Raw genomic sequence first — 56,284 nt, 5'->3', positions numbered from 1 at the left:
CGGCGGTCCGGGCGGGGCGGCTGCTGACGGCGGCGGTGCAGGCGGACGCGGCGCTGGGCGCGCTGGACGACGTGGACCCGGCCGATCCGGCGGGGCCGGGGTTCGCGGACCTGGCGGCGGCGCTGGCGCGGGCGGCGCGGGTGTTCGGGCGGGCGGCGGATCCGGATCTGGCGGTGGGGGCGGCCGACCAGGCGGCGCGGATGCTGCTGGCGGCGGGGCGCCAGGATGTGCTGCTGCGCGACAGCCTGCGGCTGGCCGCGGCGCTGCATGCGGCGGCGGGCCGGGGCGGGCATGCGCGAGGGGCGCGGGAGCTGCTGGGCAAGTACTTTCCGGAGGCGGAGCCGCTGTCGGCGCCGTCGCTGGTGACGCTGCGGGGGGCGCTGGAGGCGGCGGCGGGGCGGGGGGCGCTCGGGGACGCGGGCCTGATCGGGCGGTTGTGCCCCGATCCGGCGGGGCGGGGGGCGCCGCCGACGGTGGCGGCCCGCTGCGACCTGGGGCTGGCGGCGGTCGCGCTGCATGCGGCCGAGCCGGCGGTGGACGCGCTCGTGGGCTCCAGTCCGGGGGCGGCGTGGCGGATCGCGACGGAGGTGCACTACCTGCTGTCGGCGGCGGACCGGCACGGCGAGCGGAACCTGCATCTGAACTTCCGCGACCACGGGCCGGTGTGGGTGCGGATGCTCCTGGCCCTGACCGGGGACGGCAAGGGCGGGCCGCTCATGGCCGACCTGGCGGGGGTGCTGGCGGGCCTGTGCGAGCGCCTGCACACCCGCCATGCCGGGCCGGAGCACGAGCCGCTGATGCGGGCGGCGGCGGCGTTCGTCGGCGCGCACCGGGACCGGTAGGGCTCGCCGGGTTCGCGGCCGGGTCAGCGGTCGGGGCCGAACCAGCCGGGGGCGTCGAGGCGGAGGAGTTCGCCCGGGGCGAGGTCGGCGAGGTCGGCTTCGAGGGCGGCGAGGCGGTCGGGGCCGAGGCGGTCGGCCCATTCGCTGCGGACGCGGTCGAAGGCGGCGGCGGAGCGGTCGAGGACGTCGCGGCCGGCGGCGGTGAGGCGGACGGCCTTGCGGCGGGCGTCGGCCGGGTTGGGGGCGCGTTCGACGTAGCCCTGGCGTTCGAGGGCGGCGATGGTCTTGCCGGCGGCCTGCTTGGTGACGCCGAGGCGGGCGCCGAGTTCGACGGCGGTGGTGCCGCGGGTGCCGATGGCCTGGAAGACGAAGCCGTGCATGGGCCGCAGGTGCGGGTGCCCGGCCCGGGCGAGGTCGTCGTGGACGGCGTCGACGGCGGCGCGGAAGGCGGCGAAGAACCGCAGCGGGAGTTCGAATCCGGGCCGCGGCTCACTCATGGCGGGCCCCGCCCGCACCGCCAAGATAGACAACCTGGTTTACTGTATGGGCAACCATGTTGTCGATCTTAGGAGACGTCCCGATGCAGCTCGTCCGCAGTGCCGACACCCGCCGCACCGCCACCCCCGCGGCGGTCATGACCACCCTCGCCTCGCCGACCCTCGGGTCCTCGCCGGTCCCGCTGTGGCGGGTCGAGGCCGCCCCCGGCACGCCCGGGCCCCTGCACCTGATCGACGCCGACCAGGTGTGGACGTTCACCGCCGGCAGCGCCCGCGTCGAGGTCGGCGGCGAGGCCGCGGACCTGGCCGAGGGCGACACGCTCGTCGTCCCCGCCGGCGTCGCGCGCCGCCTCACGCCCGGCGCGGCCGGGTTCACCGCCGTCGTGACCGGCCCGGCCGGCATGCGCGCCTCGATGCCGGACGCACCGCACGAGACGATCGACCTCGCCTGGGCCGCTTAGCGGCCCCGGCGGCGCCGGGCGTAGTCGCGCAGGGCCCGCAGGAAGTCGACGTGGCGGAACCCCGGCCAGTACACGTCGCAGAAGTACAGCTCGGCGCGGGCCGACTGCCACAGCAGGAAGCTGGAGAGGCGCCGCTCCCCGGAGGTGCGGATGATGAGGTCGGCCGCCGGCAGGTCGGGGGTGTAGCGGTGGGCGTCGATGTCGGCGGCGCTGACGCGCGCGGCGAGGTCGGCCAGGGCCGTGCCGCGGGCGGCCTCGTGCTCGAGGAGGGAGCGGACGGCGTCGGCGATCTCGGTCTGGCCGTCGTAGCCGATGGCGACCGTCAGGTGGGCGCCGGTGCGGTCGGCGGTGTCCTCGGCGGCGGCCGTGAGCGCGTGCGCGGTCGAGTCCGGGAGCGCGTCGAGGCGCCCGGCCAGGTGCAGCCGCCAGGGGCTGCCCGGGCGGCGCAGCCGCTCGGCGACGACGGACTCGACCATGGCCATGAGGTGGGCGATCTCGCCGCCGACGCGCTTGGCGAGGTTGTCGGCCGAGGCGACGTAGACGGTGACGTGGTCGATGCCCAGTGCCAGGCACCAGGCGAGGAGGTCCTCGAGGTGCTCGGCGCCGTACCGGTGGCCGACGCCGGGGTCGGCGAAGCCCTGGGCGCGGGCCCAGCGCCGGTTGCCGTCCATGGCCACGGCGACGTGGCGCGGCAGCAGCGCGGGGTCGAGGCGCCGGCGCAGCCGGTCCGCGTAGATCCGGTACAGGCCCTGGGGTGCGCGCATCCGCCAAGCCTAGGGCCTGCCCGGTGGACCCGGCCGGGGTGCCCGGACCCGTTCGCCCCCAACACGGGGCCTGGGGGCACCGGTGCCGTATCCGCGGGCCGAACCGTGCGGCGAGCGGGCCGGATGGCGACCGTTCCGGCCCGCGGGACGGGCCCGACGCGGCCGGTCGCGCCCGCGCCGCCGGTCAGGGTCGCGCGGCGAGCGCGGTGTCGGCGTAGCGGTGCATGGCCTCGCGCAGGTATTCGGCGAAGCCGTCGCCGACCCGGTCGAAGGGCTCGCGGAAGCGCGGGTCGTCGGTGTAGAGCGCGGCGAGCCGCCGGTAGGCCTCGGCTCCCGGTTCGCCGTCCCAGTGGCGGGCGATGAGCCGGTAGTGGCCGGCGAGCACCTCCTGGACGGCCCCGTCGCCGGGGCCGTGCCCGGCCCGGCGGTGGGCCTCGAGCGCGGCGTTGATGCGGCCGGACTCGGCCGGGAGGGCGCGCCGCTGCTCGGGGGTGAGCCGCTGGAGGGCGGCGAAGGCGCGTTCGACGACGGCCTGCCCCCAGCGGCGGCGGGCTTCCTCGCGGTGGCGGTCGCGGTCGTCGAGTCCGCGGAACCAGGTGTCGGGCGCCATGGGCGGGCCTCCGGTCTCGAGTTGTCGGATGGTGGCGTCGACGGTGTCGGCGAGCCGGGCGAGGCGCTCCTGCTCGGCGGCGATGCCCTCGGCGTGGCGGCGCAGGGCCTCGGCGGGGTCGAGGCCGCCCTCGAGGATCCCGGCGATGACGTCGAGTCGCAGGCCGAGGCGTTTGAGCAGGAGGATCTGCTGGAGGCGCAGGAGTTCGGCGCGGCCGTACCGGCGCTGGCCGCCGCGGCCGCCGGCGGCGGGCGGGAGGAGGCCGATGGCGTCGTAGTGGCGCAGGGTGCGCGCGGTGACGCCGGTCAGTTTGACCACGTGGGCGGTCGTCCAGGTGTCCATCGGCGTCCTTTCCGTCGGTGCGGTGTCGACGGTATCGGCTGACGCCGCGTCACCCGCAAGGAAAGAGAGACGCGGGTCACCGTCAAGTGGCGCGACCGGGAGGCGTCCGGCTCGTTGTTTACATGGGGCGGCATTGACCCCCACTCACGTGGGGCGGAATTCCCCCTTGGGGTCTCCCCGCTCACGCGGGGCAGGAGAAAACCGGCCCCCGGCGTGCACACGCCGGGGGCCGGTTCTTGTCCTGGTGGCCGCCGCGGTGCGGTCGGCGGTGTCGGGGCGTCCTGCCGGCGCGGGGAGGCACGGCGAGGGCCCCGGCCGCTGGCCGGGGCCCGTCGTGGTGCTGCGTCAGGCGGCGCGGATGGCGGCCTTGCGGAAGTCCCTGTTCAACTGTCCGATGACGTCGAGGCCGATCTCCTTGGGGCAGGCGGCGGCGCACTCGCCGACGTTGGTGCAGCCGCCGAAGCCGGCGTCGTCGTGGGCGGCGACCATGCCGAGGACGCGGGTGGACCGCTCGGGCTGGCCCTGCGGGACCAGGCCCAGATGCGCCATTTTGGCGGCCATGAACAGCATGCCGGACCCGTTCGGGCAGGCCGCGACGCACGCGCCGCAGCCGATGCACGCGGCCGCGGAGAACGCGGCGTCGGCGTCCTGCTTGGGGATCGGGACGGCGTGCGCGTCGGGGGCGGTCCCGGTCGGCGCGGAGATGTACCCGCCGGCCTGGATGATCCGGTCGAACGCGCTGCGGTCGACGACGAGGTCCTTGATGACCGGGAACGCCCCGGCCCGCCAGGGCTCGACGTCGATCGAGTCGCCGTCCTTGAACTGGCGCATGTGGAGTTGGCAGGTCGTGGTGGCGGCCTGCGGGCCGTGCGGCTGCCCGTCGATGACGAGCGAGCAGGCCCCGCAGATGCCCTCGCGGCAGTCGTGGTCGAACGCGACCGGGTCCTCGCCCTCGGCGATGAGCCGCTCGTTGAGGACGTCGAGCATCTCCAGGAACGAGGCGTCCTCGGAGACGTCGTCGAGTTCGTAGGACACCATGCGGCCCTTGGCGTCGGCGCCGCTCTGGCGCCAGATTCGCAGGCGAAGTTTCACTTGTAGCTCCGTTGGGTGGGCTTGACGTACTCGAACACGAGCGCTTCCTTGTGCAGGACCGGTTCGTCCTCGCCCCACTCCCACGCCGCGACGTAGGAGAAGTGCTCGTCGTCGCGCTTGGCCTCGCCGTCCTCGGTCTGGGACTCGGCGCGGAAGTGGCCGCCGCACGACTCGGTGCGGTGCAGCGCGTCGATGCACATCAGCTCGCCGAGCTCGAAGAAGTCGGCCACCCGGCCGGCCTTCTCGAGCTGCTGGTTGAGCTCGCCGGCGGTGCCGGTGACCTTGACGCGCTTGTAGAACTCGGCCTTGAGGTCGCGGATGAGCCCGATGGCCTTGCGCAGGCCCTCGTCGGTGCGCTCCATGCCGCAGTACTCCCACATGATCTTGCCGAGCTCGCGGTGGAAGGAGTCCACGGTGCGGTCGCCGTCGTTGCCGAGGAAGAACGCGATCCGGTCGTCGACCTCCTTGCGGGCGGCCACGACCGCCTCGTGGTCCTCGTCCAGCGGCGCGAAGGGCCCGTCGGCGAGGTAGTCCGAGATCGTGTTCGGCAGGACGAAGTACCCGTCGGACAGGCCCTGCATGAGCGCCGAGGCGCCCAGGCGGTTGGCGCCGTGGTCGGAGAAGTTCGCCTCACCGGTCACGAACAGGCCCGGGATGTTCGACGACAGGTCGTAGTCGACCCACAGGCCGCCCATCGTGTAGTGCACGGCCGGGTAGATGCGCATCGGCCGCTCGTACGGGTTCTCGCCGGTGATCCGCTCGTACATGTCGAACAGGTTCCCGTACTTGGCCTCCACGGCCGGCTTGCCCAGGCGCTTGATGGCGTCGGCGAAGTCGAGGTAGACGCCCAGGCCGCCCGGGCCCACGCCGCGGCCCTCGTCGCACACGACCTTCGCCGCGCGCGAGGCGATGTCGCGCGGCACCAGGTTCCCGAACGCCGGGTAGCGCCGCTCCAGGTAGTAGTCGCGCTCCGCCTCGGGGATGTCGGCCGGGCTGCGGTCGTCGCCCTTGCGCAACGGCACCCACACGCGGCCGTCGTTGCGCAGCGACTCCGACATGAGCGTCAGCTTCGACTGGTGGTCGCCCGACTGCGGGATGCACGTCGGGTGGATCTGCGTGTAGCACGGGTTCGCGAAGTACGCGCCCTTGCGGTGCGCCCGCCAGGAAGCGGTCACGTTGCAGCCCTTGGCGTTCGTCGACAGGAAGAACACGTTCCCGTACCCGCCGGTGGCCAGCACGACCGCGTCCGCGATCTCGGTCGAGATCGCACCCGTCACCAGGTCGCGCACGACGATGCCGCGGGCCTTCCCGTCGGCGACGATGAGCTCGAGCATCTCGTGGCGGGTGTGCAGGTCGACCGTGCCGGCCGCGACCTGCCGCTGCAGGGCCTGGTACGCCCCCAGCAGCAGCTGCTGCCCGGTCTGGCCCCGCGCGTAGAACGTCCGCGACACCTGCGCCCCGCCGAACGACCGGTTGTCGAGCAGGCCCCCGTACTCGCGGGCGAACGGGACGCCCTGTGCCACGCACTGGTCGATGATCTCGGTCGAGACCTCCGCGAGCCGGTGCACGTTCGACTCGCGGGACCGGAAGTCGCCGCCCTTGACGGTGTCGTAGAACAGCCGGTGGACGCTGTCGCCGTCGTTGCGGTAGTTCTTCGCCGCGTTGATGCCGCCCTGCGCGGCGATCGAGTGCGCCCGCCGCGCCGAGTCCTGGAAGCAGTAGTTCGCCACCCGGTACCCCAGCTCGCCCAGCGTCGCCGCCGCCGAGGCGCCGGCCAGGCCGGTCCCCACCACGATGACGCGCAGCTTGCGCCGGTTGGCCGGGTTGACCAGCCGCCCGGAGAAGCGCCGCTTCTCCCACCGCTGCTCGATCGGACCCGCCGGGGCCTTCGTGTCCGCGACGGGCTCGCCCTCGCGGTAGTAGTCGATGCTCATATCACTCCACCAGTCCGAACGTGACCGACAGGGGCACGATCGCGAACCCCACGACGACGACAAGGGCCACCGCCAGCGCCACCGCCTGGGTGCGCTTGCGCCACTTCGTGTCCGGCCCGGCGATCGTCTGCACCGCCGACCAGACCCCGTGGCGCAGGTGGAACCCGAGGGCCACCAGCGCCAGCAGGTAGAACACCGTCACCGGCCACCGCTCGGGGCTGAACGTGGCGACCACGGCCCCGTACGCGTCCGGGACGTCCTTGACCGGGTTCACCGTCCGGAACGTCAGGTCCAGCAGGTGCCAGGCGAGGAACAGGACCAGGACGGCCGCGCCCCAGCGCATCGTCGCGACCGCGTGCCGCGACTCGCCCTTGGCGGGCTTGCGCGAGTGGTAGCGGACCGGGCGCGCGGCCAGGGACCGGCGGGTGAGGACCACCGCCGACCAGATGTGGACCGCGGCGGCGGCGATCAGGCCGATGCGCAGGACCCACAGGGCCGACTCGTGCGGCAGCAGCGGCTCCCCGAGGGTGCGCAGGCCGTGCGCGTACGCGTTCATCTCCTCGCGGCCCTCGAACACGTGCAGGTTCCCGGCCATGTGCGCGATGATGAACAGGACGAGGAGGACGCCCGAGACCGCCATCGCGATCTTGAGCCCGATGTTCGACCGCCACGGCCCCGTGGGCTTGGGCGCGCGCTTCGCCGAGCGCGCGGCGGTGCGCGATTGCAGATCCGTAGACACGACCGGATGCTAGACGCGACCGGCCTCACCAGTCCAATTCATGGCAGAACCCCGTTCCATGCCGATACGTTATGAACATGCGCCCGCAGCAGCTCCAAGCCTTCCTCACCGTCGCACAAACCAGACATTTCACCCAAGCGGCCGAAGAACTCGGTGTGACACAACCATCATTGAGCAAACAGATCCAAGCCCTCGAAACCGAACTCGGCGCCACCCTCCTCACCCGATCCCGCGGCCGCATCGAACTCACCGACGCCGGCCACACCCTCCTCCCCCACGCCCGCCGCATCACCGCCGCCCACGCCGCCGCCCGCGCCGACATCGACGACGTCCTCGCCGTCCGCGCCGGCCACCTCCGCCTCGGCGCCACCCCCTCCCTCTGCTCCTGGCTCATCGCCCCCCTCCTCACCCGCTACCGCGACCACCACCCCGGCGTCACCGTCACCCTCACCGAAGACGGCTCCGGACCCCTCGCCGAACGCCTCGCCGCCGGCGACCTCGACCTCGCCTTCACCGCCGGCGACACCGGCGACACCGGCCTCACCGTCCAACCCCTCCTCGCCGAAGCCCTCGTCGTCGCCTCCGCCGCCCACCTCCCACCCCTCACCCACCAAGCCCACATCGGCCTCACCCAACTCCGCGAACAACCCTTCGTCCTCCCCGCCCACGGCTACGACCTCCGCGACCTCACCATCACCACCTGCGAAACCGCCGGATTCACCCCCCGCACCGGCGTCGACGGCGGCGCCACCGACGCCGTCGCCTCCCTCGTCGAAGCCGGCCTCGGCATCGCCCTCCTCCCCGCCATGATCGCCGCCGGCCGCCCCGGCCTCCGAGCCACACCACTCGCACCACCCGGCGCCCACCGCACCATCGCGCTGGCCGCCCGCCGCGAGGCGCCGCTGACCAAGGCCGCCGGCGCGTTCGCCGCCTGCCTCGAGGAGCACCTGACGGACCTGCACGCGTGGGGGCGCCTGCCCGAGGGGATGCGCGCGGTCTGAAGAGGAGGCGGGGCTAGGAGGTGAAGGTGTCGCGGTCGAACATGGCCGCGATCTGCCGCGCCGACGGCGTCCCCGCGTCCGGGTCCGCACCGGCCTCCAGGAGCACCGCCACGACCTCGCCCGAGTTCTTGAACACCGCACCCGCCAGCGGCGACTGCTGGCGGTCGTTGCACCGGTCCACATCGGCGCCCGCCTCGATGAGCGCCCGGACCGTGTCCGCGTGCCCGTGGTAGGCCGCCAGCATCAGCAGCGAGTCCCCCGACCCGTTGACCAGGTCCACCGGCAGGCCCGCGGCGACGTACGCGAGGAGCCGCTCGGTCGCCCCGGCCCGCGCCAGGTCGAAGGCCGCCTCGGCGATGATGCGGAAGTCCTCGTCGTCGCTCATGCGCACCAGCTTGGCACACCCGGCCGCCGCCCGGGCCCCGAAACCGGCCCCGCCCTCCGCTGTGGACGCGCACCGCACCCTTTCACCCGCGCAGGTGTCGCCCCGGGTATTGACACGGCAACGCCGGGGTGGGAAAGATTGATGCGGGCCCGCAGGCGACCTCGCTGACACGACACCGCCGCGCCGCCCGTATCGGTGGGGACGAGCACGGTGAGGACTCGGGCATGAACGAGCCGAAAATCCTAGGACAGTTCCAATTGGAACACAGGACCATCCAGGTCAGCGGCGACGACGGCAACGCCGGCACCGTCTGGCTCCAGCGGCTCCACCCCGACCCGCCCATGGCGCTCGGGTGCGTGGTCGAACTCGACTCCCCGACCCCGCGCCTGCGCCTCTACCGCGCCGAATGGCCCGACGACCTGCGCGAACGCGCCAAAGAGCAGACCATCGCGATCTGGAAGTCCCACCGCGCCTTAACCCCAGGCGGCCGGTGACCGCGCGGGCCTTCCCGTCGGCCTCGGCCACTTCGGCGTCCGGGTCCGACCGCCACGTGATGCCCCCGCCCGCCCACAGGTGCGCCCGCGACTCGTCCAGCGCGACCGTGCGGATCGTCACCCCCAGGCGGACCCGCGTCCCCTGGACGAACCCGAACGCGCCCATCGACGGGCCGCGCCCCACCGGCTCCAGGCCCGACACCAGGTCGAGCATCGCCAGCTTCGGCGTCCCCGTGACCGAACCGGGCGGGCACATCGCCCGCAGCAGCGCCGCCAGCCCCGTCCCCGCCGCCAACTCGCACACCACAGTGGACTCCGCCTGCCAGAGGCGGTCCCACCGCGCCAGATCGAACAACCGCTCCACCGCCACCGACCCCGGCACCGCCACCCGCGCCAGATCGTTGCGCTCCAGATCCACCACCATCACATGCTCGGCGCGCTCCTTCACCGACCCCAGCAGCGCCGCCCGGCCCGCCTCGGTCGCCGCCGCAGTGCCCTTGATCGGAAACGCCGCCGCCCGCGACCCCTCCACCGTCACGAACGCCTCCGGCGACCCCGACGCCACCAGCCACCCGTCCCCCGACAGCACCCCGCCCCACGCCGCGCCCTCGATGCCCGCCACCGCCGCCGCGATCCCCGCCGCATCACCCGACCACGGCGCCGACCGGTGCCCCACCACGTTCGCCACGTACACCTGGCCCCGCCCGATCGCCTCCTGCACGGCCACCACCGCCTTCGCGTGGTCCGCACCCGACCACGACGGCCGCCACGGACCCACCGCGAACCCGCCCGGCACCGCACCGGCCCGCCGCGGCCCGTGCGCATACGCCACCAGCACCAGGTCCGGCACCGCCGGCACCGGGCTCGGCGCACCCGTCGCACCGCCGACCATCACCGCCCCGGCCGCCGCCGACACCAGCACCGCCACCCCGCACACCGAACCCTCGACCCCCGAATGGGGACCGCCGAACCGCGCACAGAACGCCTCCGCCAGCGCCGCCGGATCACCGCCCTCACCGACCCGCCACTCCAACCGGTCGACCTCCACCAGACGCTCACGGCACCCCGCATCCAGCCCCGGCGGCGCCGGGCGCACGGCCCCCAAGATCGACATGCGTCCAGTGTCACCCAACCCGAGCCGCACTCCCGAACCGAGTGGGACACCTCACGCCGGGGCGATCGTCCCCAGGATCCCGCCCTCCGACGGCGCCGGCAGGTACTCCCCGCCCGCGGCCGCCGCCAGCATCGCCAGGTTCTCCGCGTTCGCCGACCCGAACCCGACCGTGTACACCGACGCCGCACCCGCCATCGACGACAACGTGTCCGCCGTCTGCTCCACCGTCGGCACACTCTCGGCGTCGTCACCCGAATTCGTCAGCACCACCACCACGTTCACCGCATCCGGCACCAGCTCGTCGTTCAGACTCCCGTACGCGGCCACCAGCGAGTCGTACAACGGCGACCCGCCCTCGTACCGCGCCGTCTCCGACAAGTCGTACAGCGACTGCGTCAACGCCGTCTTGCCCTCCTCGGACATCTCCGCGCCATCGGCCACCGCCCGCCAGTTCACGCCCTCACCGCCGGCGCCCACCCCGTACTCCCACAGACCCGCCCGCCACGCCGGCTCCATCTCCGAGACCATGTCGATCGCCATCCGCACCGCGGCGATCCCCGCCTCCACCGTCTCCCCCTCGTACTCCACCGTCTCCTGCTCCGTCGCCGACGACCAGTCCAGCAGGAACAGCACGTTCAAGTCCTGCGCCCCCGACTGCCACGCCCGCACCGCCGCACCCACCGTCTCCGGCGTCGTCTGCGCCAGCGCCGCCGCCCGATCCTCCACCGGCGCCAGCTCCGCGTCCTCGAACCCTCCCTGCGACACCGCCGACGCCAGGTACTCCCCGAACATCTCCGCGATCCGCGCATCCGAGTCCGACACCCACCCGGCGCCCCCCAGCACCATGTACGACGCCACCGCGCCCACCGACGACCCTTGCGGCGTCACCGGCACCAGCGGATCCACCGCCTCCGACTCCGCGTTGAACTCCTCCACCTGGTAATCCAGCAGCGTCATCACCTGCGCCGGATCCGCCGCCGCCGCATACGCCTCCTGCAGCGCATCCCCGTCCTCGGCCGACGACCCCGCCTCGATCGCCGCCGCATACGCCTCCAGCGCCTCCTGCGAGAACCCGCCCGCACCGTCCGACGACGCGTTCAACAACGCCACCAGGCCCTCGGTCGACGACCGCGGATTCGCCGCCGCCAGACTCACCGTCCCCGCCTGCGCCGCATCCACCACCTCTTGCCACGACGGCGGCTCACCGCCCAGCCACCCCAGCGACGTCGCCGTCGACTCCGCCACCGCCAGCACCGACTCCGCCTCACCCAGCACCATCGGCTCCGACGACACATACCCCGCCGTCGCCTCACCCGAGGTCAACCACGACGCCCACGCCTGCGCATCCGGCGCCCACGCGATCGGACGCTTCCCGTACTTCATCTCATCCCACGCCGCCTGGATCCCCCGCGACGCATCCGCCGACGGCACCTCCTGCACCTCCACCCCGATGCAGTCCCCGTCCAGCTCCGGCTGCTCCCGCTCCCACGCCTGCGCCGCATCCCCCAGCGACCCCGCCACCGCCGGCGCCGCCGCCACCGTCACCCGGTACACGTCCCCCGAGCACCCCGACCGCAGCAACGCCACGAACCCCCACGTCAACCCCGACGCCACCAGCACGCACACCAACGTGACCACGATCCACGGCGCCACCAGCCGCTGCTGACCGGCCTTCTTGCGCCGCCGACCGGTCCGGTGCGACTTCACCTTGTGCTCAATACCGAAAACCATGGCTACACTCCTGGGGGGTCGTCGGCAGCCAGTGTAAAGCCCGCACGCCGAAGGCCCGCCCACAGAGTGAGCGGGCCCCCGACCGGACTACACCCCGGCTACTCCCCGAACGCCTCGATCGGCGGACACGTGCACGCCAGGTTCCGATCCCCCCACGCATTGTCGATCCGACCCACCGGCGGCCAGTACTTCGCCCCGCCCGCACCCGCCGGCCACGCCGCCTCACCCCGCGAATACGCCCGCTCCCACGCCTCCGCAGTCACCACCGCCGCCGTATGCGGCGCCGCCCGCAGCGCCGACGCCTCCACCGCGACCGCACCCGACGCCACCGCGTCGATCTCGCCCCGGATCGCGATCATCGCGTCGACGAACCGGTCGAGCTCGACCAGGTCCTCCGACTCCGTCGGCTCCACCATCAACGTCCCCGCCACCGGAAACGACATCGTCGGCGCATGGAACCCGTAGTCGATGAGCCGCTTCGCCACATCCTCCACCGTCACACCCGACACCCGCGTCAGCTCCCGCAGATCCAGAATGCACTCGTGCGCCACCAGCCCGTGCTCACCGGTGTACAGCACCGGGAAATGCTCCCGCAGCCGCGCCGCCACATAATTCGCCGCCAGCACCGCCGACGCCGTCGCCGCCGTGACACCGGCCGACCCCATCATCCGCAGATACATCCACGGAATCTGCAGAATCCCCGCCGAACCCCACCGCGCCTGCGACACCGGCCCCACCGCCCCGGCAACACCCGACGGATCAGACGGCAGGAACGGCACCAGATGCTCCGCCACCGCCACCGGACCCACACCCGGCCCGCCACCGCCGTGCGGAATGCAGAACGTCTTGTGCAGGTTCAGATGCGACACATCCGCCCCGAACCGACCCGGCTTCGCCCAACCCAGCAGCGCATTCAGGTTCGCACCGTCCACATACACCTGGCCGCCCGCGTCATGGACCCGCGTGCACACCTCCACGATCGACGACTCGAACACCCCGTGCGTCGACGGATACGTCACCATCAACGCCGCCAACCGATCCGCATGCGCCGCGATCTTCGCATCCAGATCCGCGAGGTCCACGTTCCCCGCCTCATCGCACGCGACCACCACCACACGCATGCCCGCCAGCACCGCCGACGCCGCATTCGTCCCATGCGCGCTCGCGGGAATGAGACAGACGTCGCGGCCCGTCTCGCCGCGCGCGTGCTGCCAGGCGCGGATGGCGAGCAGCCCGGCCAGCTCCCCCTGGGAGCCCGCGTTCGGCTGCACGGACACCGCCGCGTACCCGCACACGTCCGCGAGCCAGCCTTCGAGCTGGCCGATCAGCCGCCGCCAGCCCTCGGTCTGGTCATCCGGCGCGAGCGGGTGGACGTCGGCGAACGCGGGCCAGGAGATCGGCTCCATCTCCGCGGCCGCGTTGAGCTTCATCGTGCACGACCCCAGCGGGATCATGCCGCGGTCGAGCCCGTAGTCCATGTCGGCCAAGCGCTTGAGGTACCGCATCATCGCCGTCTCGGAATGGTGCGCGGTGAACACCGGGTGGGTCAGGTACGCGCTCTCGCGCCGCAGCGCCGCGGGAAGCACCGGCTCCACCGCTCCCGCCAGGTCGACGCCGAAAGCCGCGCACACCGCCGCCAGGTCCGCCTCGGTCGTGGTCTCGTCGCACGCGACCGCGACGGTGTCGGCGTCCGTGCGGCGCAGATTCACACCCCGCTCGGCCGCAGCCGCGACCACCGCGTCCGCACCCCCCGGGACGACGGCGGTCACGGTGTCGAAGAACGCGCCGTCGGCGACCGCGACACCCCCTGCCGACAGCGACGCGGCCAGACGCGCGGCCTGCGCGGCGGCGTGCTCGGCGATCGCGCGCAGCCCCTGCGGGCCGTGCCAGACGGCGAACGAGGACGCGATCACCGCCGGCAGGACCTGCGCGGTGCAGATGTTGCTGGTGGCCTTCTCACGGCGGATGTGCTGCTCCCGCGCCTGCAGCGCCAAGCGCAGGGCGGGCTTGCCCCCAGAATCGCGCGAGACCCCCACCAGGCGGCCCGGCAACTGCCGCTGCAACGACTCGCGCACGGCCATGAACCCCGCGTGCGGGCCGCCGAAGCCCATCGGCATCCCGAACCGCTGCGTCGACCCGACCGCGATGTCCGCCCCGAACTCACCCGGCGCGGTCAGCACCGTCAGCGCCAACAGGTCGGCCGCCACGGTGACGAGGGCACCCTGGGCGTGCGCGGCCTCGGCGACCGCACTCCAGTCCCGGACCCCGCCGTCGGCGCCCGGGTACTGCAGCAGGACCCCGAACGCCCCCTCCGGAACCGACACCGACAGGTCGGCCACCACCAGCTCGATCCCCACCGGCTCGGCCCGGGTCCGCAGCACCGCGAGCGTCTGCGGCAACACCTGCGCATCGACGGCGAACACGTCACCGCCGCGCTTGCCCGCACGGCGGGCCAGCAGCATCGCCTCCGCGGCGGCGGTGGCCTCGTCCAGGAGGCTCGCACCCGCCACCGGCAGGCCCGTCAGGTCGGCGACCATCGTCTGGAAGTTCAGCAGCGCCTCGAGCCGGCCCTGGCTGATCTCGGCCTGATACGGCGTGTACGCCGTGTACCAGGACGGGTTCTCCAGGACGTTCCGGCGGATCACCGCCGGCGTGTGCGTCCCGAAATAGCCCAGCCCGATCATCGACCGCATCGGCCGGTTCAGCTCGGCGAAGGCCTTGAGCTCGGTCTGCGCCTCGGTCTCCGAGACCGCCGGCGGCAGCGCCAGACCGTCCCGGGAGCGGATCAGCTCGGGCATGCACGCGTCCATGAGCGCGTCCAGGCTCGGATACCCCACCGCCTTGAGCATGGCGTCCTGATCGGCGGGGCTGGTGCCGATGTGGCGGGCGGCGAAGGAAGAACGGTCGGTCACGGTACCTCCGGTGACATGGGACGACACTGGCATCCCCTCGTCTGTCACCGGCCCGCGGCGGCGCTTGCGAGCCAAGCGCGCACAGTCGGCTTCAGAGCGGCCTAACCCGGGCGGTCCTGGTACCTGAGAGTTTGAAGCGAGGGACTTGCCCCTTCGGTGCCGTGTAGCGCATGAGGCCCACGATCTCTCCCGCCCGGTTTTCCGGCTCTGCCGCCATCGTAGGTCAGGACACCCCGCGCCGGCGAGCGGGCACACCCGCCCTGTGGCGCTCCTCCACCCGCTCCGGCCCGTACAGCTGCGTCGGCGCCTTCACCGGCGCCTCACCCGGCAGCGTCGCCAACCGCCCCATCACCTCGGTCACCGTCGTCCGCACCGCGATCCCGAACACCCCCTGGCCGCCCCGCAGCAGGTCGATCACCTCGCCCGCCGACCGGCACTCGTACACCGTCGAACCGTCCGACATCAGCGTGATCTCCGCCAGGTCCTTCACACCCCGCGACCGCAGCGCCACCACCGCCTTGCGGATGTTCTGCAGCGACACCCCCGCGTCCAGCAGCCGCTTGATCACCTTCAGGACGATGATGTCCCGGAACGAGTACAACCGGTTCGACCCCGAACCCGACGCCCGCCGAATGCTCGGCTCCACCAGGCCCGTCCGCGCCCAGTAATCGAGCTGCCGGTACGTGATCCCCACGACCCGGCACGCCGCCGTCCCGCGCCAACCGCGGATCTGACTGGGAGGGACCGCGGTGCGTCCCGCGGGTTCACTGTGGGCGTCCATCGCGCATCCTCCGAGCACAACCGGTGTTCTCCGAGGGAGAGCGTAACGCGCACCGACCCTCCACCATGGGCGGAACCAGAGAAAACCTCGGCAGGTCGCGGGGGTCAGCGGTTCTCGTCGAAGTCCTCAGGCGTGACCTCTTCGAGGAACTCCCGGAACTTCTCCACTTCGTCCTCCTGCGTATCCGGCAGGACCACCCCGGCCTCGTCCAGCACCGCGTCCGCGCACCAGATCGGCGCCTCCGTCCGCAGCGCCAGCGCGATCGCGTCCGACGAACGCGAGGAGACCCGCGTACGCCCGTCCAGGACCAGCTCGGCGAAGTAGATCGTGTCCCGCAGCTCCGTGATCTCCACGGCCGTCAAGGCGACGTCCAGCGCGTCCAGCACATCCCGCATCAGATCGTGCGTCAGCGGACGCGACAGCTGCACGTCCTGCTGCTGGTAGGCGATCGCCGCGGCCTCCACCGTCCCGATCCAGATCGGCAGGTACCGATTCCCGTCGACCTCTTTGAGGAGCACCACCGGCTGGTTGCTCGGGAGTTCCACCCGGACCCCGACTACGGTCATCATCCGCACCGGTAACGCCTCCAACGGATCGCCGTCTAATGGAAGGACCCGCCAGGGACTGGCCCGGGCGGGTCCTGAGACTCTCAGCCTACTGCGCCGCAGGCGCGCGCGCAGCGCGCCCGCGGACGACTCGGTGCTACGCGGCCGGCTTGGGACCGGAGATGAACACCAGGCGGAACTTGCCGATCTGCACCTCGTCGCCGTTCCCGAGGCCCGCGGTCTCCACGCGCTCGCGGTTGACGTAGGTGCCGTTCAAGCTGCCCACGTCGCGGACGGTGAAGCCCGACGCGTCCCGGTGGAACTCGGCGTGGCGCCGCGACACGGTCACGTCGTCGAGGAAGATGTCCGAATCGGGGTGGCGCCCGGAGGTCGTCACCTCGGTGTTGAGCAGGAAGCGCGCACCGGCGTTCGGCCCGCGGCGGACCACCAGCAACGCGGTGCCCGCCGGCAGGGAGTCCGCCAACCGGGCTGAGTTGAGTTCCGCGTCGACCTCGCCGCCCTCCTGCAAGGCGGACAGGTTCATCGTGGCCGTCACATCCGGCGGAGGGAACTCGTCATTCGAACGCGTCATGGATTGCCACCTTCTACAAGTCTGGACCCTCTGGTCACTCCGTAAGCTTCGCATACGCACCGGCGTCGAGCAAAGCACTGAGCGAGCCGGAATCCTCGACTTCGATGTCGAACATCCAGCCCGCCGCATAGGGGTCGCTGTTCACCAATTCCGGGGATTCCGACAATTCGTCATTGCGTGCAAGAATCCTACCGGTCAACGGAGCGTACACGTCGGAGACGCTCTTGGTCGACTCGACTTCGCCGACCACGTCACCGGCCCGAACCTCGGCGCCCGCCTCCGGAAGTTGGACGTATACGACGTCGCCCAGCGCATTCTGCGCGAACTCGGTGATGCCGATGCGGACGACGTTCCCGTCGCGCCGCTCGACCCACTCGTGCTCAGCGGTGTAGCGCAGTTCTTCCGGAATCACCTGGTGCTCCCCTCTGCGAGCCCCCGCCTTGTGCGGGGTCGGACGCACATGACCGTATCGCCCGGCCGAAGCGGCGCTGCGCCGGGGCGGGGGCCGCGTGATCGACCGCCGCTCGCGGAAGCAGGGATGGGACCGCTTCCCTGCTCAGGCGGGGATCTCGGTGCGGTGGCGCCCGGTCTTGAGGAGGCCGGCGGCCTGGCGCAGGTACACCAGGGCCGCGAGCCAGTACAGGCCCAGGCCCCACCACGCGAGGGCCCAGCCGAGCGGCTTGGCCCAGGCGTCGGCCTCGGGCACGAGCCCGGCGATGACGAGCACCGGGAACGAGCAGAACACCACCGCGGTGGAGGCCTTCCCCAGGAAGTGGACTTGGGGCGGCGCGAAGCCGTGCCAGCGCAGGACGATGACCATCGCGACCATGACGGCCTCGCGGGCGAGGGCGGCGAGCGTGAACAGCCACGGGAGCAGGCCCACGTAGGTGAGGGCCAGGAGCGCGGTGAGGATGTAGAGCCGGTCCACGAACGGGTCGAGGAGCCGGCCGAGTTTCGAGACCTGGTTCAGGTGCCGGGCGAGCTGCCCGTCGACCCAGTCGGTGCCGCTGCCGACGGCGAGGACGACCGCGGCCTGCCAGTAGTACTGCGTCGCCAGGAGGAGGTAGCAGAACAGCGGGATGCCGAGGAGGCGCACGGCGGTCACGAGGTTGGGCCAGGTCCACACCCCCCAGCCGGTGGGCGGCGCTGTTGCTGACTTGCTCAAGGCGTTCCTCTCGGCGGCTCCGTCCGCCTGGCGGCCCGGTGCCCTGGGTCGGTCTCCTCTCGCTCGCCGGCGGACGAGCGGTGTGTGGTCGTTTCGTTTCGCTTCGGTGGGTGTACCGAGATTCTAGCCGGAGGGGCCGACACCCGTATCGGGGAAATTCGAGGGCTCTTTTGTGCTGCTGACGGGCGAAGCCCGGCGATATGGAGAGCTGAGCGTGGTGAGGACCGCTGGGCGGTCGAGGCGGAACGCCTCGGCGTCGATATATCTCTTATGTAAAACGTGATACGAAACAACTCGGGCCGGTCCTGCGGGACCGGCCCGAGTTGTCTTTCGCTCGGTTCGGCGGGGCCTAGGCCTCCGGCGCGCCCGGGATGTACTTCTCCGGCTCCTCCTTGCGGAAGAACGCGTTCGCGGACGGCACGGCCAGCAGGATGATCACCAGCAGCGAGCCGAGCACGCCCAGGACGAGCGCGCCCCAGGAGAGGACGGCGGTCCACGCCGGGTAGGCGCCGGTGACGGCGTCCACGATGGCCTCGACGTCGAGGGCCTCCAGGGTCGGGTCGCCCGAGTTCTCGAACGCGTACGTCAGGAACTGGGTCATGAACAGCGTCGAGGCCAGGCCGGCCAGCGTGCACAGGAGGATGATCGGCTGGACGATCCAGGTGATGATGCGCGCCGGGCGCTTCCCGGCGCCGTTGAAGGCCGCGAGCAGCAGCAGGCCGACCGCGAGCACGACGTTGAAGGCGAGCGCGCCGACGCCCGGCTCGAACGTGGTGCCCTGCGGCAGGTCGGACACGGCCACGCCCTGCGCCTCGAGGGCGTCCTCGGCGGCGGCACCCGCGTCGGCGCCGTACACGAAGCTCACGACGGTCTGGGCGAGGAGGAAGACGGCGAGGAGGATCTGGAGCCACACCGCGAGGCTGACCGATCCGGGTCGGACCTTGCCGGCGGGCTGGGGCGGAGTCTGGGACATGCGTTGCCTCCGTGCGGGTTCACGGGCACCGGCCGGGGCGGCCGGACCACTTGGGGGTGGTTCTCCCCCACGCTAGCAAGCATCGACACCCGTCGCTGGAAGGAACTCCGATCCTTCTCGCGCAGGACGCCGCGCGTCCGCCGATCGCCCGTGAGGACTACTCCCCCGCGTCCTCCCCGGAGCGGTCGAGGCGCCTGCGCCGCACCGCGACCGCCGCGCCCACCAGGCACCCGGCCATCGGGACCGCCAGCACCCACAGGGCCCAGGTCGTCGCCGCGAGCACCGCGACCCCGCCCAGGAGGATCCCGGTGCCGCCGGGATCGGTCCGGGCGGCGTCCACGGCGGAGGCGAACAGGTCGCGCCAGCGCTCCCCTGGGGACCAGTCCGCGGCCGCGCGCAGCAGCACCGTCAGCGCCAGGCCCGCGACGACGAACGTCGCCAGGGCGAACCCGGAGCGGCCGGGCACGCCCTCCTGCGCGAGCACGGCCAGGTTCAGCGCCAGCACGACGCCCGCGCCGACCACGGCCAGGCCGACGCGCCGGCCGCCCCGCCAGGCGGCCCGGAAGTCCGACCAGAACGAGACCCACGACGTCGAGTCCCCTTCGGTGTGGGCCCGCAGGTGCCGGGCCGCGGCCGCCAGCGCGGCCGGGACCGTCACCACCGGGAGGGCCGCCAGGGCGAACCAGACGCCGGTCAGCAGGCATTCGGCGAAGAGCGCGAAGCCCTCGCCGAACGCCTGCCGCCGCTGCGGCCTCGGCGACGCCTGCGAGCCGTAGATGCGTCCGGCCATGGCCGCCGCTATCCCTTGACCCCGGAGGTGGCGATGCCCTGGATGAGGAACCGCTGGAAGACCAGGAAGAACAGCACCACCGGCACGAGGGAGAGCAGGGTCATCGCCATCATGCCGCCCCAGTTCGTGACGCCCTCGGAGTTCGAGTACGCCTGCAGCAGCCGCGGCAGCGGGAACTTCTCCATGTCGTACAGGTAGATCAGCGGGCCCATGAAGTCGTTCCACGACCAGATGAAGGTGAAGATCGACGTGGTCACCACCGCGGGCCGCATGAGCGGCAGCAGGATCGAGAAGAAGATCCGGAAGTGGCCGGCCCCGTCGATCTTCGCGGCCTGGTCGAGTTCGCGCGGGATGCCCCGCAGGAACTGCATGAACAGGAACACGAAGAACGCGTCGAGCGCGAGGAACTTGCCGATCACGAGCGGGATGTAGGAGTCGGTCAGCTCGAGCTCGCTGAAGATCAGGTACTGCGGGATGAGCATGACCTGGCCCGGCAGCAGCAGGGTCGCGATGACGATGCCGAGCATGAGGCCCCGGCCCGGGAACTGGAGCCTGGCGAGGGCGTAGGCGGTGATCGCCGAGGAGGCGACCGTGCCGACGACCGAGAGGGCCGAGATCAGGAACGAGTTCCAGAAGAACCGCCACAGCGGGATCCCCGCGAGTCCGTCGAACGCGTTGCCGAAGTGCTCCCAGGTGACCTGGTCGGGCCAGAGCGCGGTGTCGGTGATGATGTCGACGTTGTCCTTGAGCGAGGCCGTGACGACCCAGAGCAGGGGGTACAGCACCACCGCGAGCACGGCGAGCATGCACGCGTGCCACACGACGGACTTCATCTGGACGGACGCCGGTCTGCGGTTCCCGGCGACCGCGTGTTCGGTCTTGACGGTCATCGGCCGTCCTCCCCCGCGTAGAAGACGAGCCGCCCGGCGGCCCGGAACATGACGATCGTGACGATGCCGACGGCGAGGACCAGGAGCCATGCGTAGGCGGAGGCGTAGCCCATGCGGAAGTCGGTGAAGGCCAGGCTGTAGATACGCACGGTGTAGAAGAGCGTCGACCAGGCCGGGGCGCCGGCGTCGCCGCCGATGATGTAGGCGGGGCCGAAGAGCTGGAACGCGCCGACGGTCTCCATGAGCACGTTGAAGAAGATGACCGGCGAGAGCATCGGCAGCGTGATGTGGACGAACTTGCGCCATTTGCTCGCGCCGTCGACGTCGGCCGCCTCGTAGAGCTCCTGGGGGACCTGCATGAGCCCGGCCAGGAAGATGACCATGGGCGCGCCGAAGCTCCACACCGCCAGCAGCACCAGCATGAGGATCGAGACTTCGGGGTTGCCGAGGAAGCCGCCGCCGTCCCAGCCGAAGGCGCTCATGAACCGGTCCTGGGTGCCGTCGTTGGAGAACAGCGCCTTCCAGATGAGCGCGACGCCGACGCTCATGGCGATGAGCGAGGGCATGTAGAACGCGGCCCGGTAGAAGCCCATGCCGCGGCGCTGCTGCGACAGGAGCATCGCCACCAGCAGGGAGGCGACGAGTTTGATCGGGACGGCGATCACGACGTACAGGAGCGTGACCCTGACGGCGCGGAAGAACATCGGGTCCTCGAAGATCGCCGTGTAGTTGGCCATCCCGACCCAGTCGCCGCCCCGGATGAGGTGGTAGTCGGTGAAGGACAGGTACAGCGACCAGGCCATCGGCCCGATCGTCAGCACCGCGGTGCCGATGAGCCACGGGGTCATGAAGGTGTAGCCGGCGAGTCGCTCACCGCCGCGGACCGCCGAGGAGCGGCGCTTGGCCGCTCCTCGGGTCCCGCGGACCGGTGGCGCTCCGGCATCACCGACCGGGCCGGACTTCGGCTCGGCGGCGGTGGAGGGAGACGCTGACACGGCTTGTGTTTCCTCTGCGGTGGGTCGGTCGGTTTACTGCTCGGCGGCCAGAAGCGTCTCCGCTTCGGTGAAGAACGTGTCGACCGCTTCGGCGGCCGTCAGTTCGCCGTACTGCACCTGCTGGTAGATCTCGCCGAACTTGACCTCGATCGAGCCGGTGGCGGCCGGCGGGGGCGGCGGCGGCGCGGTGAGGTACTGCTCGACGCTGGCCTCGTAGTCGAGGACGGCCTGGGAGACCTCGTCGATCTCGACGTTCTCGCGGCCGACGTTGGTGGCCGGGATGCCGCGGCTGGTGCCGAGGATCGCGATGGCCTCCGGGTCGGTGAGCAGGAAGTCGATGAGCTTGCCCGACTCCTCAGGGTATTCGGTGGTGGCCGAGATGCACAGCTGCATCGACGGCTTGAGGTAGAGGCCGAGGTTCGCCGGGTCCAGGCTCGGCGGCGCGGCCAGGGCGAGGGTGCCGCCGTTCTCGGCGACCGTCGGGGCGTACCAGGCCAGGAAGTTGTCCCAGCCGGGGTCGGCGCCGATGGTGTCGAGGACGAACCCGTTCTCGGGCGCCCACTGCGAGGACACGTCGATCGGCGGGACGGCGCCCTCGGCCTGGAGGTCGGCGTTCAGCGTCCACCATTCGACGAGCTTCGCCTTGTCGAAGTTGAGCGCCTTGCCGTCCTCGGTGTAGAAGCTGCCGCCCTGCTGGCGCAGCCACAGCTCCATGAAGTGGTACTGACCGGCGAAGTCGCCGCCGCCCCACTTGCCTTCGGGGAGGGTACCGGTGACCGTCCGGATGGCGTTCTGGTAGTCGGCCCAGGTGTAGCCGGGCTGCAGGGTCACGCCGGCCGCCTCGTACCAGTCGGAGCGGTAGATCAGGCCGAGCGTGTTGCCGGCGATCGGGACGGCGACCAGCTCGCCGTTGACGTGGCCGGTGTCGAGGAAGCCGTCCAGGAAGTCGGAGGTGTCGACGAGCCCTTCGAGCGGCATGAGGAGCCCGTTGCTGCCGAACTGCAGCAGCCGCGAGTAGTCCATGTTCAGCACGTCCGGCAGGTCCTTGGCGGCCATGCGGGTGGTCATGGAGTCCCAGTAGGTGGGGAAGTCCGCGAAGTTGGTGCGGACCTTGATGCCCTCGTTCTTCTCTTGGAAGAGGTCGACGGCCTGCTGGGTGACTTCGGCGCGGGCCTCGTCTCCCCACCATTCGAAGCTGATCTCGATCGGGTCGTCGGCGGTGCCGGCCGGCCCGTCGTCGCCGCAGGCGGCCGCGGCGGCGAGCGCCGCGGCGCCGGTGGCGCCCGCGAGGAGGGATCGGCGCCGGAGGCGGTAAGGGTGGCTGATCATCGTTGATTGCTCCTTCTTATATGAGGGGTCCCGCCGGGGCGGGCCTTTCGGGATCTATCGGTTCGGCCCCAACAAGCGTTGGGAGGCTTGCGTCCAAGGGGTTTGCGGCCCTTGGGGTTCGTGGCGCCGGGGCTGCGCGGAGGCGCGGGCGGCGGCGCGGCGGGCCTCGGGCCCGGGCTCGATGAGTCCGAGGGCCTGGGCCTGGACGAGGGCGTTGCCGAGGGCGGTGGCCTCGTCGGGTCCGGCGAGGACGGTGCGTCCGGTGGCGTCGGCGGTGAGCTGGCACAGCAGCGTGTTCTTGGAGCCGCCGCCGACGATGTGGACGGTGTCGACCGCCTCGCCGGTGAGGGCCTCGAGCGCTTCGATCGCGCGGCGGTGGGCCAGCGCGAGCGAGTCGAGGATGCACGCGGCGGTCTCGGCGGGGGTGGCGGGGACGGGCTGGCCGGTCTCGGCGCAGTAGGCGCGGATGCGTTCTGGCATGTCGCCGGGGTCGGCGAAGCGGGGGTCGTCGGGGTCGACGACGGAGCGGAGGCGCTCGGCCGCGGCGGCGGCGTCGAGGAGCGCGGGGAGGTCGACGTCGGTGCCTTGGCGGCGCCAGGTGTCGACCGATTCGCTCAGGAGCCACAGGCCGGCGACGTTGCGCAGGAAGCGGACGGTGCCGTCGGCGCCGCGTTCGTTGGTGAAGCCGGCGTCGAGGGCGGCGGGGGTGGCGATGGGGGTGTCGCGTTCGGTGCCGACGAGGGACCAGGTGCCGCAGGAGATGTAGGCGGCGCGGTCGGTCTCGTAGGGGACGGCGGCGACGGCCGCGGCGGTGTCGTGGCTGGCGGTGGCGATGTATTCGGTGGCGGCGCTGAGGCCGGTGGCCTCGGCGATCTCGGGGAGGAGGGGGCCGAGGACGGTGCCGGCGGGGGTGATCGGGCCGAGGACGGACAGGTCGAGGCCGAGGGCGTCGGTGAGGTCCCGGGACCAGTCGCCGGTGGCCTGGTCGATGAGGCCGGTGGTGGAGGCGTTGGTGGCCTCCCAGGCCGCTTCGCCGCTGAGCCAGTAGCCGAGCAGGTCGGGGATGAGCAGCAGCCGGTGGGCGCGGGTGGTCTCGGCGGCGAGCTGGAAGACGGTGTTGAACGGCTGGGGTTGGACGCCGGTGAGCGCGAAGAGGTCTTCGGCGCCGGTGCGGGCGAGGACTTCGGCTCTGGCCTCGGCGCCGCGGGGGTCGCGGTAGCAGCGGGGGTTGGCGAGGAGGTGGCCGTCGGCGTCGAGGAGGCCGTAGTCGACGGCCCAGGAGTCGACGCCGACGGCGGCGGTGTCGTCGCCGGCGCTCGCGGCGACGGCGCGGAGGCCGTCGAGGACGCCGGACCACAGGCCGAGGACGTCCCAGTAGAGCCGGCCGCGCACGGGCACGGCCCGGTTGGGGAACCGGGCGGCCTCGGTGAGGCCGATCCGGTTCCCGGAGACGTGGGCGGCCATGACGCGTCCGGAGGACGCGCCGAGGTCGACCGCGGCGAGCACCGTCATAGGCGCTCACCTCGGGGGGCCGCGGGCGGGGCGGGGGTCATCGCAGGAACCCCTGGGGGTTGCCGGAGTCGACGGGGATGTGGACGCCGGTGGTGAGGCCGAGGTCGGGGCCGACGAGGGCGTAGACGGCGTCGGCGACCGAGGACGGCAGGACTTCGCGCTTGAGGAGGGTGCGCCCGGCGTAGTACTTGCCGAGTTCCTCCTCCTTGACGCCGTAGACGGCGGCGCGTTCGGCGCCCCAGCCGGAGGCGAAGATCCCGGAGCCGCGGACGACGCCGTCGGGGTTGACGCCGTTGACGCGGATGCCGTGCTCGCCGAGTTCGGCGGCGAGGAGGCGCACCTGGTGGGCCTGGTCGGCCTTGGTCGCCGAATACGCGATGTTGTTGGGGCCGGCGAACACCGCGTTCTTGGAGGCGATGTAGACGATGTCGCCGCCCAGGCCCTGGTCGATCATGGCGCGGGCGGTCTCGCGGGAGACGAGGAAGGAGCCCTTGGCCATGACGTCGTGCTGGAGGTCCCAGTCGGCGGCGGTGGTGTCGAGCAGCGGCTTGGACAGGGACAGGCCGGCGTTGTTGACGACGAGATCGACGCCGCCGAAGGCGAGCGCGGCCTCGGCGACCGCGGCGGCGACCGCGGCCTCGTCGGTGACGTCGCAGGCGATGCCGACCGCGACGTCCGCGGTGCCGATCGCGGCGGCCGCGGCGGCGGCCTTCCCGGCGTCGAGGTCGGCGACGACGACGCAGGCGCCTTCGGCGGCGAGGCGTTCGGCGGTGGCCCTGCCGATGCCGCCGGCCGCGCCGGTGACGAGGGCGATGCGCCCGGCGAGCGGTTTGGGCTTGGGGCGGCGCTGGAGCTTGGCCTCCTCAAGGGACCAGTACTCGATGCGGAACTTCTCGGACTCCTCGATCGGCCGGTAGGTCGAGACGGATTCGGCGCCGCGCATGACGTTGACGGCGTTGACGTAGAACTCGCCGGCGACGCGAGCGGTCTGCTTGTCGGGGCCGAAGGAGAACATGCCGACGCCCGGGACGAGGACGATCGCCGGGTCGGCGCCGCGGATCGCGGGGCTGTCGGGTTCGGCGTACCGCTCGTAGTAGGCGCGGTAGTCGTCGCGGTAGGCGGCGTGGCGCTCGCGCAGGTGGGCGATGACGTCGTCGAGGGGGGCGTCGGCGGCGGTCTCGAGGACGAGGGGCCGGACCTTGGTGCGCAGGAAGTGGTCCGGGCAGGAGGTGCCGAGGGCGGCCAGGCGCGGCATCTCGGCGGAGGCGAGGAAGTCGAGGACTTCGGGTGCGTCGGTGAAGTGCCCGACCTGGCGGTGGTCGGTGGAGGCGAGGCCGCGGACGACCGGTGCGAGCGCGGCGGCGCGCTCGCGGCGGGCCTCGGGAGCGAGCGGGGCCCATGCGGCGACGCGGTCGCCGAAGGGGTTCGCCTTGCCGTGCTCGGCGAGGTAGGCCTCGCAGCCGCGGATGATCTCGAGCGAGTTCGCTTCGCACGCTTCGGAGGTGTCGCCCCAGGCGGTGATGCCGTGGCCGCCGAGGATGCAGCCGATGGCCTGCGGGTTGGCGGCCTTGACGGCGGCGATGTCGAGGCCGAGCTGGAAGCCGGGGCGGCGCCACGGGACCCACACGACGCGGTCGCCGAAGCACGCCTTGGTGAGGGCGGGGCCGTCGGCGGCGGTCGCGAAGGCGATGCCGGAGTCGGGGTGGAGGTGGTCGACGTGCGCGGCGTCCACGAGGCCGTGCATGGCGGTGTCGATGGAGGGGGCGGCGCCGCCGCGGCCGTGGAGGCAGTAGTCGAACCGCTCGACCATGGCGTCCTCGTGTTCGGCGCCCGGGTAGGTGCCGGCCATGGCGCGCAGGCGGTCCAGTCGCAGCACCGCGAGGCCGGAGGCGGTGAGGGTGCCGAGGTCGCCGCCGGATCCCTTGACCCACAGCAGTTCGACGTCGGCGCCGGTGACCGGGTCGGCCTCGGTGCCCTTGGCGGAGGTGTTGCCGCCGGCGAAGTTGGTGTTCCGCTTGTCCGCGCCGAGGCGGTTGGAGCGGGTGATGAGGTCGTCGACAGTGCTCATTACGCGCCCCACCCGGCCTGGGAGCCGCCGACGCGGGCGGCCTTGATCTCCTCGGCGTAGCCGCTGGCGGCGTAGGCGGCGAGGGGGTCGGGGTCCAGGCCCTGCTCGGTGCGGACCTCGGCCAGGAGCGGTCGCACGTCGGTGTTGTAGGCGTCCATCAGGACCGCGTTGGCGCCGAGGACGTCGCCGGCGGCCTGGGCGGCGGCGAGCGCGTCGTGGTCGACCAGGAGGGCCTTGGCGGTGGCCTCCTGGACGTTCATGATCGAGCGGATCTGGCCGGGGATCTTCGGCTCGATGTTGTGGCACTGGTCGAGCATGTAGGCGATGCCGGAATCAGGTCCGATGACCTCGCGCAGGGCCAGTTCGTGCATGATGCGGAAGAGCTGGAACGGGTCGGCGGCGCCGACCATGAGGTCGTCGTCGGCGTAGAACCGGGAGTTGAAGTCGAAGCCGCCGAGCCTGCCTTCGCGCAGCAGGAACGCGACGATGAACTCGATGTTGGTGCCGGGGGCGTGGTGGCCGGTGTCGATGACGACCTGGGCCCTGGGGCCCAGCTTGAGGCAGTGCGCGTAGGCGGTGCCCCAGTCGGGGACGTCGGTGGTGTAGAACGACGGCTCGAACAGCTTGTACTCCAGCAGGATCCGCTGGTGGTCGCCGAGGCGCTCGTAGACCTCGGCGAGGACGTCGGCGAGGCGGTCCTGGCGGCCGGCGATGGAGTCCTGGCCGGGGTAGTTGGTGCCGTCGGCGAACCAGAGCTTGAGGTCGGTGGAGCCGGTCGCGTCCATGATGTCGACGCATTCGAGGAGGTGGTCGGTGGCCTTGCGGCGGATCTTCTTGTCGGGGTGGCAGACCGAGCCGAGCATGTAGTCGTCGTCTTGGAACGTGTTCGAGTTGATGGTCCCGATGCGGACGTTCAGGTCGGCGGCGTGGCGGGCGAGGTCGGCGTAGTCCTCGACCCTGTCCCAGGGGATGTGCAGGGCGACCGAGCCGGCGGCGCCGGTGTACTTCTGGACCTGGGCGGCGTCGGCGAGCTTCTCGTACGGGTCGCGCGGGACGCCCTGCTGGGCGAAGACCTTGAAGCGGGTGCCGGAGTTCCCGAACGCCCATGAGGGCATCTCGATGCTCTGGCCCGCCAGCACCTGCTTGGCGTACGGGGTGCGGTCACTCATTTGCCGGCTCCTTCAGCCGCGGCGTCGGCCGCGGCCAGTTGGGTCTCCAGGTTGAACACTTCGGTGAGGACGTGGAACGAGTCGTCGGCGTTGGCGCCGCCGGTGCCTTCGAAGAACGGGGCCATCTCGGCCTGCCAGCGGGCGTTGACCTCGGTGCGGGCCATGGCGTCGCGGGCGGCGTCGAAGTCGGCGGTCTCGAGGTAGCCGACGAGGAGGCCGTCCTCGGACAGGAACAGGGAGTAGTTCGTCCACCCGGTCGCGGCGAGGGCGCGGAGCATGTCGGGCCAGACCGCGGCGTGGCGCTCGCGGTACTCGGCGAGGCGCTCGGGCTTGACGCGGAGGGTGAAGCACACGCGTTGGAGCGACGCTCGCGAGCCGGACGAGGGGTCCGGCAGCGGCGGCCGGCGGTCGGGTGGCGCGGCGGTCACGGGTTCCTCCCTGAAGGGTGCGGGGCGCGGCGTGTGAACGCCGTGTTTTTGAATCGTTTCATGACTGGGTTTCGCTAAACTAGAACGCGAAGTAAGCGCTTGTCAAGGCACGGCCGGGAAGAAATTCGAACACGGTTCGGTATATGCTCCTCACGCTCGCCGTTCGTCGTTGAACCGTTTCAATCCCTTGGAGCTTCGACGAGCGTCGATCCCGTCCCCGGCGGCCCCGGCGGGCGTTTCACCGCCCGTCGGCACCCCTGCCCCCCGATAGACTCGTTGAGGTGACCATGACCACTACCAGTATGAAGGACGTCGCTCGAGCGGCCGGCGTCTCGGTCGGGACGGTCTCCAATGTGCTCAACCGGCCCGAGGCCGTGGCCGAGGAGACCCGGGCGCGGGTGCTGGCCGCGATCGCCGATCTCGGCTACGTGCGCAACGACTCCGCGCGCCAGCTCCGGGCCGGGCGCAGCCGCACGGTGGCCATCGTGGTCCTCGACGTGGCGAACCCGTTCTTCACCGACGTGGTCCGCGGGGCCGAGCCGCTGGTCGAGTCCGCCGGCGGCGTGGTGACGGTGTGCGACTCCGGCGAGGACGTGCGCCGCGAGCGCCGGCACCTGGAGCTCCTCGAGGAGCAGCGCGTGCTGGGGCTGCTGATCACGCCGGTGGACGACTCGTCGGCGTCGTGGATCGAGCGGCTCTCAGGGCACGACATCCCGGTGGTCCTGGTCGACCGCGGCGCGGGCCGGCACCCGCACTGCTCGGTGGCCGTCGACGACGTGCACGGCGGCCGCCTGGCCGCGCAGCACCTGGTCGAGCGCGGGCACCGCAAGATCGCGTTCATCGGCGGGCCCGCATCGATCCCGCAGGTGGCCGACCGCCTCGCCGGGTGCCGGGAGGTCTGCGAGGAGTCCGCCGTGGAGCTGGAGGTCTTCGCGACCCCGGGGCTGAACTTCCAGGCGGGCCGGGAGGCGGTCGAGCAGATGCTCGGGAGCGAGGACCGGCCCACGGCCGTGTTCTGCGCCAACGACCTCGTCGCGCTCGGGGCGCTCCAGGGCCTGACGATGCACGGCGTGAAGGTCCCGCAGGAGTGCGCGATCGTGGGGTACGACGACATCGACTTCGCGGCCGCCGCGGCCGTGCCGCTGTCGTCGGTGCGCCAGCCGCGCGCGCAGCTCGGCCGCACGGCCGCGCAGCTGCTGTTCGACGAGATCGCCGAGGGCCGCGACCACACCCACCGCAACGTGGTGTTCCAGCCCGAACTGGTCGCCCGCGCGTCGACGGCGCTCGAACTCTGAATCGACCCGGTGACGCACCCCGTACTGTACCGGTAAAGCGATCTTTGGTAGCGTCACCGCAACCGGTCCCGCCGCGGACCGGGCTCCCGCTCACCACGCAGTCCAACCGGAGGCGATCATGGCCGACCACCACCGCGCACGCATCGAGTTCGACCCCCGCTTCACCGTCGCCGAAGTCCCCGCACGGCTCTTCGGATCCTTCGTCGAGCACCTGGGCCGGTGCGTCTACACCGGCATCTACGAGCCCGACCACCCCAGCGCCAACGCCGACGGCCTCCGCGAGGACGTCCTCGAGCTCATCCGCGAACTCGGGCCGACCATGATCCGCTACCCCGGCGGGAACTTCGTCTCCGGCTACCGCTGGGAGGACGGCGTCGGCCCCAAGGAGGACCGTCCCCGCCGCCTCGACCTCGCCTGGGGCGTCACCGAGACCAACCAGTTCGGCCTCGGCGAGTTCATGAAGTTCTGCCGCACCGTCGGCGTCGAGCCGAACATGGCCGTCAACCTCGGCACCCGCGGCCTCCAAGAGGCCCTCGACCTGTTCGAGTACGCCAACCACCCCTCCGGCACCTACTGGTCGGACCTGCGCCGCTCCCACGGCGACGAGGAGCCCTACGGCATCAAGCTGTGGTGCCTGGGCAACGAGATGGACGGCCCCTGGCAGATCGGCCAGCGTACCGCCACCGAGTACGGCCGCATCGCCGACCAGACGGCCCGCGCCCTGCGCATGATCGACGGCTCCGGCGACCTCGACCTGGTCGCCTGCGGCTCCTCCTCCCGCGGCATGCCGTTCTTCGGCGCCTGGGAGAACGAGGTTCTCACCCACACCTACGAGTCGGTCGACTACATCTCCGCGCACGCCTACTACCAGCCGCAGGACGGCGACCTCGCCTCCTTCATGGCCTCGGCGCAGGACATGGAGCTGTTCATCGACGGCGTCATCGCCACCGCCGACGCCGTCGGCGCGAAGCTCAAGAGCGACAAGAAAATCAACATCTCCTTCGACGAGTGGAACGTGTGGTACATGCACGCGCCCTCCGGCGAGCGCGACGAGCCCTGGCCGGTCGCCCCGCGCCAGCTCGAGGACGTCTACTCCGCGATGGACGCCGTCGTGTTCGGGTCGCTCCTGATCACGCTGCTGCGCCGCTGCGACCGCGTCACCGCGGCCTGCCTGGCCCAGCTCGTCAACGTGATCGCCCCCATCATGACCGAGCCGGGCGGCCCGGCCTGGCGCCAGACCACGTTCTTCCCGTTCGCCGAGGCGTCCAAGTACGGCCGCGGCACGGTCCTGAACGTCAACGCCGACTCCCCGGTCTTCGAGACGAAGAAGTTCGGCGAGGTCCCGGCGCTCCACTCGGTCGCCGTCGCGAACGAGGACGGCTCGGTCACCGTCTTCGCCGTCAACCGCGACCTCGAGACCCCGATGACCCTCGAGATCGACGCCTCCTCGATCCAGGCCGGCGACGTCACCGTCTCGACCCTCACCGGCGAGCGCGACGCCAAGAACACCCTCGACGACCAGGACCGCGTCGCCCCGGCCGCGAACGGGGACGTCACCGTCAAGGACGGCACCATCACGATCGAGCTGCCCGCGATGAGCTGGAACACCATCCGCATCGCGTAGGTCCGCAGTGTGTTTTGAGGGCCCGGACCGGCACGGTCCGGGCCCTCGTCATGCGGGCAGGACCCCGCGGCCCTCGCGGACCTCGAAGACGAGCTGGGTCTCGGTCTGCCGGACCATCGGATGCACCGTGATGTGCTCCAGGATCAGGTCGCGCAGCGCCTCGGGGCCGGCGACGGCCGCGTGCAGGAGGAAGTCGTCGTCGCCGCCGACGTGGAACACCGTCAGCACCCCCGGCAGGTCCACCAGGCGGCCGTAGAGGTGGTGCACGAACTCGCGGCTGTGGGTGCCCAAGCGCACCTTGATGATCGCGTGCAGCGGACGCCCCAGCGCCTCGGGACTCAGGTGCGCGCGCACGCCGGTGATCACCCCGGACTCGCGCAGCGCCCGCACCCGGTACGCGCAGGTCGACTCCGCCACGCCCGCCCGCGCCGCCAGCGCCGCGTTCGTGGTCCGGCCGTCCGCCACGAGCGCGGCGAGGATCGCCAGGTCGGTGCCGTCCAGGGCCACCGGCGGTTGCGGTTTCTTCGGCTGCTCCCCCGCCATGACGGCTCCTTTCGCGGAAACCGCATCGATACCGGCCGGTGCCGCGGGTTCCTGCGGCAAGTATTGCAGCAGGTTGTGGTTCTGCCTAGAGTCTGGGCATGACATCGCCGTGGCTGCAACCCGACACGATCGCCGTTCACGCCGGCCGCGAGGACCTCGCCGGACTGGGCGTCCACGCCCTGCCGATCGACCTGTCCTCCACCAGCCCCCTGCCGGACATCGAGGCCGGCGGCACCTCGTACGAGGCCATGGCCGCGGGCGGCGCCCCGACGCCCGAAGGCGGCCCGGTGTACGCGCGGCTGTGGAACCCGACCGTCGCGCGGTTCGAATCGGCCCTGGCGGCGCTCGAGAACGCCGACGCCGCGGTGGCGTTCGCCTCGGGCATGGCGGCGATGACCGCCGCGATCCTGGCGGCCACCGCGGGCACGGGGCGGCGGCACGTGCTGGCCGTCCGGCCCCTGTACGGCGGGACGGACCACCTCCTGTCGACGGGCCTGCTCGGGACCGAGACGACGTTCTGCACCGCGGCCGAGGTCGCCGCGGCGGTGCGGCCGGACACGGCGATGGTGGTGCTCGAGACGCCCGCGAACCCGACGCTGGACCTGGTCGACATCCGCGCCGTGGTCGAGGCCGCCCAAGGCGTCCCGGTCCTGGTGGACAACACCTTCGCGACCCCGGTCCTGCAGAACCCGATCGACTTCGGGGCGTCGATGGTGCTGCACAGCGCGACCAAGTACCTCGGCGGCCACGGCGACGTGGTCGCCGGCGTCATCGCCTGCGGCGACGAGACCGCGGCCGCGCTGCGGCGGGTCCGGGCCGTCACCGGCGGCCTGCTCCACCCGCTCGGCGCCTACCTGCTCCACAGGGGACTGACGACGCTGCCGATCCGGGTGCGGGCGCAGCAGGCCGGTGCCGAGCGCATCGCCGCGTGGCTGCGGACCCACCAGGGCGTCGCCCGCGTCCACTACCCCGGCCTCGATGGCGACCCGCAGGGGCTGCTCGGCACGCAGATGCGCGGCGCCGGCGCGATGATCGCCGTCGACCTCCGCGGCGGCTACGAGCAGGCCCGGCACGTGACCTCGGCGGTCGGGCTGTTCACGCACGCGGTGTCGCTGGGCGGCGTGGACTCGCTGATCCAGCACCCGGCCGCGCTGACGCACCGCCCCGTGACCGCCGACGCCCGGCCCGCCGACAGCCTCGTCAGGCTCTCGATCGGCCTCGAGGACCCCAAGGACCTCATCGCGGACCTGGACCGGGCGCTGGCGGCGCGCCGGCCGGTGGCCGTCCCGGCGACAGCGTTGCAGGCGTAGGACCCGCGGCGATCTCGGGCCCTGGTCCGTCGTCCTGGCCGGACGATCCTCACTCGTCTCCGACGCCGGCCGCCCGTGTCGCGGGCGGCAGCCGTCACATGGCCGGGTCGACCCGGTCGAAGGCGGCCGCACTCGGATCCGTGCACGATGCGTGCGGCATTCATGCGGGACCCGTGTCCCGACCGCGAAGACTCGAACGGGACAGATATCGAAGCACGCCCGGAGGAAAGTGAATGCCGATACGAATCGCGAAACGGGCGATCGTCGTCCTCGCGGCTATGACCGCGCTGCTCATCTTCGCCACCGGTCAGGCCCAGGCCGCCAACACCTTCCTGATTCTGAACGACATCGACGGCAACCAGCTCGGCACGATGACCCATATCGACGTCGAGACCGACCAATTCAAGGTCTGCGACACCAACAGCGACGGGGCCTCGGTGACCGGGCGCCTCTACAACAACACCTTCGTGATACTCAAGGTCACCGACGGCGGCGACGCCGGTTGCAACACGGAGACCTTCAACGTCAAGGTTGGAGAGTTTTACACGATGCAACTGTGCTGGAACGGCACCGACTTCCGTCCGCCCTGCAAGAGCGAGGGGTTCATCGAATGAGCGATTGGACGGACACCCTCGGACGGGCCTGCCGCAGGTGGGACGGACTGCATCGGAATACGGCTTCCGTTCAACCGAACCAGGAGGCTGATGATGCAGGAGTCGGGTGAGGTCATGTCTTCATCGTGTCGGTGACGGACGGCGGGCGGCAGCGGGCTTCGCAGAGGCGGTCGCGCGCGAAGCCCGCAGGCGTCCGGCCGTAGCGCTCCGACGTCACAGCGGCAGGCTGTAGCCGAGCTCCTCGGCGGCCACGGACCAGAGGCCGTTCTCGTCCTCCACCGCGACCGGGTCGACGGCGGCGAGGCGTTCGAGGACGTACTCGGTGAAGGCGTCGCCGCGGTCCTCGTCCTCGTCGTCGCCGACGTCTGCTGCGGCAAGGCGTTCGGCCTCGGCGGCGGCGGCCGCGTACATCTTCGAGCAGGCGGTGAACGCGGCGGCGCTCGTGTTCAGCTGTGCGGATTCGCCTTCGGCGGGCAGGAGCCACACGCCGCCGTCGGCGCGGTCGACGCCGATGTCGCTGAGGCCGGGGTCGGAGGCGACGAGCGCGAACACGCGGTCGCCGAGGCGGAGCTCGCGGAAGGGCGGCCGCTGCCATTCGCCGGGGTAGGGGATCTCGGCCCGGTCGGCGAGGTCCCGGGCGATCTGCTCGTCGTTCACTGTGCGCTCGGAGTTCACTGTGCGAACTCCTCGACCAGGTCGTAGAAGGCGGCCGCCGCGGCGCGGTCGCTTTCGACTGGGAGCGCGTCGAGCGGCAGGCGCCGCCACAGCCACAGGAGCACCTCGCCGGGCGTCCCCGAGACCGTCGCGGCGGTGCCCGCGGCGTCGCCGTCGGCGATGTCGATGCCGGCGACGCTGACGATCGCGGTCCACGACCGCGAACCGGCCCGGACCCCGACCTGCAGGCCGTCGTTCTCGGCGATGCTGTCGGCCGCCCAGTCCCGGTACGCCTTCGAACCCCAGGAGAGCATGACCATGAGCATCTCGTCGATGCCGTCGAGCGCGAGCGCCGAGTCGACGGGACCGATGGGGAGTCCGGCGGCGAGCTCGGCGTCGGCGCGGTGGACCACGGTCTCGTGCGCCATGCGGCGGATCCAGAAGCCGGTCGTCTGGTCGGGGCCGTACCAGGTGTACGACAGCGATTCGGGGCCGCGGTCGTCGAATTCGGCGAGCAGGTCGGCGAGCGCGGCGTCGAAGCGGTCCACGGCGCCGCCGGGCCGGCTGATGGCGTCGTCTTCGCGGGGCCGGCGCATCAGGCGCATCGACTGGGTCTTGTGGTCGTACGTTTCAGCCAGGTGGTCGAGCAGGTCGACGGCCGTCCACTCGGGACAGCTCGGGACCTTGGCGTCCGGTGCGGCCGAAATGACGGCGGCCCGGAACCGGGCGGCCTCGTCGATGAGATGGGCTTGGAGGTCGGGGAAATCCATCCGCCGATCGTTGCACGGCCGTATGACAGCCGTCCCCGCGCTACTCCCCCGGTTCGGACAGCTTGTCGAGGAGTTCGCGGGCGTAGGTTTCGGCCCGCTTGCCGCTGACGGTCTCCACTTCGACCTCGGTCTCGCCGCGCTTGACACGGATGCGGGTGGGTCGGATCCGAGCGCCGAGCCAGACCCCGACGGTCGTCGTGGCCGCGCTCAGCACGGCGTCGTTCGTGACGAGCGCGGTGATCGTGTCCGCGACCCCGCCGAGCTGCCCGCTGACCGGCTCCGGGACCACCAGTTCGGGCCGCGCCGCCCGCAGCTCGGCGTCGCGGCGCAGCATCGCGAGGAGTTCACGGACCTCGGCGGGGTCGCCGGAGATGGCGAGCTGATCGGAGTCAGGCATCTTCACGGTCCTTTCCGAAGGGGTTCTTGACGATGGCGAGCTGTCCGATGTTGTTGGTGCCGCGCTGCTGCGGGTCGGAGAACCCCTTGGCGGCGAGGCTCGAGCGCAGGCGCGGATAGAGCTCGGCGACGCGGATGACCTCGGAGCCGTTGTCCAGGCCTTCGGCGAGAATCGTGATCAGCTCGGCGGTGAAGGCGGAGTTGCGGTGCCCTTCGGGGGCATGGGCGAGGCGGGTCGCCGAACTCGCCGTCAGGACATAGGTGCCTTCGACGTCGAGCTGGCCGCCGAGGCCGGTGGGATCGGCGAGCATGTCGATTGCCTGGCCGGAGTAGCAGCAGTCGAGCACGATCAGCTTGTTCGCGGCGGGGCTGTCGATCACCGCGCTGCGGAGCTGGTCGTACGGCATGCCGGTGTGCTTCCACTTGTCGTGGCTCGTCCCCCGCATCCCGAGATAGAACCGGCCGTCGTCGGCGACGAAGCCGTGCCCGGAGTAGTAGACGAGCAAGGTGTCGGCGGTGTCCCGCGCGGCGTCGGCGATCGTGGCGAGCTCGGCGTAGTCGAGCGTGTCGATGGGGATCACGCGGTCGGATGCGAAGGTGCCGTGAGCGGGGTGGGCGAGGCAGGCGTGGAGGTCCTCCAGGTTGTTACCAGCGGCCGGGATGTCCTCGATGAACGGGTCGTGGTAGCGGCCGTTGGCGATCAGCAGCGCGGTCGAGGCGGCCCGGATCGGCAGGCGCGGCTCGGTCGGAGCGGGGCCGTACGCGCCACCGGTCCGGGTCGGCGCCGCAGCCTCGTATTCGAGTTCGTCGGCAGGGATGCCGGTGAGGTCGGCGGTCGCCGCCAGCACCGCTCGGGCGTCGACGACGGCCCGCCCGTGCAGCTCGCCGGTCCGCCACGCGTCGGCGACCGTGACCTGCCGCAGTTCGAGCGTCGTCATCCGCCGTCGCAGGAGCGAAGCCTCCTCGAACTGCTCGGCGGCGACCGCGTCTGCGAGCGCTTGCTGTGCTTGGGCGATCTCGGACTCGAGGTCCGCCAGCTCCTGCGGTTTGCGGGCGAGGTGGAGGGCCACGAGCGCGCACGCGTCGTCGACGAGGTCGAGGGCCTTCGCAGGGAGCGGCCGGTCGGTGAGGTACCGGTCCGCGAGCGCGACGGCGGCGTGCGCGGCCTCGTCGGCGATGGAGACGCCGTGATGGTGTTCGAGTGGTGCGATGGCGGTCCGGGCTGCTTCCACGGATTCGGCGGCGGGTAGCTCCACGACCGTCATGCGGTCGATGCGCTCGATCGCGGGGAAGTCGGCGAGGGTGCGAGCGAGCGCGTCATCGGGGCGGGTGGTCATCACCACCGGCAGGTTCATCCAAGTCATGAACCACAGGAGCAGGTCGACATCGGATTCCCGGCCTCGGACGAAGCCGGACAGCGCCTCGACGCGGTCGATGCAGATGATCGGGATTTCCTGCTCGTCCTGCCAAGAGACGTACTCGTGCCGCATGGCTTTGACGGCGAGGTTCTCCACGTCCAGATCGCCGAACAGCTCATCGAGCAGCGCGATCTTGCCGCCCTCCACCGTCTCCGCCACTCGGCAGAATACGCCCTTGCCGACCTCGGACTCGCCGACGAGGAGCAGTTGCCTGCGGCGCCTCCGGCTCAGGGTCCGCAAGATGCGGTCGAGCTCGGGGTCGCGGCCGACCACGCGCTCCAGTTTGCCCTCGCGAGCGGCCAAGGTCAGGTCGATTACCTGCTCGTCGCTCGACGCGTCCTCGCTCGCCTCGTCACTCATGCCCGCACCACCTTTGTCTCCTGACTTCACGGTATCGGGGGACGGCAAACACGTGGGCGCTCGGCCTTCGGGCTCGTACTGCTGCGCAAGGGATCAGGGAGTGCGGTGGGCGCGCCAACCACCCTTGTGGGTGATGTCCTCACCCGACGGTGCGCTGGCGACGAAGCCCGTGGCCCAGGTGCCGTCGGCGAGTTCGACCTTGCCGAGGGTCATGGGGGCGGGGAGGGCGGCGAGGAAGGCGCCGAGAGCGGCGGGGCTGAGGAGCCAGCGTTCGCCGGGGAGGCTCGCGCCGTCGTCGGCCCTGACGACCAGTGGTTTCGGGGGCCGGGTGTCGAGTTCGTACATGCGGTAGGCGGGGGCGGTGGCGACTTCGCCGGCGAAGCGGGCGCCGAGGTCGGTGAGCTCGTGGTTCAGGGGCATCCCGGTGAGGTGGGCGCCGAAGACGACGAGTTCGGCCGCGGCGGGCGCGAACAGCGGTGCGTCCGCTCCCCCGGCGCGCGCGGCGAGGTCGATCGCGACCTGGTCGCGGAAGGCCGGGACGATGACGCTGACGCCGAAGCCCTTGGTGCCGGCGGCCCCGGCGGGGACGGCGACCGCCGCCATGTCGAGGAGGTTCACGAAGTTGGTGAAGGTGCCCATGGCGGCGTTGACGCCGATCGGGTCGGCTTGGACCTCACTGATGCGGGGGTGCAGGGGCGCGGTCGGGAGCAGGAGCGCGTCGAAGCCGTGCAGGAGCCGGTCGGCGCGCAAGCGTGCCTCGCGGAGGCGCTGCTGGTCGGCCACGAGGTCGGCGGCGCTGAACTTGCCTGCGCCTCTGACGATCTCGGCGACCGTGGGGTCGGCGTCAGCGGGCCAGGCGTCGATGTGGGCGCCGAACGCGGCGTACCGCTCGGCGACGAGCGCGCCTTCGTAGAGCAGCAGGGCGGCGTCCAGGAGCGGCTGGACGTCCACCGGGACGAGTTCGACGCCGGCGGCGGCGAAGCGCGCGATCGCGTCGTTCCACAACGGCCGGAAGTCGGGGTCGAGTCCGGCGAGGTTGGCGTCGATCGGGACGGCGGCGCGCGCGTCGGCGGGGGCGGCGAGGACCGCGTCGGCGGGCCAGGGCCGCGAGGCGGGGTGGTCGTCGCGCGGCCACGGCGCGCCGGGGGCGAGCGGTTCGGTGCGGGCCATGACGCCGATCGCTTCGACGGCGGCGGCGAGGTCGGGCGCGAACACGGTGAGGCAGTCGTAGGAGGGGCAGGCGGGGACGACGCCGTCGACGGGGACGAGGCCGAGGCTGGCCTTGACGCCGACGATGCCGTTGAGGGCGGCCGGGACCCGGCCGGAGCCGGCGGTGTCGGTGCCGAGGGCGAAGTCGGCGACGCCGAGGGCGACCGCGACGGCCGAGCCGGAGGAGGAGCCGCCGGAGATCCGCTCGGGGTCGGCGGCGGCGCGGACGGCGCCGTAGGGGCTGCGGGTGCCGACCAGGCCGGTCGCGAACTGGTCGAGGTTGGTCTTGCCCAGGCAGATCGCCCCGGCCGCGCGCAGGCGCGCGACGGCGGTGGCGTCGCGCGCGGGCTCATACGCGTACGAGGGGCAGCCCGCGGTCGTGGGCAGGCCGGCGACGTCGACGTTGTCCTTGGCCGCGAAGACCTTCCCGGCGAGGGGCAGGTCGGCGCCGGCGTCGAGGCGGTCCTGGATCCGGGCGGCCTCGGCCAGGACGTCGGCTTCGTCGCGCAGACTGACCCAGACCTCGGGCCGGTCGGCTTCGGCGATGCGGGCGTAGGCGGCCGCGACTCGTGCGGTGGTGTTCACTCGGTCCCCTGTCTTGTTGTCCACGTGGCCTATCGGATGACCAGGAGCGGCGCGCCGGGCGCGGCCTGGTCGCCCGGGTTCGCGAGCACGCGCGTCACCTTCCCTGAGACGGCGCACGCCACGGGCATCTCCAGTTTCATCGCCTCCAGGACCACGACGGTGTCGCCGGCGGTCACGGTGTCCCCTTCGGCGACGTTGACGCGCCAGACGCTGGCGGCCATCGGCGCCTCGACGAGGGTCTCGCCGTCGGCGAGGTCGACGGCGGCGCCGCCGGCGGGGGCCGGTTCGGTGTGGTCGCGGTCGAACTCGCCGGCGTCGGCCCAGCGCCGGCGTTCGGCTTCGAACGCGGCCGACTGGCGGGTGCGGAAGGCGTCGATCGACTCGGCGTTGTCGGCGAGGAGGCGCCGGTAGTCGGCGTAGGCGAACGTGCCTTCGCGGATGTCGATCTCGGCGCGGCCGGCGGCGAGGTCGCGGCGGGTCTCGGCGAGTTCTTCTTCGGAGACGCGTTCGAAGACGACGCGGTCGAAGAAGCGCAGGAGCCAGGGCAGGCCGTCCTTGAAGGACGCGAGGTCGCGCAGGCCGGCCCAGATGGGGGCGGTGCGGCCCACGAGCTGGTAGCCGCCCGGGGAGTCCATGCCGTAGATGCACATGTAGGAGCCGCCGATGCCCACGGTGCCTTCGGCGGTCCAGGTGCGGGCCGGGTTGTACTTGGTGGTGACGAGGCGGTGCCGCGGGTCGACGGGGACCGCGGCGGGGGCGCCGAGGTAGACGTCGCCGAGGCCGAGGACGAGCCATTCGGCGGCGGTGGCGATCCGGGCGACGTCCTCGACCGAGTCGAGGCCGTTGATGCGGCGGATGAACTCGATGTTCGAGGGGTTGAACAGGGCGTCGTCGCGGACGTTGGTGGAGTAGCGGGCGATGGCTTCATCGACGACCGAGTCGTTCCAGGAGATCGGCATCCGGACCTCGCGGGAGGGCACGACCATGTCGGCGGTGTCGGGCAGGTGGGCCTCGAGCTCGGTGAGGAGCCCGGTGAGGGTGCGGATCGGGAGGACGTCGGGGTCGACGTGGAGGTGGAGGGAGCGCACCCCCGGGGTGGTGTCGATGAGCCCGGCGGGGTTCGCGGCGGCGAGGGCGTCCATGAGGGCGCCGACGCGCATGCGCAGCGCCAGGTCGAGGTGCATGGGGCCGTATTCGAGGAGGACCGCGTCGTCGCCGGCGCGGCGGTAGGCGACCGCGGGCCGGTCGTCGCCGGCGTCGATCGCGGCGAGCGTGGCCTCGTCGCGGGCGGCGTTCACGAGCGGCACGGGCGCCGCGACGGGCTTGGCGCGCAGGCGGTCCGCTTCCGTTTCGGAGACGGGCAGGAAGCGGACGGTGTCGCCGGGGCGGAGCTGCCCGAGCTTCCACCGGTCCGAAGTGGTCACGGTGAACGGGCAGGCGAAGCCGCCGAGGCTGGGACCGTCGGGGCCCAGCAGCGCGGGCGTGTCGCCGGTGAAGTTGACGGTGCCGACCGAGTACGGGTTGTCGTGCAGGTTGGACGGGTGGAGTCCGGCCTCGCCGCCGTCGGTGCGGGCCCATTGCGGGCGCGGGCCGTCGAGGCGGACGCCGGAGCGTCCGGCGTGGACCTGCACGGACCAGTCGGCCGCGTAGATCCGCTCCATGTCCTCGACAGTGAAGTAGTGCGGGGCCGGCTGCGGGCCGGGGGTGACGGCGAGGGTCCACTCGTGGCCGAACGCGGGCCGGTCCTCGAGCGGGACCGGGGCGGGCACGGCGGCGCCGACCGGTGCGGCCGGGAGGAGGCGGTCGCCGGCGCGGAGCTGGTCGCCGGTGTAGCCGCCGATGCGGCCGGGCGGGAACGTGGAGGCCGAACCGAGGAACGTCGGGACGTCGAGGCCGCCTTGGAAGAGGATGTAGGTGCGGGCGCCGGCGTCGGAGATCGCGCCGACCGCGAGCTCGCCGCCGGCGGGGACCGCGATCGGCGTCCACTGCTCGACCGGTTCGCCGTCCAATGCGACCGGAGCGGGGGCGCCGGTGACGCAGACGGTGACGGGGACGCCGAACCGCAGTGTCGGGCCCGCGATCGTGCACTCGAGGCCGGGCAGGCCCTCGTCGTTGCCGAGGGCCCGGTTGCCGAGCCGGAACGACAGGTCGTCCATCGGCCCCGACGGCGGCACCCCGACCTGCCAGTACCCGATGCGGCCCGGGAAGTCCTGCACGGTGGTGAGGACCCCGGGCGCGACCACGTCGATGCGCGGCGAGGCGTCCTCGATGGTGGCGACGGTGGCGGTGTCGTGCTCGACGGCGAGGACGCGGGCGTCGACGGCCGCGGCGCGGAGCTGGCCGAGGTTGGTGTGGACGCCTTCGATCCTGGTCTCGCCCAACGCGTCGGCGAGGGCGGACCAGGCGTCGGCGCGGGTCGCGCCGGTCGTGATCACCTTGGCGAGCATCGGGTCGTAGGTCGCCGGGACTTCGAGGCCGCGTTCGATCCACGTGTCGACGCGGACGGCCGCACCCGCATCGCCGGGGAAGTCGACGCAGGTGAGGAGCCCGGCACTGGGGAGGTGGCCGCGGGCGGGGTCCTCGGCGTAGACGCGGGCCTCCACGGCCGCGCCGGTGGCGGCGGGGCCGGTGTCGGGGAGGCCGTCGAGGAAGGCGGTGTCGCCTGCGGCGGCGCGGATCATCCACTCCACCAGGTCGATCCCGAGGATCGCCTCGGTGACGGGGTGCTCGACCTGGAGGCGCGTGTTGAACTCCAGGAAGGACGCCTCCTCGCGGTCGGGGTCGTAGATGAACTCGACCGTGCCGGCCGAGCGGTACGCCGCGGTCGCGGCGAGCGCGCGGGCGGCGGCGTGCATCTGCTCGCGCACGGCGTCGGGGAGGCCCGGGGCGGGCGCCTCTTCGATGACCTTCTGGTGGCGGCGCTGGAGGGTGCAGTCGCGGTCGGCGAGGGAGACGACGCGGCCGCCGCCGTCGCCGAAGACCTGGACTTCCACGTGCCGGGCGTGCAATACATAGCGTTCGAGATATACCGAGTCGTCGCCGAAGTTGTCGGCGGCGAGGCGCTTGACGCTCGCGAACACCTCGGCCAGCGCCGCGGCGTCCTCGGCGACGCGCATCCCGATGCCGCCGCCGCCCGCGGAGGCCTTGACGATCACGGGGTAGCCGATCGCCTCGGCGGCCGCGACGGCCTCCTCGGCGGTGTCGAGCGCGGCCGTGCCGGCGGCGAGCGGGACGCCCGCGGCGGTCGCGGCCGCGCGGGCGGTCACCTTGTCGCCGAACTGCTCGAGCTGCTCGGGGGTGGGGCCGATGAAGACGAGCCCGGCCTCGGCGACGCGGCGCGCGAACTCGGCGTTCTCGGCCAGGAACCCGTACCCGGGGTGGACGGCCTGGGCGCCGGTGTCCTTGGCGGCCGAGAGGATCGCGTCGACGTTCAGGTAGGACTCGGCGGGGGCGGCCGGGCCCACGCACACCGCCTCGTCGGCCTCGCGGACGTGCAGTGACGCGGCGTCGGCCTCGGAGTAGACGGCGACCGCGGCGATCCCGAGGCGGTGGGCGGTCCGGGTGATCCGCCGGGAGATCTCCCCGCGGTTGGCGATGAGGATGCGCTCGAACATGGGTCTCGCTCTCAGGGTCGGGGCCGGGTCAGGGGCGGACGGCGTTCGCCAGGTGGGCCCAGGTCAGGGCCGCCTCGGCGCGGCCGACCACGATGGACCGGGACGTCTCGATGTGGCGGGTGAGGATCGCGGTGGCCTCGTCGTAGCGGCCGTCGAGGGCGCCTTCGGCGATCGCGATGTGCTCGGCGATGGTCGACTCCATCCGCTCGGCGGTGAAGTAGTCGAACATGCGAGCGGGCCTGATCTTGTTGTTGACGATCTTCAGGGCCTCGGCGAGCTGCGGGTTGCCCGAGGAGGCGAGAAGCGTCAGGTGGTAGCGCTCGTCGGACTCGACGAACCCGGCGTCGGGCCCGGGCGGGGCGTCGCGGAGGCGGTACCAGCGTTCGAGTTCGGGCCCGAGGAGGTCGGGGTCGTGCGTGACGTCCGCGTCGGCGGCGGCCCGGGCGAGGCCGCGCAGTTCGAGGGTCAGCCGGACCTCGTAGAGGTCGTTGAGCTGGTCGATCCGGGGCCGGTACGGGTAGAGGCCGTCGACCTCGCGGGAGACGAGCCCGTCGGCGGCGAGGCGGCTGAGCGCTTCGCGCACGGGCGTGCGCGAGACTCCGTAGTTCGCGGCCAGGCGCTCCTCGCCGAGCCGTTTGCCCGGCTCGTACCTCCCGGACATGAGGTCGGCGCGCAGCGCGACGTAGACGCGGGCCGCGAGCGGCTCGCCGGTCTCCGGTAGGGAGGAGAAGGAAGTCATGCGTTTACTCCGGTTCGGGGAAGCGAGCGCAGCGAGCGGCGGGCGGGGCGACGGGTGCGGGCCATGCGGTTACTCCGGTTCGGGGAAGCGAGCGCAGCGAGCGGCGGGCGGGGCGACGGGTGCGGGCCGTGCGGTTACTCCGGTTCGGGGAAGCGAGCGGCGGGTGCGGGACGGCCCGGCGCCGCGGGCGCGCGCTTCCGGGGCCGTTCGGGAGGCGGGGGCCGGGGTGCGGGTCATATGGCCATCGCCTCCCGGACCCGGGTCTGGGCCTCGGCTCCGGTGTCGCCTGTGGAGGCGACGCGGCCGGAGCGGAGGACGTAGTAGCGGCTCGCGGCCTGGAGGGCGAAGCCGAGGTGCTGCTCGACGAGGAGGACCGAGAGGCCGCCGCGCTTGGCGAGGTCGACCACGGTGGCCTCGATCTCGGCGACCACGTTGGGCTGGATGCCTTCGGTGGGTTCGTCGAGGATGAGCAGGCGCGGCTCGGTGATGAGCGCGCGGGCGATGGCGAGCTGCTGGCGCTGGCCGCCGGAGAGGAGCCCGGCCTGGCGGGCCAGGAGCGGGCGCAGGGCCGGGAACAGGTCGAGCTGCGAGTCGACGAGGGCCTTGCCGTTCCTGCGGCCGTCGGCGACCAGGCGCAGGTTCTCCCCCGCGGTCAGGTGCGCGAAGCACTGCTGGCCTTGGGGGACGTAGGCCATGCCGGATTTGACGCGCTTGTTGGTGGGTTTGCGGGTGACGTCGGTCCAGTTCCCGGAGGGGTCGGCGAATTCGACGGTGCCGCGCATGGCGGGGATGAGGCCGACGACGGCGCGCAGAAGCGTGGTCTTGCCGGCGCCGTTGTGGCCCATGACGGAGACGACCTCGTCGGCGCCGATCTCGAGGTCGATGCCGTGGACGACGGCAGAGCGGCCGTAGCCGCAGGTGAGGTCACGCAGTCGCAGCATCGGCGGCCTCCTTCGCGGTGCCGAGGTAGACCTCTTGGACGCGGGGGTCGTTCGAGACCTCGTCGACGGAGCCGGAGGCGAGCACGGCCCCGGCGTGGAGGACGGTGACGCGGGAGGCGAAGGCCCGCATGAAGTCCATGTCGTGCTCGACCACGGCGACGGCGCGGTCGGCGGCGATGTCGTGCAGGAGCCGGCCGGTGGTCTCGCGCTCGTCGTGGCCCATGCCGGCGATCGGCTCGTCGAGGAGGAGCACGTCGGCGTCGCCGACGAGGAGCATCCCGATCTCGAGCCACTGCTTCTGGCCGTGGGCGAGGACGCCCGCGGGGGTGTCGGCGTGGTCGGCGAGGCCGATGCGCGCCATGGTGTCGACGACGTTCTGCGGCAGGTGCCGGCGGCGGCGCAGCAGTGTCCACGGGGAGCGTCCGGCGCCGGCGGCGATGTCGAGGTTCTGGGCGACGGTGAGGTTGTCGAAGACCTGGGCGGTCTGGAAGGTGCGGCCGATCCCGCGGCGGGCGATGTGGTGGACCTTCTTGCCGCGCAGCTCCTCGCCGTCCTTGACGACGGATCCGGAGTACTTCGCGAGGCCGGTGATGGCGTCGACGAGGGTGGTCTTCCCGGCGCCGTTGGGGCCGATGAGGAAGTGCACTTCGCCTCGGGCGAGTTCGAGGTCGACGCCGGAGACGGCCTTGAACCCGTCGAAGTCGACTTCGATGTGCTTGCAGCTCAGAGCGGTATTCATGCCGCGGCCTCCACTGGGGTGCGCTTGGTCGGGAACCTCTTGAAGACGGACGCGATCCCGCCGGGCAGCAGGGCGATGATCGCGATGAACAGGAGCCCCTGCGCGTAGGTCCACGCCGAGGGGAACTGCTCGGACAGGGCGGTCTGGGCCCAGGCGACGGCGAGCGCGCCGACGACCGGTCCGACCAGGCTGGCGCGGCCGCCGATGGCGACGCCGAGGATGAACATGATCGAGGGGACGATGCCGATGCTCGCCGGGGAGATGATCCCGACGACCGGTACGAACACGGCCCCGGCGACGGACGCGAACAGGGCGGCGACGGCGTAGGCGACGACCTTGACGTTCGCGGCGTCGTAGCCGAGGAAGCGCACGCGCTCTTCGGCGTCGCGGACGGCGACGAGGAGTTCGCCGTAGCGGGAGCGGCGAAGCTGGAGCGCGATCGCGACGACGGCCAGGAGCACCCCGGCGGCGATGAAGTAGAGCATCTGCTGGTTGACCGGGTCGGCGAGGGTGAAGCCGAAGAAGTACTGGAAGCGGCTGAGGCCGTTGAACCCGCCGAGGGACTGCTGTCCGATGAGGAGGATCGCGAAGGCGCCGGCGAGGGCCTGGGAGAGGATCGCGAAGTAGGCGCCCTTGACGCGGCGCTTGAACACCGCGAGGCCCAGGAGCACCGCGAACGCGGTCGGCAGGAGGAGGATCATCGCGATCGTGAAGGCCGGGGAGCTGAACGGGGCCCAGTAGGCGGGCAGTTCGCGGATGCCGGCGAGTTCCATGAAGTCGGGGACGGCGCCGGGGCCGTTCCTGAACTCGGCGTCGGCCATCTTCAGGTGCATGGCCATGAGGTAGGCGCCCATGCCGAAGAAGACGCCCTGCCCGAGGGTGAGCATCCCGCCGCGGCCCCAGGCCAGGCCGATGCCGACCGCGACGATCGCGTAGCAGATGAACTGGGCGAGCAGGCCGAGCCGGAACCCGGAGAGCAGCAGCGGCGCGAGTCCGAACAGGACGATGGCGGCGGCGCCGAACCCGGTCCAGGTGCCGAGGCGGGTCTTGAGGAACATTCGGACGGGTGCGGGGCTCATGCGAGGCTCCTGGTTCGCAGCGTGAACAGCCCCTGCGGGCGGAGCTGGAGGAAGACGACGATGACGAGGAAGACGCCGACCTTCGCGAGCGACGCGGTCGAGTAGGTCTCGAACACCGCCTGCAGCGCGCCGAGGGCGACCGCGGCGACGACCGCGCCCTTGATGCGGCCCATGCCTCCGGCGACCACCACGAGGAACGCGTCGACGAGGTAGGACTGGCCGGTGGTGGGGCTGGTGGAGCCGATGAGGGTCAAGGCGACCCCGGCGACGCCGGCGAGCCCGGAGCCGATGAAGAACGTCCCGGCGTCGACCCGGCGCGAGGAGATCCCCGCGGTCTCGGCGAGGTCGCGGTTGCCGACCACGGCGCGGATGCGCCGCCCGGCCGGCGTGAACCGCAGCACCAGCGTCACCGCGGCGACCGAGACGACCGCGAGCGCCATGATGAACAGGCGGGTCTTCGGGACGGTCACGCCGAGCAGGTCGACGCCGCCGCGCAGCGCCTCCGGGACGGCGACGTTCACCGCGGGCGCCCCGAAGACGTCGCGGGCGACCTGCTGGAGGATCAGGCCGACGCCGAAGGTGACCAGGAGCGTGTCGAGCGGCCGGTGGTAGAGGCGGCGGATGAGCAGGGTCTCGAGGACCAGGCCCATCGCGCCGCCCACCAGGAACCCGACCGGGAGTGCGATCAGGAGGGAGGCCCCGGCGTCCCCGACGGCCTGCTGGACGACGTACGCGGTGTAGCAGCCGGCCATGATGAACTCGCCGTGCGCCATGTTGATGACGCCCATCTGGCCGTAGGTGAGCGAGAGGCCCAGCGCGGCCAGCAGCAGGATCGAGCCGGTGCTCAGCCCGGTGAACAGCTGCCCTACGAGGAGGTCCACGGTGTCTCCTTCCTGATCGTCCCGTCGCGGTCTATTCGGTGTCGCCGAGCCCGGCGGCCCAGTCGTAGCCTTCGAGGAACGGGTCGGGCTCGATCGGCCCCTCGGACTCCCAGACGGTGTAGAGCAGGCCGTCGGCGCGGATCTCGCCGATGCGGGCGGTCTTGGTGACGTGGTGGGTGTCGCCGTCGATGACCACCGTGCCTTCGGGGCTCTCGAAGGAGACGCCGTCGGCGGCGGCCTGGACGTCGGCGACCGCGAACGAGCCGGCCTTCTCGACAGTGGCGGCCCACAGGTAGACCGACGTGTAGGCGGCCTCCATCGGGTCGGAGGTGACGCGGTCGGCGCCGTACTCGGCCTTGAACGCCTCGACGAACGCGGTGTTCGCGGGCGAGTCGACGGTCTGGTAGTAGTTCCAGGCGGCGAGCTGGCCCTCGATGTTCTCGACGCCGATGCCGCCGACCTCTTCTTCGGCGATCGAGACGCTCATGACCGGCATGTCCTCGGCGGTGAGGCCGACGTTCGCGTACTCGCGGAAGAACGCGACGTTGGAGTCGCCGTTGAGGGTGTTGAAGACCGCGTCGGCGCCGGCGGACTTGACCTGGTTGACGATGGTGGAGAACTCGGTGGAGCCGAGGGTCACGTAGTCCTCGCCGAGGACCTCGATGCCGTGGGCCTCGGCGTAGGCGTTGATGATCGCGTTCGCGGTGCGCGGGAAGACGTAGTCGGATCCGACGAGGTAGATCGACTCGACGCCGGTCTCGGCGAGGTAGTCGAGCGCGGGGATGATCTGCTGGTTCGTGGTGGCGCCGGTGTAGAAGATGTTCTCCGACGCTTCGAGGCCCTCGTACTGGACGGGGTAGTACAGGAGCGAGTCGTTGTCCTCGAAGACCGGGAGCATCGCCTTGCGGGAGGCGGAGGTCCAGCCGCCGAAGACCGCGGCGACGCAGTCCTCGCGGATGAGCTTCTCGGCCTTCTCGGCGAACACGGTCGGTTCGGACGCGCCGTCCTCGGCGACGATCTCGACTGTTTTGCCCTGGACGCCGCCGGCGGCGTTGATCTCCTTGACCGCGAGGGCGATCGCGTCGCGGACGGTGGTCTCGGAGATGGCCATGGTGCCGGACAGGGAGTTGAGCGAGCCGACCTTGACCGTGTCGCCGGAGGTGTCCACGCAGGACTCGGTCGCGGCGGTCTCCTCTCCGGCGCGGGTGCCGCAGGCGGCGGTGGCGACGAGGCCGGTGATGGCGGCGGTGGCGGCCAGTGTGCGGGCGAGGTCTCGGGCTTTGAGCTTGAGGCGCAATGGCATGTGCGGTTGACCTTTCGCAGAGGAGCTTCCCGGCGCGGGAGGGGTGCCGGGTCTGCAAGGGGGCGCCGCCGCAGGTCGCGGCGGTGTACAAGCGCGTATACAGCTTCGTATCCGCTCTGGGTACAAGCTATGGGCGCGATGTTTCACCGCCGTTCACGTCAAGCACACGCGCGTGAACTCTCATTGCCCGCGCGTAAACAAGGCCGCACAACGAGCGGCGCCGCCGGAGAGGCCGACTCCGGCGGCGCCGCTCGCGACCGTCAGTCGACCGGTCTGCGGCGCAAGCGGACCGCCGCGGCCCAGAGGCGCGCCGCGGCGACCGCGAGGGCGGCGGCGCCGACGGCGGTGAGCAGCCACGCCACGTCGGGGGCGATGCCGAAGAACGCCGCGCGGCTCGGCGCGAGGCCGGGGGCGAGCACGAAGGCGGCGTACGCGACCGCCAGCGCGGCCAGAGTCCACAGGGCGGCGCCGGCGACCGTGAGCACCGGCTTTCTCGCGCGGCCCTTGTTGATTCGGCGGAAGGTGGTGGCGATGACGAGGATCGCGGCGAGGAGCAGGGCGCACAATCCGATGAGCAGGGACGGGTAGAGCGGGTCGGATTCGGGCTCAGCCGGCACTCCCCCGGCGAGCATGCGGACGGCGCCGAGCATCGTGCCGATGAGGTCGGACTCCTGGAAGTGGCCGTAGCTGTTCTGGACGACGACGACGGCGCGGCCCAGTTCGGGCAGGAGGAGCACGCCGGCCGAGTAGCCGGGTGCGGCGCCGGTGTGCCAGACGGTGGTCGTGCCGAGGTCGGCGTTGCGGGTGTCGACGCGCCAGCCGAGGCCGTAGTCGACGGTGTCGTTGACGTGGGCGGCGCCGGTCTGCATGAGCGCGACCGATACCGATGCGAGGACCGCGGAGTCGCCGAGCTGGTCGACGGCGAACGCGGTCAGGTCTTCGATGCTGCCGCCGAGGTAGCCGTAGCTGGGGCCGGTCTGGTCGAAGCCGGTCGCGATGGGGACCGGCCGCCCGAAGGCGACGGCGTGGCCGCGGGGCACGTCGGCGGCGTCGGCTTCGGTGGTGACCGCGCCGGTCATGCCGAGCGGGTCGAGGACGGCCTCGCGGAGGTAGTCCTCATAGGGCATTCCGGCGGCGGCTTCGACGACCGCGCCGGCGACGAGGTAGTTCGCGCTGGCGTATTCGAAGGTCTCGCCGGGTTCGGCGAAGGGCTCGACGCCGGCGAGGTCGGCGACGGCGTCGCCGTAGGGGTCGTCGCGGTGCTCGGTGCGGTCGGTGATGCCGGTGCCTTCGGGGATGCCGGAGGTCTGCTCGAGGAGGTGGCGCACGGTGATGCGGTCGGAGCGGTCCGGGTCGGCCAGGGTGAAGCCGGGGACGTGGGCGGTCACCGGGTCGTCGAGGCCGAGTCGGCCGTCTTCGACGAGGGTCATGACGGCGGTGGCGGTGAACGGCTTGGCGACCGAGCCCCACAGGAACGGGGTGGCGAGGTCGACGGGGTCGCCGTCGCCGTCGTGCCCGTAGGCGTAGGTGCGGCTGTCGCCGTCGAGGTCGACGATCGAGTAGGCGGCGCCGGGGACGCGGGTCTCCTCGAATCGCCGCTCGAGGTAGTCGGCGACGTCGGCGTGGGTCGTCTCTGGTGTCTGCGGGAGTGGGGTGAGCGGGGTGAGGGCCGCGAGGAGCAGTGCGGCGATCGCAGTGGTGTTCATGGCTTCCTCTGTGGGGTCGAGGGTCCTGGCGATAACCATACGGACGTATGGCCACGCGATAACCATACCGCTATATGATTAAGGGATGCCGAGGACCGCAGACCACGACCTCCGCCGCGCGCAGATGGCCGAGGCGGTGCACCGCCTCATCGCCCACGACGGGCTCGACGCGGCCACGATGGCGGCGGTGGCCCGCGAAGCCGGGTTCTCGGTCGGGCTGGTGCAGCACTACTTCGCGTCCAAGGACGAGCTGCTGCTGTTCGCCTACCGCCGGCTCACCGCGGACCTGCTCGAACGCGTCGCCCGCATCACCGCCGCCGGCGAGGCCGGCGGGCAGCCGATCCGGCGGATCCTCCTCGACTGCCTGTGCGAACTGCTCCCTCTGGACGCGGGCCGGCGCGGCGAGCACCGGGTGGCGCGGGCGTTCCAGGCCCGGGCGATGGACGTCCCGGCCGCCGCGGCGGTGGCCGCCGAGACCGCCGCGGTCCTGCGCGGCCGCGTGGCCCAGGGCGTGGCGAACGGCAAGCACTGCGGCGAGGTTGAACCGGACACCGACGCCGACCTGGCGGCGCTGGAGATCACCGCCCTCGTCGACGGCCTCGCCGACCACGTCTACCGCGAACCCGAACCGGCCCGGCACGCGACCGCCGGAGCGGTCCTCGCCGGCCGCCTCGCCGCGGTCTTCCCCGGCGAGTGCCGCCACTACGACTGAGGCGTCTCCGGCACCCTGGACCCGAGGCGCGGCCTTCCCGCACCGCCGCCAGGGGCCGGAGTAGTGCCAGGGGTACCGGGGATCGGGTGGATCACTGCATCGATCGATCCCGTTCCGGCGCATACGGTTCAGGAATGACACCAGTCCTCACCGCCGCGGCCCTGGCGATCTGCCTCGCCGCGGTCCCCACCGCCCGCACCGACTCCGACGACCTCGACACCGACGACCTCGACACCGACCGGCTCCAGACCGCCCTCGACGACCTCGCCGCGCTCGGCGACCAGTCCATCGTGGTCGAGGTCCGCGGCGGCGACGAGACCTGGGCCGAGGCCGTCGGACCGCGAAGCCTCGAAGCGGGGGCCGCGGACGCCGAGGCGGACGACCGCATCCGGATCGGCAGCGTCACCAAGTCCATGACCGCGGCCGTCCTCGTCCAGCTCGACGGCGAGGGCGTGATCGACCTGGACGACCCGCTCAGCGCGTACCTGCCCGACCTGCTCCCCTACGCCGAGGAGCCCACGATCCGCGAGATCATGCAGCACAAGGCGGGACTCCCCGAGTTCCTGTTCCACCTCTACGGCTCGCTCGTGACCGAGGGCGACATGACCGACGTGTACGCCAACTACCGGACCTACTTCAGCCCCGAGGAGCTCGTCGCGCTCGGCGTCCAGGACCCGATCCTGTTCGAGCCGGGCGAGGGCTGGTCCTATTCGAACACCGGCTACACCGCCCTCGGCATCCTCATCGAGGAGGTCACCGGGAACCGCCTCGGGACGGAGCTGCGGGAGCGGGTCTTCGAACCGGCCGGCCTCGGGGACACCTACCTCGCGAACCCCGGCGGCTCGGGGATCCGCGGTCCGCACCTGACGCCGTACCTGACGACCGGCGACCCGGGCCGGCCCTTCTTCGACACCACACGGCTGTCGAACAGTCAGCTCTGGGCCGGCGGCGGGGTCGTGTCCACCATGGGCGACCTGAACGACTTCTACGACGCGCTCCTGGACGGCACGATCCTCACCGCCGACCAGCTCGCGGAGGCCACGGCGTTCCAGGAGACCGGCAGGAGCTTCGGCTACGGCCTCGGCCTGTTCGCCGTCGCGCCCTGCCCCGACGGCTCCGGGCAGGTCTACACCGGCCACGACGGTGACAGCCTCGGCCACGAGACCCAGTCGTTCCACTCCCTCGACGGCGAGCGCCAGGTCTCCGTGGCCTGGAACGTCGTCGACCGCCACGGGTACACCGACCCTGACGAGTGGGACGCGGCCGTCGACGCGCTCATCGCCGCGGCCCTGTGCGGGTGACGCGGGCGTCCTGATCGGACGGTGAGGGAAAGCCCCGCGGCCGGATGCGGCCGCGGGGCGCTTCGCCGTGCCGACGGCGCCGCGTCAGGCGTCCTGGAGGTACCGGGCGACCAGCTCGGTGCGGCTCGCGGAGCCGGTCTTGGCGAGCAGACGCGACATGTGGACCTCGACGGTGCGCTGCGAGATGCCCAGCGCGGCGGCGATCTGGCGGTTCGAGGCGCCTTGCGCGGCGGCTTGGAGGACCTCGGTCTCGCGGGCGGTCAGCGCCTCGGTCATCGGCGTCCGCGACAGGGAGTCGAGGAGCGCGGCGGCCGCGTCGCGGCGGTGGCCGGGCCAGCGCCGCAGGAGCGCGACGGCTTCGGCGGCGTGCGCCAGCGCGGCGTCGCGGTCGCCGAGGCGCCGGTTCGCCTCGGCCGCGAGGATGCGGGCGGTGCTGCGCTCGTGGGGCTGGTCGACGGCGGCGGCGCCGTCGAAGAGGGCGAGCGCGCCCGGCCAGTCGCCTCGGCGGATCCGGGCCTCCATCCACATGAGGTCGGCGTACGGGCTCGAGCCGGGGGCCGGGACGGCGCCGAGGCAGTCGGTGAGGAACCGCCGGGCCGCCGCGGGCTCGATGCCGCGGTCGAGGGCGAGTCGGGCGACCTCGATGACGCGCGGTTCGCGGAGGCGGTGGAGGTCGGGCGGGACGGCGTCGCGGTAGCCGCCGACGGCGGCGCGCAGTTCGCCGCGGTCGCCGCGGTGGGCGGCGATGGCCGCCGCGAGCCAGTGGGGGTAGGTGACGACCCAGCCCTGGTCCATGCCGGCGACGAGGTCGAGCCCTTCGCGGCACAGGCGTTCGGCCTCGTCGAGGTCGCCGCGTTCGACGGCGAGGAGCCCGGCCTTGGCGGCGAGGACGGCGCGCTCGTGGGGGTCGGATTCGACGCGGGCGCGCGGGCGCAGGAGGGTCCAGGCGCGTTCGAGGTCGCCGAAGCCGATCGCGGCGTCGGCGCCGACGCGGGTGATCTTGCCGCCCCAGGCGGCCATGCCGAGGTCGCCGACGGCCGCGACGGCGCGGTCGAACAGCCGCCACGCCTGGGGTTCGGGGAGGTCGGCGAGGTGGACGGCGAGGAGGTTGTTGACGGCGCGGCCGAGTTTGCGCAGGTCGCCGTCGGCTTCGGCGTCGCGCCAGACGCCGGTGAGGATGCGGACGGCCGCTTCGGTGTCGCCGAGGTAGTACATGGCGGTGGCGCGGCTGATGGCGGCGGAGCGGCGCTGCATGTGGAGGCCGTGGCGCTCGTAGAGGGGCTCGGTCGCGTCGCACAGGGCGGGGATGGGCTCGTAGTCGGCGCTGCGGACGTAGGCCATGGCGCGGCCGGTGGCGCACCGGGCCTGTTCCACGCTGCCGGGGGCGGCGAGGGCCTCGGCGGCCTCCAGGGAGCGCCACTGGTCCTGGATGCGGCCCTGGTGCCAGTCGATCTCGGCGAGGCGGAGGTGGGCGATGCAGCGGACGCGGTCGTCGGCGGCCGCGGTGAGGCGCTCGTAGTGGGTGCGGGCGGCGGCGTAGTCGCCGGACAGGAGTGCGGCGTGGCCGGCGGTGTCGAGGAGGCCCGGATGGTCGGGGGCCAGCGCGAGGGCGTGCTCGGCGGTGCGCTGGGCGGACTCGACGAGCCAGGATTCGAGCTGGCGGGCGGCGGTGCGGTCGGCGGCCGCGGCGGCGAGGTCCGTGTCGCCGAGGGCGTGGGCGTGGACGGCGACGGCGGGGTCGTCGCCGCGGTCCAGGGCGAGGGCGAGGGCGGCGCGGTGGACCGCCTCGGCCTCGGCGGGGAGCGCGGTGGCGGCGAACGCTTCGCGCATGAGGGCGTGCGGGAAACGCAGGCCGGTGTCCTCGCGGCGGATGACGCCGGCCGCGGCGAGTCTGGGGAGGGCGGTTTCGAGGAGGTCGGCGCCGAGGACGGCGGCGGCGACGGCGGTGTCGGTGCGCTCGCCGAGGAGCGCGAGGCCGCGGGCGAGGCGCCAGGCCGGCTCGTCCTCGCCGGCGAGGCGGGCGCGGACGAGGGACGCGAGGTGGCCCGGGAGCGGCGCGGCGGCGGCTCCGGCGGCGGCGAGTTCCTTGACCCAGAACGGGTTCCCGCCGGTGCGGCGGTGGACGGCCCGCGCCTCGGCGTGCGGGACCGGGCCGGAGGGCCCGCCCAGGAGGGTGCCGGTCTCGGCGACCGTGAAGGGGCGCAGGGCGATCGCGGCCGCGTCGGGGGTGCCGGCGAGGCGGGCGAGGGTGCGGGCGGCGGCCGCGGGGTGGCGCGCCTCCTCGGGCGGGCGGCCCGCCGCGAGGAGCAGCGCCGGGAAGTCCAGGGCGGCGGCCATCTCCGACCAGAGGGCGAGGCTCTCGGGGTCGAGCCAGTGGAGGTCGTCGACGGCGATGAGGGCGGGCCCGCCGCCGGTGATGCGGCGGAGGGTGCGCATGGCGCCGCGCAGGAGGGCGCCGTCGGGGAGGCGCATCGGAGCGTCGGCGGGTTCTTGGCGGAGGACGCGCCACAGCCGCTCGTCGGTGCCGTCGGGCGGGTCGGTCTCGGCGGTGGCGGCGGCGAACCAGTCGTGCGGGGCGGCCCCGTCGGCGCGGGCGGTCCCGAAGAGCAGCAGGGGCGGCGCGACCGCGGCGACGGCCTCCCGCAGCAGCCGGGTCTTGCCGATGCCCGCTTCGCCGACGACGGTGACGGCGACCGGCCCGCCCCCGGCGCGGAGCCGGTCCCACGCGTCGCCGATGCGGGCGAGCTCGGCGTCGCGGGCGATGAACGGGGGCATGCGGTCAAGGCTAGCGAGGCGCCCCGTACGTGGAATCACGTATGGCGCCGGGGCCGGGGCGCGGCGACGCTGAAGCCATGAGCATCACCGGTTTCGACGCCCCCGCGGTCGATGTGCGCGGGCGGTCCCGCGACTTCGCGACCGCCCGGGGCGGTCCGCCCCGCCGCGCCCTGGACGACTTCGGCCTCACCGTCGCCGCCGGGGAGGTCCACGGGCTGCTCGGGCCGAACGGCGCGGGCAAGACGACGCTGTGCAAGATCCTCTCCACCGTGCTGCTGCCGACCGCGGGGACGGCCCGGGTGCACGGGCTCGACGTGGTCGCGGACGCGAAGCGGGTCAGGCCGCTCCTGGGGATCGTGTTCGGCGGCGAGCGCGGCCTGTACGCGCGGATGACCGCCGCGCAGAACCTCCGGTTCTGGGCCGCGCTGTACGGGCACCGCCGCCGCGAGGGGCGGCGGCGCGCGGCGGAGCTGCTGGAGCGGGTCGGCCTCGGGCCGCGCGCGGACGAGCCGGTGGAGACGTTCTCGCGGGGCATGAAGCAGCGGCTGCACCTGGCGCGGGGGCTCGTCGGCGACCCGCGCGTGCTCGTCCTCGACGAGCCGACCGTGGGCATGGACCCGGTGTCGGCGCACGAGTTCCGGGGCCTGGTCGAGGACCTGCGCGCCGAGGGCCGGGCGGTCCTGCTGACCACGCACGACATGGCCGAGGCGGAGGCGCTGTGCGACCGGGTGTCGTTCATCGACGGCGGCCGGCTGCTGCGGTGCGAGGACCCGCGGGTGCTCGGCGAGCTGCTGTCGCGGCACGAGCGGGTGCGGGCCTCGGGGGTGCCGGAGGCGCTGGCGGAGCGGATCGCCGCGCTGCCGGGGGTCGAGCGGGTCCGTTCGACCGGGCCCGGGGCGGTCCTGGTCGAGACCGGCCGCGGCGGGGCGGCGCTGCCGGTGCTGCGGACGCTCGTCGAAGCGGGGGTCTCGGACGTGTCGACGGCGCCGCCGACGCTCGAAGAGGTCTACCTGCACCTGATCGGCGAGCGCGGGATGGCGGTGCGGCCGTGAGCGTTCCGATGCCCGCGTTCTGGGCGGCGGCCCGGGCCCAGCTCGGCGAGTTCCGCCGCGATCCGGGGACGCTCCTGATGCTCGTCACCGCGCCGTTCTTCGCGGTGATCCTGCTGTCGGTCACCGAGCACGGCGGGCGGCCCGACCTGGCGCCGTACGCGCTGCTGGCGCCGGCGGTGATGACGTCGATCGGCATGGCGGTCATGGAGGCCGGGGAGACGATCTTCCGCGACCGCTCGACCGGGGTGCTGGAGGCGCTGCTGACGACGCCGGCGCCGCTCGCGGCGGTGCTGTCGGGGCGGATCGCGGCGATCACCGCGGTGAGCCTCCTGGGGATCGCCGAGTGCTGGCTGGTCGGCGCGCTCGGGTTCGGGATCGTCGTCGCGGTCGAGCACCCGCTGGTGTTCGCCGCGACGCTCCTGGCGACGGCGGCGGGGACCGCGGCGACCGGAGTGGTCATGGCCGCGGTCTTCGTGATCGGGCGCAACGTCCGCAGCTTCCAGAACTCG

Annotated in this window: 48 protein-coding genes, 2 pseudogenes and 1 riboswitch (1 of these 51 only partly in view); of the genes and pseudogenes, 11 read left to right on the top strand and 39 right to left on the bottom strand. The window is 72.4% G+C overall.

What is annotated here, in order from left to right; genetic code table 11:
• Positions 1-842: pseudogene (locus tag GFD30_RS26330) on the top strand (hypothetical protein); the annotation flags it as partial.
• A 23-nt stretch (positions 843-865) separates the two neighbouring features.
• Here the strand turns inward: GFD30_RS26330 and GFD30_RS16090 are convergent.
• On the bottom strand, positions 866-1,339 hold the full coding sequence (locus tag GFD30_RS16090; protein ID WP_153026208.1) for a MarR family winged helix-turn-helix transcriptional regulator: 474 nt from the start codon (positions 1,337-1,339) through the stop codon (positions 866-868).
• 83 nt (positions 1,340-1,422) lie between these two features.
• Here GFD30_RS16090 and GFD30_RS16085 point away from each other — a divergent pair, with 83 nt between their 5' ends.
• Entirely contained in the window at positions 1,423-1,800 is a 378-nt protein-coding gene (locus GFD30_RS16085; RefSeq protein ID WP_153026207.1) for a cupin domain-containing protein, read from the top strand.
• Here the strand turns inward: GFD30_RS16085 and uppS are convergent.
• The 5 genes from uppS to GFD30_RS16060 form a co-directional block, all read right to left on the bottom strand.
• Positions 1,797-2,564 (bottom strand): polyprenyl diphosphate synthase, encoded by a 768-nt coding sequence (gene uppS, locus GFD30_RS16080; protein WP_153026206.1) that lies wholly within the window; start codon positions 2,562-2,564, stop codon positions 1,797-1,799. The genes GFD30_RS16085 and uppS overlap by 4 nt on opposite strands.
• A 184-nt stretch (positions 2,565-2,748) precedes the next feature.
• Complete coding sequence (locus GFD30_RS16075; protein ID WP_153026205.1) at positions 2,749-3,516, bottom strand: MerR family transcriptional regulator; 768 nt, start codon at positions 3,514-3,516, stop codon at positions 2,749-2,751.
• 345 nt (positions 3,517-3,861) lie between these two features.
• Entirely contained in the window at positions 3,862-4,608 is a 747-nt protein-coding gene (locus tag GFD30_RS16070) for a succinate dehydrogenase/fumarate reductase iron-sulfur subunit (protein ID WP_322633308.1), read from the bottom strand.
• Entirely contained in the window at positions 4,605-6,536 is a 1,932-nt protein-coding gene (locus GFD30_RS16065; protein WP_407649069.1) for a fumarate reductase/succinate dehydrogenase flavoprotein subunit, read from the bottom strand. Before GFD30_RS16065 ends, GFD30_RS16070 begins: the two co-directional genes overlap by 4 nt.
• A gap of 7 nt (positions 6,537-6,543) precedes the next feature.
• Positions 6,544-7,269: a succinate dehydrogenase cytochrome b subunit gene (locus tag GFD30_RS16060; RefSeq protein WP_227996447.1), complete on the bottom strand. Its 726-nt coding sequence runs from the start codon at positions 7,267-7,269 to the stop codon at positions 6,544-6,546.
• A gap of 83 nt (positions 7,270-7,352) precedes the next feature.
• On the opposite strand from GFD30_RS16060, the gene GFD30_RS16055 reads away from it, so the two are divergent.
• A complete protein-coding gene (locus GFD30_RS16055; protein WP_322633306.1) occupies positions 7,353-8,282 on the top strand; it encodes a LysR family transcriptional regulator in 930 nt (309 codons plus the stop codon).
• Between the two features lie 13 nt (positions 8,283-8,295).
• On the opposite strand, the gene GFD30_RS16050 is transcribed toward GFD30_RS16055, so the two are convergent.
• The 18 genes and pseudogenes from GFD30_RS16050 to GFD30_RS15965 all read right to left on the bottom strand — a co-directional run bounded on the left by GFD30_RS16050 (position 8,296) and on the right by GFD30_RS15965 (position 28,122).
• The gene (locus GFD30_RS16050) at positions 8,296-8,667 is read right to left on the bottom strand and encodes an ankyrin repeat domain-containing protein (protein WP_153026202.1); all 372 of its coding nucleotides are present in this window, start codon (positions 8,665-8,667) and stop codon (positions 8,296-8,298) included.
• A 477-nt stretch (positions 8,668-9,144) separates the two neighbouring features.
• Positions 9,145-10,275: pseudogene (locus GFD30_RS16045) on the bottom strand (chorismate-binding protein); the annotation flags it as partial.
• Positions 10,276-10,326: 51 nt separating this feature from the next.
• The gene (locus GFD30_RS27565) at positions 10,327-12,006 is read right to left on the bottom strand and encodes a hypothetical protein (RefSeq protein ID WP_153026200.1); all 1,680 of its coding nucleotides are present in this window, start codon (positions 12,004-12,006) and stop codon (positions 10,327-10,329) included.
• A gap of 98 nt (positions 12,007-12,104) precedes the next feature.
• Positions 12,105-14,951 carry an aminomethyl-transferring glycine dehydrogenase gene (gene gcvP / locus GFD30_RS16035; protein ID WP_153026222.1) on the bottom strand — a complete coding sequence of 949 codons (2,847 nt, stop codon included), beginning with the start codon at positions 14,949-14,951 and terminating at the stop codon, positions 12,105-12,107.
• Between the two features lie 68 nt (positions 14,952-15,019).
• Positions 15,020-15,120: riboswitch (glycine riboswitch) on the bottom strand.
• 21 nt (positions 15,121-15,141) lie between these two features.
• Positions 15,142-15,699, bottom strand: coding sequence for a MerR family transcriptional regulator (locus tag GFD30_RS16030; protein ID WP_153026199.1), 558 nt, complete (start codon positions 15,697-15,699; stop codon positions 15,142-15,144).
• A 104-nt stretch (positions 15,700-15,803) separates the two neighbouring features.
• Positions 15,804-16,274: a bifunctional nuclease family protein gene (locus GFD30_RS16025; protein ID WP_322633304.1), complete on the bottom strand. Its 471-nt coding sequence runs from the start codon at positions 16,272-16,274 to the stop codon at positions 15,804-15,806.
• Between the two features lie 127 nt (positions 16,275-16,401).
• Complete coding sequence (locus GFD30_RS16020) at positions 16,402-16,836, bottom strand: FHA domain-containing protein (RefSeq protein ID WP_091046005.1); 435 nt, start codon at positions 16,834-16,836, stop codon at positions 16,402-16,404.
• A 34-nt stretch (positions 16,837-16,870) separates the two neighbouring features.
• Positions 16,871-17,248, bottom strand: coding sequence for a glycine cleavage system protein GcvH (gene gcvH / locus GFD30_RS16015; RefSeq protein WP_322633303.1), 378 nt, complete (start codon positions 17,246-17,248; stop codon positions 16,871-16,873).
• Positions 17,249-17,392: 144 nt separating this feature from the next.
• Complete coding sequence (locus GFD30_RS16010; RefSeq protein ID WP_153026197.1) at positions 17,393-18,001, bottom strand: CDP-alcohol phosphatidyltransferase family protein; 609 nt, start codon at positions 17,999-18,001, stop codon at positions 17,393-17,395.
• 349 nt (positions 18,002-18,350) lie between these two features.
• Positions 18,351-18,974 carry a hypothetical protein gene (locus GFD30_RS16005; protein ID WP_153026196.1) on the bottom strand — a complete coding sequence of 208 codons (624 nt, stop codon included), beginning with the start codon at positions 18,972-18,974 and terminating at the stop codon, positions 18,351-18,353.
• Between the two features lie 157 nt (positions 18,975-19,131).
• A complete protein-coding gene (locus tag GFD30_RS16000) occupies positions 19,132-19,764 on the bottom strand; it encodes a DUF624 domain-containing protein (RefSeq protein ID WP_153026195.1) in 633 nt (210 codons plus the stop codon).
• A gap of 8 nt (positions 19,765-19,772) precedes the next feature.
• Entirely contained in the window at positions 19,773-20,654 is an 882-nt protein-coding gene (locus GFD30_RS15995) for a carbohydrate ABC transporter permease (RefSeq protein WP_153026194.1), read from the bottom strand.
• Complete coding sequence (locus GFD30_RS15990) at positions 20,651-21,649, bottom strand: carbohydrate ABC transporter permease (RefSeq protein WP_322633302.1); 999 nt, start codon at positions 21,647-21,649, stop codon at positions 20,651-20,653. The genes GFD30_RS15995 and GFD30_RS15990 overlap by 4 nt, the downstream gene beginning before the upstream one ends.
• 33 nt (positions 21,650-21,682) lie before the next feature.
• Positions 21,683-22,978, bottom strand: a complete 1,296-nt coding sequence (locus GFD30_RS15985; protein ID WP_153026193.1) for an ABC transporter substrate-binding protein — start codon at positions 22,976-22,978, stop codon at positions 21,683-21,685.
• Between the two features lie 54 nt (positions 22,979-23,032).
• Positions 23,033-24,490, bottom strand: a complete 1,458-nt coding sequence (locus tag GFD30_RS15980; protein ID WP_153026192.1) for a rhamnulokinase — start codon at positions 24,488-24,490, stop codon at positions 23,033-23,035.
• A gap of 37 nt (positions 24,491-24,527) precedes the next feature.
• Positions 24,528-26,558: a bifunctional aldolase/short-chain dehydrogenase gene (locus GFD30_RS15975; protein ID WP_153026191.1), complete on the bottom strand. Its 2,031-nt coding sequence runs from the start codon at positions 26,556-26,558 to the stop codon at positions 24,528-24,530.
• Complete coding sequence (gene rhaI / locus GFD30_RS15970; protein WP_153026190.1) at positions 26,558-27,727, bottom strand: L-rhamnose isomerase; 1,170 nt, start codon at positions 27,725-27,727, stop codon at positions 26,558-26,560. The genes GFD30_RS15975 and rhaI overlap by 1 nt, the downstream gene beginning before the upstream one ends.
• Complete coding sequence (locus GFD30_RS15965) at positions 27,724-28,122, bottom strand: L-rhamnose mutarotase (protein ID WP_153026219.1); 399 nt, start codon at positions 28,120-28,122, stop codon at positions 27,724-27,726. The genes rhaI and GFD30_RS15965 overlap by 4 nt, the downstream gene beginning before the upstream one ends.
• A gap of 320 nt (positions 28,123-28,442) precedes the next feature.
• Here GFD30_RS15965 and GFD30_RS15960 point away from each other — a divergent pair, with 320 nt between their 5' ends.
• Together GFD30_RS15960 and arfA are read left to right on the top strand one after the other, a co-directional pair.
• Positions 28,443-29,450, top strand: coding sequence for a LacI family DNA-binding transcriptional regulator (locus GFD30_RS15960; protein ID WP_153026189.1), 1,008 nt, complete (start codon positions 28,443-28,445; stop codon positions 29,448-29,450).
• Positions 29,451-29,568: 118 nt separating this feature from the next.
• A complete protein-coding gene (gene arfA, locus GFD30_RS15955; RefSeq protein WP_153026188.1) occupies positions 29,569-31,074 on the top strand; it encodes an arabinosylfuranosidase ArfA in 1,506 nt (501 codons plus the stop codon).
• Between the two features lie 48 nt (positions 31,075-31,122).
• Here the strand turns inward: arfA and GFD30_RS15950 are convergent, their stop codons facing one another.
• Positions 31,123-31,617 (bottom strand): Lrp/AsnC family transcriptional regulator, encoded by a 495-nt coding sequence (locus GFD30_RS15950; protein ID WP_153026187.1) that lies wholly within the window; start codon positions 31,615-31,617, stop codon positions 31,123-31,125.
• Positions 31,618-31,715: 98 nt separating this feature from the next.
• On the opposite strand from GFD30_RS15950, the gene GFD30_RS15945 reads away from it, so the two are divergent.
• Positions 31,716-32,927 (top strand): trans-sulfuration enzyme family protein, encoded by a 1,212-nt coding sequence (locus GFD30_RS15945; protein WP_153026186.1) that lies wholly within the window; start codon positions 31,716-31,718, stop codon positions 32,925-32,927.
• 233 nt (positions 32,928-33,160) lie between these two features.
• The gene (locus tag GFD30_RS15940; protein WP_153026185.1) at positions 33,161-33,541 is read left to right on the top strand and encodes a hypothetical protein; all 381 of its coding nucleotides are present in this window, start codon (positions 33,161-33,163) and stop codon (positions 33,539-33,541) included.
• Between the two features lie 213 nt (positions 33,542-33,754).
• Here the strand turns inward: GFD30_RS15940 and GFD30_RS27970 are convergent, their stop codons facing one another.
• The 13 genes from GFD30_RS27970 to GFD30_RS15875 form a co-directional block, all read right to left on the bottom strand.
• On the bottom strand, positions 33,755-34,216 hold the full coding sequence (locus GFD30_RS27970) for an SUKH-4 family immunity protein (protein WP_322633300.1): 462 nt from the start codon (positions 34,214-34,216) through the stop codon (positions 33,755-33,757).
• Positions 34,213-34,965, bottom strand: a complete 753-nt coding sequence (locus GFD30_RS15930; RefSeq protein WP_153026184.1) for a maleylpyruvate isomerase family mycothiol-dependent enzyme — start codon at positions 34,963-34,965, stop codon at positions 34,213-34,215. The genes GFD30_RS27970 and GFD30_RS15930 overlap by 4 nt, the downstream gene beginning before the upstream one ends.
• A 40-nt stretch (positions 34,966-35,005) precedes the next feature.
• Positions 35,006-35,362: an effector-associated constant component EACC1 gene (locus GFD30_RS15925; RefSeq protein ID WP_153026183.1), complete on the bottom strand. Its 357-nt coding sequence runs from the start codon at positions 35,360-35,362 to the stop codon at positions 35,006-35,008.
• Positions 35,355-37,139: a caspase, EACC1-associated type gene (locus GFD30_RS15920; protein ID WP_153026182.1), complete on the bottom strand. Its 1,785-nt coding sequence runs from the start codon at positions 37,137-37,139 to the stop codon at positions 35,355-35,357. Before GFD30_RS15920 ends, GFD30_RS15925 begins: the two co-directional genes overlap by 8 nt.
• A 93-nt stretch (positions 37,140-37,232) precedes the next feature.
• The gene (gene atzF, locus GFD30_RS15915; RefSeq protein ID WP_322633299.1) at positions 37,233-38,933 is read right to left on the bottom strand and encodes an allophanate hydrolase; all 1,701 of its coding nucleotides are present in this window, start codon (positions 38,931-38,933) and stop codon (positions 37,233-37,235) included.
• A gap of 29 nt (positions 38,934-38,962) precedes the next feature.
• Positions 38,963-42,547: an urea carboxylase gene (gene uca / locus GFD30_RS15910; protein WP_153026181.1), complete on the bottom strand. Its 3,585-nt coding sequence runs from the start codon at positions 42,545-42,547 to the stop codon at positions 38,963-38,965.
• A 28-nt stretch (positions 42,548-42,575) separates the two neighbouring features.
• Positions 42,576-43,286, bottom strand: coding sequence for a GntR family transcriptional regulator (locus GFD30_RS15905; protein WP_153026180.1), 711 nt, complete (start codon positions 43,284-43,286; stop codon positions 42,576-42,578).
• Positions 43,287-43,519: 233 nt separating this feature from the next.
• Positions 43,520-44,227 carry an ATP-binding cassette domain-containing protein gene (locus GFD30_RS15900; protein ID WP_153026179.1) on the bottom strand — a complete coding sequence of 236 codons (708 nt, stop codon included), beginning with the start codon at positions 44,225-44,227 and terminating at the stop codon, positions 43,520-43,522.
• Positions 44,211-44,966 (bottom strand): urea ABC transporter ATP-binding protein UrtD, encoded by a 756-nt coding sequence (gene urtD / locus GFD30_RS15895; RefSeq protein ID WP_153026178.1) that lies wholly within the window; start codon positions 44,964-44,966, stop codon positions 44,211-44,213. The genes GFD30_RS15900 and urtD overlap by 17 nt, the downstream gene beginning before the upstream one ends.
• Positions 44,963-46,045: an urea ABC transporter permease subunit UrtC gene (urtC, locus tag GFD30_RS15890; protein WP_227996426.1), complete on the bottom strand. Its 1,083-nt coding sequence runs from the start codon at positions 46,043-46,045 to the stop codon at positions 44,963-44,965. The genes urtD and urtC overlap by 4 nt, the downstream gene beginning before the upstream one ends.
• Positions 46,042-46,926 carry an urea ABC transporter permease subunit UrtB gene (urtB, locus tag GFD30_RS15885; protein ID WP_322633298.1) on the bottom strand — a complete coding sequence of 295 codons (885 nt, stop codon included), beginning with the start codon at positions 46,924-46,926 and terminating at the stop codon, positions 46,042-46,044. The genes urtC and urtB overlap by 4 nt, the downstream gene beginning before the upstream one ends.
• A 31-nt stretch (positions 46,927-46,957) precedes the next feature.
• A complete protein-coding gene (urtA, locus tag GFD30_RS15880) occupies positions 46,958-48,229 on the bottom strand; it encodes an urea ABC transporter substrate-binding protein (RefSeq protein WP_153026177.1) in 1,272 nt (423 codons plus the stop codon).
• Positions 48,230-48,489: 260 nt separating this feature from the next.
• Positions 48,490-49,935, bottom strand: a complete 1,446-nt coding sequence (locus GFD30_RS15875) for a serine hydrolase domain-containing protein (protein ID WP_153026176.1) — start codon at positions 49,933-49,935, stop codon at positions 48,490-48,492.
• A gap of 85 nt (positions 49,936-50,020) precedes the next feature.
• On the opposite strand from GFD30_RS15875, the gene GFD30_RS15870 reads away from it, so the two are divergent.
• Positions 50,021-50,647: a TetR/AcrR family transcriptional regulator gene (locus GFD30_RS15870; RefSeq protein WP_153026175.1), complete on the top strand. Its 627-nt coding sequence runs from the start codon at positions 50,021-50,023 to the stop codon at positions 50,645-50,647.
• A 134-nt stretch (positions 50,648-50,781) separates the two neighbouring features.
• On the top strand, positions 50,782-51,948 hold the full coding sequence (locus GFD30_RS15865; protein ID WP_153026174.1) for a serine hydrolase domain-containing protein: 1,167 nt from the start codon (positions 50,782-50,784) through the stop codon (positions 51,946-51,948).
• A gap of 84 nt (positions 51,949-52,032) precedes the next feature.
• Here GFD30_RS15865 and GFD30_RS15860 read toward each other — a convergent pair whose 3' ends face one another.
• Positions 52,033-54,723, bottom strand: coding sequence for an ATP-binding protein (locus GFD30_RS15860; protein WP_153026173.1), 2,691 nt, complete (start codon positions 54,721-54,723; stop codon positions 52,033-52,035).
• 77 nt (positions 54,724-54,800) lie between these two features.
• Here GFD30_RS15860 and GFD30_RS15855 point away from each other — a divergent pair, with 77 nt between their 5' ends.
• Together GFD30_RS15855 and GFD30_RS15850 are read left to right on the top strand one after the other, a co-directional pair.
• Positions 54,801-55,775: an ABC transporter ATP-binding protein gene (locus tag GFD30_RS15855; protein WP_153026172.1), complete on the top strand. Its 975-nt coding sequence runs from the start codon at positions 54,801-54,803 to the stop codon at positions 55,773-55,775.
• Positions 55,772-56,284, top strand: the 5' portion of a protein-coding gene (locus GFD30_RS15850) for an ABC transporter permease (RefSeq protein WP_153026171.1). Its footprint extends 267 nt past the window's final position; only the first 513 of its 780 coding nucleotides appear in the window; its start codon is at positions 55,772-55,774; its stop codon lies off the right edge, out of view. The genes GFD30_RS15855 and GFD30_RS15850 overlap by 4 nt, the downstream gene beginning before the upstream one ends.

It is taken from the genome of Glycomyces albidus (genome assembly GCF_009451885.1).
GTDB classification, from domain to species: domain Bacteria; phylum Actinomycetota; class Actinomycetes; order Mycobacteriales; family Micromonosporaceae; genus Glycomyces; species Glycomyces albidus.
Note: the sequence above shows the minus strand (reverse complement) of the source record. Positions and strands in the feature narration are given on the sequence as shown.

Bases quoted from the DNA above. Each gene is read 5' to 3' on its own strand.
- GFD30_RS15875 (WP_153026176.1), bottom strand. From the start codon at position 49,935: ATGAACACCACTGCGATCGCCGCACTGCTCCTCGCGGCCCTCACCCCG.
- arfA (WP_153026188.1), top strand. From the start codon at position 29,569: ATGGCCGACCACCACCGCGCACGCATCGAGTTCGACCCCCGCTTCACC.
- GFD30_RS16000 (WP_153026195.1), bottom strand. From the start codon at position 19,764: ATGGCCGGACGCATCTACGGCTCGCAGGCGTCGCCGAGGCCGCAGCGG.
- gcvP (WP_153026222.1), bottom strand. From the start codon at position 14,951: ATGCCAGTGTCGTCCCATGTCACCGGAGGTACCGTGACCGACCGTTCT.
- GFD30_RS15870 (WP_153026175.1), top strand. From the start codon at position 50,021: ATGCCGAGGACCGCAGACCACGACCTCCGCCGCGCGCAGATGGCCGAG.
- GFD30_RS15985 (WP_153026193.1), bottom strand. From the start codon at position 22,978: ATGATCAGCCACCCTTACCGCCTCCGGCGCCGATCCCTCCTCGCGGGC.
- GFD30_RS15960 (WP_153026189.1), top strand. From the start codon at position 28,443: ATGACCACTACCAGTATGAAGGACGTCGCTCGAGCGGCCGGCGTCTCG.
- GFD30_RS15975 (WP_153026191.1), bottom strand. From the start codon at position 26,558: ATGAGCACTGTCGACGACCTCATCACCCGCTCCAACCGCCTCGGCGCG.
- rhaI (WP_153026190.1), bottom strand. From the start codon at position 27,727: ATGAGTGACCGCACCCCGTACGCCAAGCAGGTGCTGGCGGGCCAGAGC.
- uca (WP_153026181.1), bottom strand. From the start codon at position 42,547: ATGTTCGAGCGCATCCTCATCGCCAACCGCGGGGAGATCTCCCGGCGG.
- GFD30_RS16085 (WP_153026207.1), top strand. From the start codon at position 1,423: ATGCAGCTCGTCCGCAGTGCCGACACCCGCCGCACCGCCACCCCCGCG.
- GFD30_RS16055 (WP_322633306.1), top strand. From the start codon at position 7,353: ATGAACATGCGCCCGCAGCAGCTCCAAGCCTTCCTCACCGTCGCACAA.
- GFD30_RS16030 (WP_153026199.1), bottom strand. From the start codon at position 15,699: ATGGACGCCCACAGTGAACCCGCGGGACGCACCGCGGTCCCTCCCAGT.
- GFD30_RS16050 (WP_153026202.1), bottom strand. From the start codon at position 8,667: ATGAGCGACGACGAGGACTTCCGCATCATCGCCGAGGCGGCCTTCGAC.
- GFD30_RS15980 (WP_153026192.1), bottom strand. From the start codon at position 24,490: ATGACGGTGCTCGCCGCGGTCGACCTCGGCGCGTCCTCCGGACGCGTC.
- GFD30_RS15920 (WP_153026182.1), bottom strand. From the start codon at position 37,139: ATGAGTGACGAGGCGAGCGAGGACGCGTCGAGCGACGAGCAGGTAATC.
- GFD30_RS16075 (WP_153026205.1), bottom strand. From the start codon at position 3,516: ATGGACACCTGGACGACCGCCCACGTGGTCAAACTGACCGGCGTCACC.
- GFD30_RS16020 (WP_091046005.1), bottom strand. From the start codon at position 16,836: ATGACGCGTTCGAATGACGAGTTCCCTCCGCCGGATGTGACGGCCACG.
- GFD30_RS15940 (WP_153026185.1), top strand. From the start codon at position 33,161: ATGCCGATACGAATCGCGAAACGGGCGATCGTCGTCCTCGCGGCTATG.
- GFD30_RS27565 (WP_153026200.1), bottom strand. From the start codon at position 12,006: ATGGTTTTCGGTATTGAGCACAAGGTGAAGTCGCACCGGACCGGTCGG.
- urtD (WP_153026178.1), bottom strand. From the start codon at position 44,966: ATGAATACCGCTCTGAGCTGCAAGCACATCGAAGTCGACTTCGACGGG.
- GFD30_RS15950 (WP_153026187.1), bottom strand. From the start codon at position 31,617: ATGGCGGGGGAGCAGCCGAAGAAACCGCAACCGCCGGTGGCCCTGGAC.
- GFD30_RS15865 (WP_153026174.1), top strand. From the start codon at position 50,782: ATGACACCAGTCCTCACCGCCGCGGCCCTGGCGATCTGCCTCGCCGCG.
- GFD30_RS15860 (WP_153026173.1), bottom strand. From the start codon at position 54,723: ATGCCCCCGTTCATCGCCCGCGACGCCGAGCTCGCCCGCATCGGCGAC.
- GFD30_RS15930 (WP_153026184.1), bottom strand. From the start codon at position 34,965: ATGGATTTCCCCGACCTCCAAGCCCATCTCATCGACGAGGCCGCCCGG.
- GFD30_RS15995 (WP_153026194.1), bottom strand. From the start codon at position 20,654: ATGACCGTCAAGACCGAACACGCGGTCGCCGGGAACCGCAGACCGGCG.
- GFD30_RS15855 (WP_153026172.1), top strand. From the start codon at position 54,801: ATGAGCATCACCGGTTTCGACGCCCCCGCGGTCGATGTGCGCGGGCGG.
- GFD30_RS15900 (WP_153026179.1), bottom strand. From the start codon at position 44,227: ATGCTGCGACTGCGTGACCTCACCTGCGGCTACGGCCGCTCTGCCGTC.
- uppS (WP_153026206.1), bottom strand. From the start codon at position 2,564: ATGCGCGCACCCCAGGGCCTGTACCGGATCTACGCGGACCGGCTGCGC.
- GFD30_RS16090 (WP_153026208.1), bottom strand. From the start codon at position 1,339: ATGAGTGAGCCGCGGCCCGGATTCGAACTCCCGCTGCGGTTCTTCGCC.
- urtA (WP_153026177.1), bottom strand. From the start codon at position 48,229: ATGCCATTGCGCCTCAAGCTCAAAGCCCGAGACCTCGCCCGCACACTG.
- GFD30_RS16005 (WP_153026196.1), bottom strand. From the start codon at position 18,974: ATGTCCCAGACTCCGCCCCAGCCCGCCGGCAAGGTCCGACCCGGATCG.
- urtC (WP_227996426.1), bottom strand. From the start codon at position 46,045: ATGAGCCCCGCACCCGTCCGAATGTTCCTCAAGACCCGCCTCGGCACC.
- GFD30_RS15925 (WP_153026183.1), bottom strand. From the start codon at position 35,362: ATGCCTGACTCCGATCAGCTCGCCATCTCCGGCGACCCCGCCGAGGTC.
- GFD30_RS15945 (WP_153026186.1), top strand. From the start codon at position 31,716: ATGACATCGCCGTGGCTGCAACCCGACACGATCGCCGTTCACGCCGGC.
- GFD30_RS15905 (WP_153026180.1), bottom strand. From the start codon at position 43,286: ATGACTTCCTTCTCCTCCCTACCGGAGACCGGCGAGCCGCTCGCGGCC.